The sequence below is a fragment of the Corynebacterium sp. UMB4614 genome (assembly GCF_030217065.1).
Taxonomy (GTDB): Bacteria; Actinomycetota; Actinomycetes; order Mycobacteriales; family Mycobacteriaceae; genus Corynebacterium.
In genome coordinates this window covers 1-57,671 of record NZ_JASONC010000010.1, presented here as the reverse complement: position 1 = coordinate 57,671, position 57,671 = coordinate 1, and the positions used below count along the sequence as shown (strand labels likewise).

At 64.2% G+C, this 57,671-nt stretch carries 51 protein-coding genes and 1 pseudogene (1 of these 52 running past the window's edge); 28 read left to right on the top strand and 24 right to left on the bottom strand.

All coding sequences use genetic code 11. From position 1 onward, the window contains the following. Together tilS and dacB are read right to left on the bottom strand one after the other, a co-directional pair. Positions 1-188, bottom strand: the 5' end (the start) of a protein-coding gene (gene tilS, locus QP413_RS05930) for a tRNA lysidine(34) synthetase TilS (RefSeq protein ID WP_187289720.1). The gene continues 1,066 nt to the left of window position 1, outside the view; 188 of the gene's 1,254 nt are visible here — the first part of the coding sequence; its start codon is at positions 186-188; the stop codon falls past the left edge of the window. Positions 189-247: 59 nt separating this feature from the next. Next, entirely contained in the window at positions 248-1,624 is a 1,377-nt protein-coding gene (dacB, locus tag QP413_RS05925; RefSeq protein WP_284781081.1) for a D-alanyl-D-alanine carboxypeptidase/D-alanyl-D-alanine-endopeptidase, read from the bottom strand. 146 nt (positions 1,625-1,770) lie between these two features. Between dacB and QP413_RS05920 the strand changes: the two genes are divergently transcribed. The 5 genes from QP413_RS05920 (at position 1,771) to QP413_RS05900 (ending at position 4,808) form a co-directional block, all read left to right on the top strand. Next, positions 1,771-2,247, top strand: a complete 477-nt coding sequence (locus QP413_RS05920; RefSeq protein WP_284781080.1) for an inorganic diphosphatase — start codon at positions 1,771-1,773, stop codon at positions 2,245-2,247. Between the two features lie 157 nt (positions 2,248-2,404). Beyond that, positions 2,405-2,731: a rhodanese-like domain-containing protein gene (locus QP413_RS05915; RefSeq protein WP_284781079.1), complete on the top strand. Its 327-nt coding sequence runs from the start codon at positions 2,405-2,407 to the stop codon at positions 2,729-2,731. A 186-nt stretch (positions 2,732-2,917) separates the two neighbouring features. Further along, positions 2,918-3,175 carry a hypothetical protein gene (locus QP413_RS05910; RefSeq protein WP_284781078.1) on the top strand — a complete coding sequence of 86 codons (258 nt, stop codon included), beginning with the start codon at positions 2,918-2,920 and terminating at the stop codon, positions 3,173-3,175. 341 nt (positions 3,176-3,516) lie between these two features. Beyond that, entirely contained in the window at positions 3,517-3,735 is a 219-nt protein-coding gene (locus QP413_RS05905; protein WP_070760682.1) for a hypothetical protein, read from the top strand. Between the two features lie 44 nt (positions 3,736-3,779). Further along, complete coding sequence (locus QP413_RS05900) at positions 3,780-4,808, top strand: nitronate monooxygenase (RefSeq protein WP_284781076.1); 1,029 nt, start codon at positions 3,780-3,782, stop codon at positions 4,806-4,808. Between the two features lie 115 nt (positions 4,809-4,923). Here QP413_RS05900 and QP413_RS05895 read toward each other — a convergent pair. From QP413_RS05895 to QP413_RS05885, 3 genes and pseudogenes are all read right to left on the bottom strand, one after another. After that, positions 4,924-5,538, bottom strand: a pseudogene (locus tag QP413_RS05895) (polyphosphate kinase 2); the annotation flags it as partial. Between the two features lie 110 nt (positions 5,539-5,648). Further along, positions 5,649-6,092: a hypothetical protein gene (locus tag QP413_RS05890; protein WP_141759507.1), complete on the bottom strand. Its 444-nt coding sequence runs from the start codon at positions 6,090-6,092 to the stop codon at positions 5,649-5,651. 312 nt (positions 6,093-6,404) lie between these two features. Next, positions 6,405-6,902 carry a hypothetical protein gene (locus QP413_RS05885; RefSeq protein ID WP_141759506.1) on the bottom strand — a complete coding sequence of 166 codons (498 nt, stop codon included), beginning with the start codon at positions 6,900-6,902 and terminating at the stop codon, positions 6,405-6,407. 11 nt (positions 6,903-6,913) lie between these two features. Between QP413_RS05885 and QP413_RS05880 the strand changes: the two genes are divergently transcribed. Next, positions 6,914-7,066, top strand: a complete 153-nt coding sequence (locus tag QP413_RS05880; RefSeq protein ID WP_284759354.1) for a hypothetical protein — start codon at positions 6,914-6,916, stop codon at positions 7,064-7,066. Positions 7,067-7,181: 115 nt separating this feature from the next. Here QP413_RS05880 and ppk2 read toward each other — a convergent pair whose 3' ends face one another. The 3 genes from ppk2 to groL form a co-directional block, all read right to left on the bottom strand. Beyond that, positions 7,182-8,081, bottom strand: a complete 900-nt coding sequence (ppk2, locus tag QP413_RS05875) for a polyphosphate kinase 2 (RefSeq protein ID WP_148792652.1) — start codon at positions 8,079-8,081, stop codon at positions 7,182-7,184. 485 nt (positions 8,082-8,566) lie between these two features. Next, entirely contained in the window at positions 8,567-8,821 is a 255-nt protein-coding gene (locus QP413_RS05870; RefSeq protein WP_284781075.1) for a hypothetical protein, read from the bottom strand. A gap of 580 nt (positions 8,822-9,401) precedes the next feature. Then, positions 9,402-11,036, bottom strand: a complete 1,635-nt coding sequence (groL, locus tag QP413_RS05865) for a chaperonin GroEL (protein WP_284781073.1) — start codon at positions 11,034-11,036, stop codon at positions 9,402-9,404. Positions 11,037-11,255: 219 nt separating this feature from the next. Here groL and QP413_RS05860 point away from each other — a divergent pair, with 219 nt between their 5' ends. From QP413_RS05860 to QP413_RS05850, 3 genes are all read left to right on the top strand, one after another. Then, positions 11,256-12,668 carry a dipeptidase gene (locus tag QP413_RS05860; protein ID WP_246821301.1) on the top strand — a complete coding sequence of 471 codons (1,413 nt, stop codon included), beginning with the start codon at positions 11,256-11,258 and terminating at the stop codon, positions 12,666-12,668. 4 nt (positions 12,669-12,672) lie between these two features. Then, positions 12,673-14,574 carry a carboxylesterase family protein gene (locus tag QP413_RS05855; RefSeq protein ID WP_284781072.1) on the top strand — a complete coding sequence of 634 codons (1,902 nt, stop codon included), beginning with the start codon at positions 12,673-12,675 and terminating at the stop codon, positions 14,572-14,574. A 366-nt stretch (positions 14,575-14,940) separates the two neighbouring features. Next, entirely contained in the window at positions 14,941-15,540 is a 600-nt protein-coding gene (locus QP413_RS05850) for a hypothetical protein (protein ID WP_012360954.1), read from the top strand. 137 nt (positions 15,541-15,677) lie between these two features. On the opposite strand, the gene QP413_RS05845 is transcribed toward QP413_RS05850, so the two are convergent. From QP413_RS05845 to QP413_RS05835, 3 genes are all read right to left on the bottom strand, one after another. Then, a complete protein-coding gene (locus tag QP413_RS05845; RefSeq protein WP_284781070.1) occupies positions 15,678-16,862 on the bottom strand; it encodes a glutamate--cysteine ligase in 1,185 nt (394 codons plus the stop codon). 128 nt (positions 16,863-16,990) lie between these two features. Continuing rightward, a complete protein-coding gene (locus QP413_RS05840; protein WP_284781069.1) occupies positions 16,991-18,133 on the bottom strand; it encodes a LytR C-terminal domain-containing protein in 1,143 nt (380 codons plus the stop codon). Between the two features lie 73 nt (positions 18,134-18,206). Beyond that, positions 18,207-18,449, bottom strand: coding sequence for a DUF3263 domain-containing protein (locus QP413_RS05835; RefSeq protein ID WP_015381924.1), 243 nt, complete (start codon positions 18,447-18,449; stop codon positions 18,207-18,209). Positions 18,450-18,500: 51 nt separating this feature from the next. Here QP413_RS05835 and QP413_RS05830 point away from each other — a divergent pair, with 51 nt between their 5' ends. The 5 genes from QP413_RS05830 to QP413_RS05810 all read left to right on the top strand — a co-directional run bounded on the left by QP413_RS05830 (position 18,501) and on the right by QP413_RS05810 (position 23,462). Then, entirely contained in the window at positions 18,501-19,172 is a 672-nt protein-coding gene (locus tag QP413_RS05830; RefSeq protein WP_041628521.1) for a peptide deformylase, read from the top strand. Positions 19,173-19,190: 18 nt separating this feature from the next. Beyond that, on the top strand, positions 19,191-20,357 hold the full coding sequence (locus QP413_RS05825; RefSeq protein ID WP_012360958.1) for an N-acetyltransferase: 1,167 nt from the start codon (positions 19,191-19,193) through the stop codon (positions 20,355-20,357). Positions 20,358-20,455: 98 nt separating this feature from the next. Continuing rightward, positions 20,456-21,232 carry an exodeoxyribonuclease III gene (locus tag QP413_RS05820; RefSeq protein WP_015381925.1) on the top strand — a complete coding sequence of 259 codons (777 nt, stop codon included), beginning with the start codon at positions 20,456-20,458 and terminating at the stop codon, positions 21,230-21,232. 45 nt (positions 21,233-21,277) lie between these two features. Then, positions 21,278-22,765: a cardiolipin synthase gene (cls, locus tag QP413_RS05815; protein WP_284781068.1), complete on the top strand. Its 1,488-nt coding sequence runs from the start codon at positions 21,278-21,280 to the stop codon at positions 22,763-22,765. Between the two features lie 151 nt (positions 22,766-22,916). Further along, positions 22,917-23,462: a MarR family winged helix-turn-helix transcriptional regulator gene (locus tag QP413_RS05810; RefSeq protein ID WP_148820266.1), complete on the top strand. Its 546-nt coding sequence runs from the start codon at positions 22,917-22,919 to the stop codon at positions 23,460-23,462. 49 nt (positions 23,463-23,511) lie between these two features. On the opposite strand, the gene QP413_RS05805 is transcribed toward QP413_RS05810, so the two are convergent. The 3 genes from QP413_RS05805 to QP413_RS05795 form a co-directional block, all read right to left on the bottom strand. Next, positions 23,512-24,720, bottom strand: coding sequence for a multidrug effflux MFS transporter (locus QP413_RS05805; protein WP_284781065.1), 1,209 nt, complete (start codon positions 24,718-24,720; stop codon positions 23,512-23,514). 84 nt (positions 24,721-24,804) lie between these two features. After that, positions 24,805-25,626, bottom strand: coding sequence for an ABC transporter permease subunit (locus tag QP413_RS05800; RefSeq protein ID WP_148792664.1), 822 nt, complete (start codon positions 25,624-25,626; stop codon positions 24,805-24,807). A gap of 7 nt (positions 25,627-25,633) precedes the next feature. Beyond that, complete coding sequence (locus QP413_RS05795) at positions 25,634-26,644, bottom strand: ABC transporter ATP-binding protein (protein ID WP_236251555.1); 1,011 nt, start codon at positions 26,642-26,644, stop codon at positions 25,634-25,636. A 195-nt stretch (positions 26,645-26,839) separates the two neighbouring features. Here QP413_RS05795 and QP413_RS05790 point away from each other — a divergent pair, with 195 nt between their 5' ends. From QP413_RS05790 to QP413_RS05750, 8 genes are all read left to right on the top strand, one after another. Further along, positions 26,840-28,261 (top strand): hypothetical protein, encoded by a 1,422-nt coding sequence (locus tag QP413_RS05790; RefSeq protein WP_232620169.1) that lies wholly within the window; start codon positions 26,840-26,842, stop codon positions 28,259-28,261. Next, positions 28,261-29,409: a transporter substrate-binding domain-containing protein gene (locus tag QP413_RS05785; RefSeq protein ID WP_284781060.1), complete on the top strand. Its 1,149-nt coding sequence runs from the start codon at positions 28,261-28,263 to the stop codon at positions 29,407-29,409. Before QP413_RS05790 ends, QP413_RS05785 begins: the two co-directional genes overlap by 1 nt. 3 nt (positions 29,410-29,412) lie before the next feature. Further along, a complete protein-coding gene (locus QP413_RS05780; protein ID WP_284781059.1) occupies positions 29,413-32,019 on the top strand; it encodes a tetratricopeptide repeat protein in 2,607 nt (868 codons plus the stop codon). 129 nt (positions 32,020-32,148) lie between these two features. Further along, positions 32,149-32,985, top strand: coding sequence for a molybdate ABC transporter substrate-binding protein (gene modA, locus QP413_RS05775; RefSeq protein ID WP_284781058.1), 837 nt, complete (start codon positions 32,149-32,151; stop codon positions 32,983-32,985). Then, positions 32,982-33,788, top strand: coding sequence for an ABC transporter permease subunit (locus QP413_RS05770; RefSeq protein WP_284781057.1), 807 nt, complete (start codon positions 32,982-32,984; stop codon positions 33,786-33,788). The genes modA and QP413_RS05770 overlap by 4 nt, the downstream gene beginning before the upstream one ends. Positions 33,789-33,856: 68 nt before the next feature. Beyond that, a complete protein-coding gene (gene moaC, locus QP413_RS05765; RefSeq protein ID WP_012360970.1) occupies positions 33,857-34,369 on the top strand; it encodes a cyclic pyranopterin monophosphate synthase MoaC in 513 nt (170 codons plus the stop codon). After that, on the top strand, positions 34,362-35,528 hold the full coding sequence (locus QP413_RS10280; protein WP_336620846.1) for a molybdenum cofactor biosynthesis protein MoaE: 1,167 nt from the start codon (positions 34,362-34,364) through the stop codon (positions 35,526-35,528). The genes moaC and QP413_RS10280 overlap by 8 nt, the downstream gene beginning before the upstream one ends. A gap of 369 nt (positions 35,529-35,897) precedes the next feature. Continuing rightward, positions 35,898-37,190, top strand: coding sequence for a metallophosphoesterase family protein (locus QP413_RS05750; RefSeq protein ID WP_284781056.1), 1,293 nt, complete (start codon positions 35,898-35,900; stop codon positions 37,188-37,190). Positions 37,191-37,462: 272 nt separating this feature from the next. On the opposite strand, the gene QP413_RS05745 is transcribed toward QP413_RS05750, so the two are convergent. The 7 genes from QP413_RS05745 to QP413_RS05715 all read right to left on the bottom strand — a co-directional run bounded on the left by QP413_RS05745 (position 37,463) and on the right by QP413_RS05715 (position 45,432). Beyond that, positions 37,463-38,704 (bottom strand): acetate kinase, encoded by a 1,242-nt coding sequence (locus QP413_RS05745; protein WP_012360973.1) that lies wholly within the window; start codon positions 38,702-38,704, stop codon positions 37,463-37,465. A gap of 60 nt (positions 38,705-38,764) precedes the next feature. Next, positions 38,765-40,186: a phosphate acetyltransferase gene (gene pta, locus QP413_RS05740; RefSeq protein ID WP_284781055.1), complete on the bottom strand. Its 1,422-nt coding sequence runs from the start codon at positions 40,184-40,186 to the stop codon at positions 38,765-38,767. Positions 40,187-40,423: 237 nt separating this feature from the next. Then, positions 40,424-41,494 (bottom strand): sulfite exporter TauE/SafE family protein, encoded by a 1,071-nt coding sequence (locus tag QP413_RS05735; RefSeq protein WP_284781054.1) that lies wholly within the window; start codon positions 41,492-41,494, stop codon positions 40,424-40,426. Next, positions 41,491-42,258, bottom strand: coding sequence for a sirohydrochlorin chelatase (locus tag QP413_RS05730; protein WP_284781053.1), 768 nt, complete (start codon positions 42,256-42,258; stop codon positions 41,491-41,493). The genes QP413_RS05735 and QP413_RS05730 overlap by 4 nt, the downstream gene beginning before the upstream one ends. Continuing rightward, positions 42,258-43,607, bottom strand: coding sequence for a sulfate adenylyltransferase subunit 1 (locus tag QP413_RS05725; protein WP_284781052.1), 1,350 nt, complete (start codon positions 43,605-43,607; stop codon positions 42,258-42,260). The genes QP413_RS05730 and QP413_RS05725 overlap by 1 nt, the downstream gene beginning before the upstream one ends. Further along, complete coding sequence (gene cysD, locus QP413_RS05720; protein ID WP_284781050.1) at positions 43,607-44,584, bottom strand: sulfate adenylyltransferase subunit CysD; 978 nt, start codon at positions 44,582-44,584, stop codon at positions 43,607-43,609. Before cysD ends, QP413_RS05725 begins: the two co-directional genes overlap by 1 nt. Further along, on the bottom strand, positions 44,581-45,432 hold the full coding sequence (locus tag QP413_RS05715) for a phosphoadenylyl-sulfate reductase (protein WP_284781049.1): 852 nt from the start codon (positions 45,430-45,432) through the stop codon (positions 44,581-44,583). Before QP413_RS05715 ends, cysD begins: the two co-directional genes overlap by 4 nt. A 1,322-nt stretch (positions 45,433-46,754) precedes the next feature. Between QP413_RS05715 and QP413_RS05710 the strand changes: the two genes are divergently transcribed. Then, positions 46,755-47,846: an alpha/beta hydrolase gene (locus QP413_RS05710; RefSeq protein WP_284781047.1), complete on the top strand. Its 1,092-nt coding sequence runs from the start codon at positions 46,755-46,757 to the stop codon at positions 47,844-47,846. Between the two features lie 120 nt (positions 47,847-47,966). On the opposite strand, the gene QP413_RS05705 is transcribed toward QP413_RS05710, so the two are convergent. Both QP413_RS05705 and QP413_RS05700 read right to left on the bottom strand, forming a co-directional pair. Further along, complete coding sequence (locus tag QP413_RS05705; RefSeq protein WP_284781046.1) at positions 47,967-49,604, bottom strand: AMP-binding protein; 1,638 nt, start codon at positions 49,602-49,604, stop codon at positions 47,967-47,969. Between the two features lie 184 nt (positions 49,605-49,788). Next, a complete protein-coding gene (locus QP413_RS05700) occupies positions 49,789-50,604 on the bottom strand; it encodes a histidine phosphatase family protein (protein ID WP_284781044.1) in 816 nt (271 codons plus the stop codon). Positions 50,605-50,661: 57 nt separating this feature from the next. On the opposite strand from QP413_RS05700, the gene QP413_RS05695 reads away from it, so the two are divergent. The 5 genes from QP413_RS05695 (at position 50,662) to QP413_RS05675 (ending at position 56,043) form a co-directional block, all read left to right on the top strand. Further along, positions 50,662-51,333 (top strand): TetR/AcrR family transcriptional regulator, encoded by a 672-nt coding sequence (locus QP413_RS05695; protein WP_284781042.1) that lies wholly within the window; start codon positions 50,662-50,664, stop codon positions 51,331-51,333. A gap of 148 nt (positions 51,334-51,481) precedes the next feature. Further along, on the top strand, positions 51,482-52,288 hold the full coding sequence (locus QP413_RS05690) for an SDR family oxidoreductase (protein ID WP_284781041.1): 807 nt from the start codon (positions 51,482-51,484) through the stop codon (positions 52,286-52,288). Between the two features lie 56 nt (positions 52,289-52,344). After that, positions 52,345-53,583, top strand: coding sequence for an acyl-CoA dehydrogenase family protein (locus QP413_RS05685; RefSeq protein WP_284781040.1), 1,239 nt, complete (start codon positions 52,345-52,347; stop codon positions 53,581-53,583). Positions 53,584-53,620: 37 nt separating this feature from the next. Continuing rightward, positions 53,621-54,703, top strand: a complete 1,083-nt coding sequence (locus QP413_RS05680; protein WP_284781038.1) for a phosphotransferase family protein — start codon at positions 53,621-53,623, stop codon at positions 54,701-54,703. A gap of 50 nt (positions 54,704-54,753) precedes the next feature. Then, positions 54,754-56,043 carry a D-serine ammonia-lyase gene (locus QP413_RS05675; protein WP_284781037.1) on the top strand — a complete coding sequence of 430 codons (1,290 nt, stop codon included), beginning with the start codon at positions 54,754-54,756 and terminating at the stop codon, positions 56,041-56,043. 77 nt (positions 56,044-56,120) lie between these two features. Here QP413_RS05675 and QP413_RS05670 read toward each other — a convergent pair whose 3' ends face one another. Then, a complete protein-coding gene (locus QP413_RS05670; RefSeq protein ID WP_284781036.1) occupies positions 56,121-57,527 on the bottom strand; it encodes an NAD-dependent succinate-semialdehyde dehydrogenase in 1,407 nt (468 codons plus the stop codon). Positions 57,528-57,671: the final 144 nt, after the last annotated feature.

Sequence of the window (57,671 nt, the reverse complement as noted above, 5' to 3'; positions counted from 1 at the left end):
AAGGCGCGGAAGCTCGCCCCCGGCAGGTCTTTCTTGGCGATCCCGGCGGCGGTATAGGCCAGCGCGAGGGAGTCCGCACCCCCGGAAACCCCCAGGTAGACCGGCCCCTCGGCCAACTGCGCGGCGTGCTCCGGATGCGTTGTGCGCAGCCCAGCGAGCCAGGCGCGGAAGTCCGCTGCGGTGCTCACGGTGTTCCTCCTCCCCAGGGCCTGGCCCCAGTCACCCTGCGTGGCCGTTGCCGAGAAAACTAGAGCCGATACACGGCGGCGGCCAGCCGGTCGAGGGCTTCGCGCCCGTCGCCGACGTCGGCGGGAGTATTGGACAGGAAAGCGAAACTCAACGGGCGGCCGGACTTGGTGACCACCGTGCCGGCCAGGGCATTGACCCCGTCGAGGAAGCCGGTTTTCGCGCGCACCCACCCGGCTGCGTCCTCGGCCCCGCTGCCCGCCAGGTAACGGTTGCGCAGCGTGCCCTCCGCACCGGCGACCGGCAGGTCCTGCTGCAGGGCGTGCAGCTTCTTGCTGCCCAGCGCGGAGTTCAGGTTGTGGGCGCTCAGGCGGTTGTCCTCGCTCATGCCGGAGGTGTCGTGCAGCACCGCACCTTCGGTGTCCACGCCGTTGTCCTTCAGCACCTTGAGCACGCCCTCGGTCGCGCCCTTGAAGGTGCCCGGCAGGTCCTGGCTGATCGCCACCTCGCGGCCGACGGCCTCTGCGAGCATGTTGTCCGAGTGCAGCATCATGTCCCGCAGTCGGGTACTCAGTGGCGCGGAGAGCACCTGCCCCAACGCTTCCTCAGCGGAAGGGTGGGCCGGACCCACGGGATCATCGGAAACCTCGAGCTTCAGTTTCTTGTTCTTGAGCTTCTCCCCCAGCCCCATGTCCTCGGCGAGCGCCTGGGCCACGTCCCGGGCTGGGGTGTTGCTGCGGGCGGAGTAATTTTCCGTGGGGATGATGCGGCCGGCGTCGATCATCACGGAGTCCAGGAAGGTCACGTTGCCCATCCCGATCTCCACCAGGTCCCAACTCTTGTGGAAGGTGGACTTCTCCCGCATGGAGTTATCCACCGTGATCTTGGTGATCTTCTTCAGCTCCTCCGGCGGCAACGCTCGGCGAACCTGATCCGCCAGATCGCTGATGGCCGGGGCGTCCGTGAAGAAGCCGGAGCCGGGCTTGCGGGAAAGCGTAATGTCCCCCTCCCCGACGAGGATCAGCTCGCCCGGGCCACCCTTGACCACGGAGGTCGGCAGCCGATCCTGCGGCCCCTTCGCCAGCAGGGCCGCGGCGGTGGTGTACACCTTCGTCGACGACGCCGGCACCAGATGCTTGCCCTCATCGTTGGCGAACAACACCTCGCCGGTTTCCAGGTCGGTGATCTCCGCGGACAGGCGCCCCAGCTGCCGGTCCTTCGCCGCCTTCTTCACCTCAGTCAGGTCCACCGGAGTGGCGGGCGGGCTGGCCTCCACCATCACTGGTTCGTCAGGACGGGGAAGCGCTGCGGGGGCGACGTCGTAATGAGGACGCTGGGAAAGAACCACCGCGCCAGCGATAATGGCGGCGGCGACCGCGAGGAACGCCACCACCGCGAGGAGCCAGCGGCGGAAAGAGGACTTCTTCTCAGCTTCCAAAATCTAAATCCTGACAATGTGTGGGCGGCAGGGGCGGGGCAGTTAGTAGGTTCCACCTTATCCTGCGACTAGGATGGGGCCTGCATGTACGTCAGGCGCCACGAGGCGCTTCAAGCAGAACACCGATTTTAAGGATGGCGCGAGTTATGGCTCAGAGCATCGAAGTCACCATCGAGATCCCGAAGGGTTCCCGCAACAAGTACGAGATCGAGAACGGGAAGGTCTACCTGGACCGTTACCTGTTCACCCCGATGGCGTACCCGGCTGACTACGGCCACATCGACAACACCCTCGGCGAGGATGGCGACCCGCTGGACGCGCTGGTCATCCTTCCGGAGCCACTGTTCCCAGGCGTGGTTGTCAAGGCCCGCCCGGTTGGTGTGTTCAAGATGACCGACGAGGCCGGTGGCGACGACAAGCTGCTCTGCGTGCTCGACGATCCGCGCTTCGACCAGTACCAGGACGTGGACGACATCTCCCAGTTCACCAAGGACGAGATCGAGCACTTCTTCGTGCACTACAAGGACCTCGAGCCGGGCAAGGAGGCCCGCGGCGAGGGCTGGGGCACCGCTGCTGACGCGGAGAAGATCCTGGCCGACGCCATCGAGCGCGCCAAGAAGTAAAAGGCTTTAGGCTTTTAGGCCTCTTGGGACTCAGCGCCCGCTCCCCTGCTGTGGGGCGGGCGCTTTTGCATGGGCAGGGTGGATCGCGCGACAGGAGGGGTACGGGCTGCCCCACCGTCGTGGGGCAGGCGGGGTGGTGGCTAGTAGCATGGCGGGCATGAGTGACTTTGAATCCATGAGAGCAGAAGACGTCCCAGAGCACGTCCAGTTGGTGGACGTCCGCGAGGCCAATGAGTTCGCGGAGTGGCACGCCAAGGGCGCCGAGAACCTCCCGCTGTCCGAGCTGCAGCTGCGTTACGGCGAGCTGGACCTGGACCAGGACCTGTACATCATTTGCCTGTCGGGTGGCCGCTCGGCGAAGGCCTGCCAGTGGCTGGAGCTCAACGGCATCGACGCGATCAACGTGTCCAATGGCTCCATCGGCTGGCGAGATGCCGGCCGCACGATCATCGTCAACGGCGAAGAGACCACGAACCCGGCCTAAGCGCCGGCGCTGGGCGCGTGCTCCCGCACTGCTCCCGCTGCGGGTGGCTTTCAGCCACCGGTGGCGGGAGTTTCTTTATCAAAAATTCACTTTAGATTTTCCCCCAAAAGCATTTATTTACACTGCTGACAAGGATAACGTCGAAGGAACAAGGCCCTGATCGACAGAGCTAAAGGTTGCATTCCTATGAAGAAACATGCATTCATCATCGTCCTTGCGGTAGTGGCCGTCGTCGCCTTCATCTACCTTCTCGTCGCACCCCCAGCTGAGTTCTCGGCTCTGGAGGGCAGCACCCAGCTCATCATCCTGATCGTCCTGTTCATGGTCGCGGAGTTCCCGATCACCATCCTGCTGATCGAAAAGTTCGTGCGAGGCAACCGCGAAGAAGCTGCGAAACAACAGCGCACCCCGAGCTCGGATCACCTCCCCCGCCCGACCCTCTAAGGCCCAGCCTTCGCACGGGCAGCACACCCGGGAGCAACCCGCGCATCCGTGCACCTCTCACACTCCTCGCGGGCTCCGCCCCGCACGGGTGGCACGCCCGGGCCCCGCACGGTTTTGCAGAGTTTAAGGTCGCAAAACACCTGAAAACCGACCACAAACTCTGCAAAAGGCGCAATGAGGACCGGCCTTCACTACACTCTGAGCATCCGCAGCCCCTAAATCCTTCACGGGCCCGCCGTCACGAAAGAACCCGTGACGGGGTTTTTCACGTGTCCGATCCGCGATAGTGTGGAAAGCTAAAGGCTCCCAGCCATGAACCACCGACCAAACGAGAGGCCCCCATGAAGAAGCTGCTAGCGCTGAGGCTCCTATCCGTTGCGTCAATCCTGGTCCTGCTGGTGATGCTCTTCTGGGCACCACCGGCCCTCAACGACATGCCGCAGCTACAGGCCGATGTACTCATGGCGTTGATCTTGCTGTTTGCAGTCGGCTCCACCACGGCGATGGGCTTCGCCTCCTACAAGGAGGCCAAACGCAAGCGCAATCACCCCGAGCGATAGCCCGCACACACGCACCACCCATCAACCCTTAGGAAAGAGCCCCCATGAGTGAGTTTCTGTCGCTGGAACGCCCCATCGTCCTGGCGCCGATGGCCGGAGGCCCGTCCACCCCGGAGCTCGTCGCCGCCGTGTCCAACGCCGGTGGGCTCGGCATGATGGCCGCGGGTTACCTCTCCCCCGATGCGTTCCGCGAACGCCTTGCAGCAATAGAGAATCTCACCACCTGGCCCTTCGGGGTGAATATCTTCTCCCCACCGCCCCACACGGGTCTTTCCACCGCGGAGCTGCACAGTTGGCAGCGTTATCGCGAACAATTGGACGCCTACTCGGCTGTGCAGGCCTCTTTTCCGGACGCCCCTCGCAACACCGATGATCATTATGAGGAGAAGGTGCAGATCGCGCTTTCCTCCACCGCCAAGGTCGTGTCCTTTACTTTTGGCTACCCAACCCCGGAGGTCGTGGACGCCCTGCACGCCAAGCAGAAGCTGGTGGTGCTCAACGCCACGACCCCGGAGGAGATCGAGCATCTCGCGGGCACGGACTGCGACGCCATCGTGCTACAGGGCAAGGAGGCCGGTGGTCACCGGGGCACGGTGCTTTCCACCCCGGAGGCGGGCTGCGCGTACTCGCTCGCCGCGCTGCTGGCCCATGCAAAGAAAGCCACCGATAAGCCGGTGATCGCCGCTGGCGGCATCGCCACCAAGCAGGACGTGGCGGAGGCCCTGGAGCACGGCGCGGTTGCCGCCCAGGTGGGCACCCGCTTCCTCCTGGCGACGGAGGCGGGAACGAAGACTACGCACAAGCAAGCGCTGCAGACGCTCAGGGGGAGGCCAACCGTGATCACCACGGCGTTCACGGGCAAACCGGCGCGTGCGATCCGCAATGCCTTCACCGACCGCTTCCAGCCGCTGGCCCCGAGCCTGTACCCAGAGCTGCACTACCTAACCTCCGGCCTGCGCGGCACGGCGGATAAGGCCGGCGATCGGGAGTACCTGAACCTGTGGGCCGGGGAGAATTATGAACTCACGCGACCGGGGCCAGCTGCGGCGATCGTCGCGGAGCTGACTCCGTAGGAAACGAAAAAGGGAGGGCCACCCTGGTTGGGTAGCCCTCCCTTCGCTATGAGCGCGTGACGAACGCGCTGCAGTATCACGCTGCCCCGCGGGCTCCGCGGGCAGCTAGAGGGTTTTAGTCGCCGATCTGGTCGCGGCCGCGCTTGACCAGCAGCGGATCCGGCTGGCCCACGACCTCGTGATCCTTGCCGGTGTACTCGAACTTGCTGAGCACGTAGCGCATCGCGTTGATGCGGGCGCGCTTCTTATCATTGGACTTAATGGTGATCCACGGGGACTCGTTGGTGTCCGTGTAGCGGAAGGTTTCCTCCTTCGCCCGGGTGTAGTCATCCCAGCGGTCCAGAGATGCCAGGTCCATCGGGGAAAGCTTCCACTGGCGGACCGGGTCGACCTGGCGGATCGCGAAGCGGGTGCGCTGCTCCTTCTGAGTCACGGAGAACCACAACTTGGTCAGGGAGATGCCGGAGCCCATGATCATGTTCTCGAGCATCGGGACTTCGCGCATGAACTCGGCGTGCTGCGCGTGGGTGCAGAAGCCCATGACGCGCTCGACGCCGGAACGGTTGTACCAGGAGCGGTCGAAGAACACGATCTCGCCGCCGGCCGGGAAGTGCTGGATATAGCGCTGGAAGTACCAACTGGTGGACTCGCGCTCGGTCGGCTTCTCCAGGGCGACGGTGCGCGCACCACGGGGGTTGAGGTGCTCGTTGAAGCGCTTGATGGAGCCACCGGATATGTGCACCAGTGATTAGCCTAATCGTCCAGACTACACGCTGACGCCTTAATCAAGAGGTGACGGCATTTATCATATTGATATTCCGTTGAATTTCTGGATCACAATCAAGCACAAATAGATCCCAGAGGGAACCTTCTGCCATCGCTCGACACATTAACGGCTTTTACATGACTGGTAAATTCCCTAGGCACTGTCTCTTCACCTAATGCCAAATCACGCCATAGTCGAGAGACACCAGCCCCTTCCATGGCGGGTTCGTCAACGTCTTTAGCCACACATGAAAGGCTATACAAACCCCATTCAGATTCATCAAATGGGTAAGTGCCAAAGTCTCGCATATCCCTACGGAAATCTTGCATCATGACTTCGCGAATTACTTCGTCTCCCCCATGTGTAATTTCGTCAGTTACATAGAGTATCTGTGTGATCGCTCGCGCCTTATCCACTCTTTTTAAATACTGTTTATGGAATTGTTCAAGGTCAGACTCTCGAGCGAGGAAGTAAGTTGTAAAAAGCAGCGTTTCGCCAGACATATTAAATCGGATCACCGTCTACAGTGAAAGCTCCAGAATTTGTATACCTAGGCTGAGGGTAGCAGTGCCTTTTATGCACATTTTTTCCGAATTTGTTCGTGTACAAATCCGCATCTTTCTCCGCCTTTGTAGGATCTTTCGGATGATTGCCGTAAACCAACCCTACTATTGGGTTTCCCGGTTCATTCTTTACAACTTGACACTTCACTGTGTACATGCCCAGTTCATTTTTTTTCACAGCCGAAAAAGCTGGAGCTGGGCTAACGAACAGTAGTGAAAAAGCAACCGGAATGGAAATAATCCACTTGGAGGTTTTAGAAATATTTCTTAGCAAAGTTCTACCCTATCTACCTTCTCGTTTCCGCGGATGATCCATCTAACATTTGACCTGGTACCTGGAGCAATCGTATTGCAGGCGCTGTCTTTAGCCCCCAAAATAGGAGACGTGTTGGCGGTCATAATAACTTTGACTCTCATATCGGACTCGCAGTTGTTATAAACCTGGACAGCAAGTTTTTCCACCCTCGCCTCGACGCAGGATGGAGCGGTATTGGCAGAACGAGCCATCTGAGCTAAAGATGGCTTTTCTTCTACAAAACCGATGTCATATCCATGAGGAACTGAAACAGATTCTCCTTGGGATAGCTCTAAAATAGAGTAAGGATTTTCCTCCGCTTTAGGACTATCTTCAGTTGCAAACGCAGCTGGGGAAGCACAAACAGTCAGGAGAGTTGCCACCACAGTGGAGAGAATGGAAGTGCGCAATTTAGTACCGCCAATCTTCCCGCCATCGCTGTTGGCAGGAGGTCGAGAATGTAACTCCACTATAGTGGAAAGTGTACCCAGAGCTGCACTACCTAACCTCCGGCCTGCGCGGCACGGCGGATAAGGCCGGCGATCGGGAGTACCTGAACCTGTGGGCCGGGGAGAATTATGAACTCACGCGACCGGGGCCAGCTGCGGCGATCGTCGCGGAGCTGACTCCGTAGGAAACGAAAAAGGGAGGGCCACCCTGGTTGGGTAGCCCTCCCTTCGCTATGAGCGCGTGACGAACGCGCTGCAGTATCACGCTGCCCCGCGGGCTCCGCGGGCAGCTAGAGGGTTTTAGTCGCCGATCTGGTCGCGGCCGCGCTTGACCAGCAGCGGATCCGGCTGGCCCACGACCTCGTGATCCTTGCCGGTGTACTCGAACTTGCTGAGCACGTAGCGCATCGCGTTGATGCGGGCGCGCTTCTTATCATTGGACTTAATGGTGATCCACGGGGACTCGTTGGTGTCCGTGTAGCGGAAGGTTTCCTCCTTCGCCCGGGTGTAGTCATCCCAGCGGTCCAGAGATGCCAGGTCCATCGGGGAAAGCTTCCACTGGCGGACCGGGTCGACCTGGCGGATCGCGAAGCGGGTGCGCTGCTCCTTCTGGGTCACGGAGAACCACAACTTGGTCAGGGAGATACCGGAGCCCATGATCATGTTCTCGAGCATCGGGACTTCGCGCATAAACTCTGCGTGCTGCGCGTGGGTGCAGAATCCCATGACGCGCTCGACGCCCGAGCGGTTGTACCAGGAGCGGTCGAAGAACACGATTTCGCCGCCGGCCGGGAAGTGCTGGATGTAGCGCTGGAAGTACCAGCTGGTGGACTCCCGCTCGGTCGGCTTCTCCAGGGCGACGGTGCGGGCGCCGCGCGGGTTGAGGTGCTCGTTGAAGCGCTTGATGGAGCCACCCTTACCGGCGGCGTCGCGGCCTTCGAAGAGGATGATGTGCTTCTGGCCGGTGTCCTTGGTCCAGTTCTGCCACTTCAGCAGCTCGATCTGGAGGGCGCGCTTGATGTGCTCGTACTCATCGCGGCTCATGCGCTCTTCGTAGGGGTAGTCCTCGCGCCAGGTGTCGACGCGCTCGCCGTCTGGGGTGATCAGTACCGGGTCGTCTTCATCGGAGTCATCCACCATGTACCCCTCGGTGGATGCGAGGTCGACGAAGTGCATGTCTTCTTCGTTGGTATTGCTCATGCTGTGCACCTGTTTTTCGGCCTAGTGAGTGAGACTTCTACGCGTTCTATTCTACTGCTTAACAGCCCCGGGGGTGAGCCACGCCTCCCCTTAAAGTGCATTAAGAATCGCAGCTCGCGCTGGCTGGCCGCGACCATGCGGGGCGTGACGGAATGCGCAGGCAAATTTGGTGAAACCAAAAACCCCGCCACCGTGACGGTGGCGGGGTTTATTAGCTCTCGGCGAGGCTTAAATTAGAAGCCCAGTGCCTGGAGGAAGTTCGGCAGCAGGCCGATCAGCTTGGACAGTGCGCCGATCCAGTCAGCGACGTTGGACATGGTCTCGAAGAAGAAGGTTGCGTTGTTCATACGAAGAACTCCTAGAGTGTAGGCCCCCTCGCCCGAAGGCGAGTGGTGAAACTGTTTTTAGAGGGCCCCGCCGGGCAGGGCAGGGTGCGCCGCTAGAGCACTAGCGGCAAGCGGAAACCAGCGCGGTTTCCGGGGAGACTACTCAGCCTTGGAGGAACCCTTTGGCTCGACCTTGGTGTAGCCGTCGGTCTCTTCCCACTTGCCACCGAAGGACTTAGCCAGGTTGTTCAGGTTGTCCAGGTGAGCCTGCTTGCGGTCTTCACCCTCGAGGCCCTTCAGCTTGGTCCAGCCCTCTGGGTTAGCCATGTTGAAGATCGGCTTCAGGAACTCCCAGATGTTCTTCCAGAAGGTGGAGAAGTCGTTCAGGAAGGTGGTGATCATGTCGACGTTCATATGAACTCCTCGATAAGTATGACAGCCCCGCCACTTTCACGGGACCTACATTGGATCAACGCTTAGTGCGTTACGGCTCTCGATTATGGCACAGGGAATATTTATGTCAAGAGAGGATAACGATTTCCTGCCAACATGTGAAAAGGATCACATTTATAACCTTCTGCGACTTTCCATGATCGAGCATCTCCACTGGTTAACCCGCAATTAACCTGAGAAACCCACCCAGGTAACACCCACTCTGAACAGATGAAAAGCATTCCCGATAGGCGCTCAGATTTATATTTTTTACTTTCCTGAGGAACACCTGAGCATCTACGCTCGATGGGCACATACCCCGGTGCAGCACGCCACAGGGCGCCGTAACGCACCTCAGAACACCGCATGGGGCGGCTCAGCCGCTTAAGGCGAGACCCCTCCCCGACCTACCCCATCGGCACCCCAGAACGCACAAAGGCCTCCCGCCAGGAATCACCAAGATTCCCAACGGGAGGCCTTTAATACCCCTCCCCCTCAAGCGGGGGCGCAAGGAGCCCAAACGAGCCCTAGGATTCAGCAGCGGGGCTTAGCTTGCGGGCGTTTAGAAGCCGCCCATGGCGTCTGCGTCCGGCATAGCTGGAGCGTCTGGCTCCGGCTTATCCGCAACCACAGCCTCGGTGGTCAGGAACAGACCAGCGATGGAGGCAGCGTTCTGCAGTGCAGAGCGGGTGACCTTCACCGGGTCGGAGATGCCAGCAGCCAGCAGGTCCACGTACTCGCCGGTGGCAGCGTTCAGACCCTCGCCGGCAGGCAGGTTGTTGACCTTATCCTCGACAACGCCCGGCTCCAGGCCAGCGTTGCGGGCGATCTGCTTCAGCGGGCCGGCCAGGGCAGCGCGCACGATCTGCACGCCGGTTGCCTCGTCGCCCTCCAGGCCCAGGTTGTCCTCCAGGACGTGCGCGGCCTGCACCAGTGCAGCGCCGCCGCCCGGGACGATACCCTCCTCGGCAGCCGCCTTCGCGTTACGCACGGCGTCCTCGATGCGGTGCTTGCGCTCCTTGAGCTCCACCTCGGTGGCGGCACCGACCTGCAGGACGGCCACGCCGCCGGAGAGCTTCGCCAGGCGCTCCTGCAGCTTCTCGCGGTCGTAGTCGGAGTCGGCATTCTCGATCTCCTGGCGGATCTGCTTGATGCGACCCTCCAGCTGCTCCTTGGAACCAGCGCCATCGACGATGGTGGTGTCGTCCTTGGTGACAACGACCTTGCGGGCGGTACCCAGCAGCGGCAGGTCGGCGGTCTCCAGGTTCAGGCCGACCTCCTCGGCAATAACCTGGCCGCCAGTCAGGATCGCGATGTCCTGCAGCTGAGCCTTGCGGCGGTCGCCGAAGCCCGGAGCCTTAACAGCAACAGACTTGAAGGTGCCACGGATCTTGTTCACAACGAGGGTGGACAGCGCCTCGCCCTCGATGTCCTCAGCCACGATCAGCAGCGGCTTGCCGGACTGCATGACCTTCTCCAGCAGCGGCAGCAGATCCTTGACGTTGGAGATCTTGGAGCTCACCAGCAGGATGTACGGATCCTCCAGGACAGCCTCGCCACGCTCGATGTCGGTGGCGAAGTAGCCGGAGATGTAGCCCTTATCGAAGCGCATGCCCTCCGTGACGGAGAGGTTCACGCCGAAAGCGTTGGACTCCTCGACGGTGATCACGCCGTCCTTGTTCAGCTGGCCATCGCCGACCTTGTACATAGCCTCGGCGATCAGCTTGCCGATCTCCTCATCCGCAGCGGAGATGCCAGCGGTGGAGGCGATCTGCTCCTGGGTCTCGATCTCCTTGGCGTTGGCCAGCAGGTGCTCGGTCACCTTCGCGACACCAGCCTGGATGCCGCGCTTGATGCCCATCGGGTTGGAGCCGGCAGCCACGTTGCGCAGGCCCTCGCGGACCAGGGACTGAGCCAGAACGGTAGCGGTGGTCGTGCCGTCACCGGCGACGTCGTCGGTCTTCTTCGCGACCTCCTTGACCAGTTCCGCACCGATCTTCTCGTACGGATCCTCCAGCTCGATCTCGCGAGCGATGGTCACACCGTCGTTGGTGATCGTCGGTGCGCCCCACTTGCGCTCGAGGACTACGTTGCGACCCTTCGGCCCCAGGGTGACCTTGACGGCATCAGCCAGGGTGTTCAGGCCGGTCTCAAGACCGCGGCGGGCCTCTTCATCGAATGCAATCATCTTCGCCATTAGGCTTCAGATCCTCCGTTAGAGTTGGTGCGACACATGCGGGTCGAATCCAGCGCCCGCGACGGCACGGACGGGCAAGTGCCGCTCCACCCGTCCTCACTGAACTCGATCGTTCTTTTATCTGGCACTCAACCAGTGCAAGTGCTAACACCGTTTTTAGCACTCGCACCCCTTGAGTGCAAGGCTCGCAACTTTCGGAAAAGCGTTACCCTGGATCCCATGACAAATAACGCAATCCCTACCCCGAACGAGGCCCGCGCAGCCCTCGAGGCACAACTGCCCTTTATTAAGGACGCGCTGACCGAACTCATCGCTTTCCAGTCCATCCACTCCGTGCCTGAGCTCGACGAGCACAACGACGGCGCCGCCGACTGGGTCGTGCGCCAGTTCCGGGAGGTCGGGGTTCCCGTCGAGGCCTACCCCACCTCCGACGGATCAAAGTCCGTCATCGGCCTTCGGGAGCCGGAGGACGGCTACCCCACCGTCCTGCTGTACAGCCACTTCGACGTCCAGCCCGCCGGCAACATGGATGCCTGGAGCTCCGACCCATGGACCCTGACCGAGCGCGACGGCCGCTGGTACGGCCGCGGCACCGCGGACTGCAAGGGCTCCGTGAGCATGCACCTGGGCACCCTTCGCGCCCTCAACGAGCTCGCCGAGCAGTACCCGGTGCTGAACAAGGTCGGCATCCGGGTTGTCGTGGAGGGATCCGAGGAGCGTGGCGGCTACGGCTTGGAGAACCTGCTGGCCGAGCGCCCGGAGCTCTTCGCCGCAGACGTGTTCCTCATCGCGGACTCCGGCAACGACTCCGTGGGCGTGCCGAGCCTCTGCACCGCCCTGCGCGGCTCCGCGGCGGTCACCGTCCGCCTGCAGACCCTCGAGCAGCCGCTACACTCCGGCCAGTTCGGCGGAGCCGCCCCGGATGCGACCGTGGAGCTGATCAAGCTGCTCAGCACCCTGCACGACGAGAAGGGCCTGGTCGCCGTGGAGGGCCTGGCGCCGAGCACCACCTGGGAGGGCGTGGGCCCGGACGAGGCCACCTTCCGCCGCGACGCCGGCGTACTCGATGGCGTGGAGGTTTACGGCGCCGACCAGGGCTTGAATCCGAATGACCTCACCGTCGCCCGCCCGGCGATCACCGTCACCGCCATCGACGCACTGCCGGTCAAGGACGCGGTCAACGCGGTGCCGGCCGAGTCCGCGGCCGTAGTGAGCCTGCGCGTGCCACCGGGAATGGAGCCGAAGGAGTGCCAGGACCTGCTGGTCGCCCACCTGGAAAAGCACGCCCCGAACGCGAAGATGAGCATCGAGCGCGAGTCCCTGGCCGAGCCCTTCAGCGCTGACCTGACCGGCCCGGCCCTGCAGCGCCTGGCTGGCGCACTGGGTGACTCCTACGCCGCGGCTTCCGGCAAGGAGCACATGGACATCGCGGAGGTCGCCTCCGGCGGTTCCATCCCGCTGACCAATAAGTTGCTCTCCGCCCACCCGGGCGCGGAGCTGGCGCTCTACGGCCTGGCCGAGCCGCAGGCCCGCATCCACTCCGCGGATGAGTCCGTGGACCCGACTGAGATCCACTCCGTCGGTGCGGCACAGCTGCTCTTCCTCGCCCGCACGGCAGCTGAGGTGAACTAGCGCAATGGCGGAATCGGTAGCAGGCGGGGCGAAGAAGGCGCCCGCGAACGCGGGTGGTGCAGGAAAGATGGGCGGCGCTGAAAAGAAGGAAAGTACCGGACAGGCGGGCGCGGCACAGCGCTCCCCCGCGCCCGGTGACTTCTGGACCGTCCAGACCACCACCGGCGCGGTGAAGGGGCACGCGGAAACCGGTACTGCCGCATTCCGCGGCATCCCCTACGCCCAGCCACCCATCGGGTCCCGCCGCTTCCGCCGCGCCGAGCCCATCGAACCCTGGGAGGGAACCTTCGAGGCCCGCGCGGACGGCGAGTACTGCTACCAGTTCCGCAACAAGGCCACCGGTTGGATCGGTTCCGAGGACTGCCTGTGGCTGAGCGTCGTCGTGCCGCGCGGTACGGCACGGGGCAACAACACGACGAACGCGGACAGCGCCACGGACGTGGACACTGCTACGGGCGCGGAACCTGCCACGGACGCGGGCGACGCACCAGCCCCTATTAATAAGGAGCACGCGATCGACGCCACGGCGCGCCGACCCATCGCGGTTCACCTCCATGGTGGCAGCAACGTCCACGGGTCTGCGGCCGATCCGCAGCGCTCCGGCGAGCACTTCGCGCAGGCCACCGACTCCATCTACGTGGGCGTGAACTACCGGCTCGGCATGTTCGGCCAGCTTTTCTTCGGTGAAGGCTTCGACGACGAGCGCATCGACACCAACGCCGGGCTCTCCGACATCATCGAGGCCCTGAAGTGGATCCAGGCCAACGCCCGCGCCTTCGGCGGGGACCCGGAGCGCATCACGATCTTCGGCGAGTCCTCGGGCGGGGCGATGGTCACCGCGCTGATGACCAGCCCGGCCCTGGAGGGCGTGATCGCCGGCGCGATCGCCCAGTCGCCCGCAGGTGCAATGGTGCACACGCCGGAGAATGCGAAGTACTGGCGCGAGCAGGCAATGGTGGAGCTCGCCCGGATCCGCGGGCTCGTCGATAAGGAAAAAGCTAAGGCTGAGGCTAAGAGCAAGGACACAGACAAGCACAAGGACGCCGGCACTGGCGCCGAACCCGCCACCGCGACCGGCGGCCTCAGCGTCGATGACCTCTTCGACGCCACCGCCACCGAGCTGGGCGAGATCACCGAGGCCCTCGTGGCCCATAACCTCCGCTACGCACCGGGGGTCTCCGGGCCCTTCGCCCCCATCGTGGATGGCGACCTGCTGCCCAAGCATCCGCTGGCCAAGGGTGCGCAGCGCGACCTGCCCCTGCTAGTGGGTTATAACCGCGACGAGTACCGCCTCATGCGCTGGGAGCCGCTGCGCACCAAGCACCAGTGGTCGCGCACCGTCGCGCTCGCCGGGCACGTGAGCACGGATGTCGACGAACTCCTCCAGCACTACAAGGGTGTTCAGCGCCGCTCCGCCGTGGGTGAGTTCACCGGGCACGCGATCTTCGTGGCCCCGGCCTATCTGCTGGCCGAGCAGCACCCCACGGGCAAGGTGTGGTTCTACCGGCTGGACATGACCACCCCTTCCCTGGAGCTCAGCGGCATGGGCGCGACCCACGCCCTCGACCTGCCGCTGCTGTTCCGCCGGGTGGATACCAGCCGCGGCAAGCTCGCCCTCGCGCTCGGCGGGGCGAAGCAGATGAACCGCACCAGCGAGGCCATGCTGCGCCGCTGGCGGGCGTTCCTCCACGACCTCGACCCGGGCTTCGAGCGTTACCGGGGTGACACGGACGCTGTGGGAGCCGCAGCGCAGAGCGCTGAGGCGACTACTGCGGAAGGGGCCGACCCAGCCCGCCACATCCAGGTCTTCGACGGCAAGCGCTTCGATAGCGGCGAGGAGAACCAACTGCTGGAGCCCTCCCCGCGATGGAAGGCCTGGGAGAAGCTGCATATCCCGCAGGTCTGAGCGCCAGGCGTGAGGCTGGTGACGTCCTCAATATAAGGACAGGCGAGAAACAGGGACGCGGTCCGTGGGAAAACACCCCGGGTCGCGTCTCACATTATGAGATAGCATATCCCACCTATTGCACCCCCATTTGGGCCTAAAAGCTGTTGAACAACTCGCGGGGGTGAAAGGAAAGGGATATATTCATGCCCATGATCACAATTCTTCTTAAGCGAGTACCCAACCCGGGTGGAGGCGCGGACTGACCCCTCCACCACCGGGGTAACAAGCGCACACGCTTAAGAGTCGGTCCACGAACCGAACAACCGGCGCACAGGCACAACCGCCAAGCGCCACCAGGACCGACCACAACGAGGAAGAGTGACCATGAGCACCACACTGATTCGCTTCGCGAAGCCGGAGACCAGCCGCCGAGAGCACAAGAGCTACACCACCACCCCGGCGCTGCGCTCCAACTCCATCACCTTCAACGCGCAAACCCAGACGCGCATCCAGAAGCGCCGCCAGCGCACCCGCACCTTCGCCGAGGACCCATTCCGCTCCCGCTTCGGGCAGCGACTGCCCAAGGCGATGCGCGGCGAGGCCCGCGGCATGGACTGGAAGACCTTCCGGCGCTCCTACTCCCCCAACGACATCCAGGTGGAGCAGCTGCGCTCCCAGCGGAAGTCTGCGGGCAAGCGCCAGTACGAGATCAGCATCCGCGGCCTGCGCGCCGACCAGCAGGGCACCCGGGTGTCCATCACCGCGATGGGCGCATCCTCCGCAATGTCCGAGATCCTGGCTGATCACGACCTGGCCGTGGAGATCCTGAAGTTCCACCAGTACGAGATCTTCGAAGCCACCGCGACCTTCATCTTCGCCACCCATAACGGGAAGCGGACCTGGGCCGTGGGCTTCGGTGCGGACCGCGATACCTCGATCGCCAACGCGCTGTGCTCCGCCGCAGCGCTGCTGCACCGCCGCTAAAGCAAGAGCTCTATAACAAGGCCACGCGACGGCCTCAAAAATCCAAAAACCCCAGCGCCTCACCAGTGCTTTCAGCGCCCGCGGTTGCCACTCCTCAGTGGCAGCCGCGGGCGCTGTGCTGTGCGAATTAGTGCGCTCTAGTCCCGGGCGGTCTCCCGCAGCGTGCGCGCCGTCAGCTCCACCGCCGCGCGCCACGCCCTCGGCTGGGTGAAGCCCTCCTCGGCCCCCGCATCCCCTCGGGTGCGCACCCCCGGCTCCAGCGCGGCACCGGCCGCGCGGGCTGCCGCGCGCTGGCGGGCATAATCCCCGCCCGTCTCGATCAGGCGCAGCACATCCTGCAGCTCAGCCTTGCAGCCCAGCTCCTCGGCAAGCGGGGAGAGCTCCTCCACCCACCGGCGCAGCTCGTCGGTGACCATCCGCTCCGTGGTCTCCCGATCGGTGATGATCAGCGCTTTCAGACCATAGCGGGCAGCGCGCCACTTATTCTCCGCCACGTGCCACTGCTGCAGGCTCGGCAGCTCCTCGCCTGCGTCGTACATCCGCTCGAAGTACACGACCAGGCAGTGCAGGTACGCGCTGATCGCCGCGACCTCCCAGATCGCCATCGTGGAATCCGCAAAGCGAACCTCGATGGTGCCGTACTTGGACGGGCGGACGTCGAAATGCATGGAACCGGTGTGGTTAATCACGCCGGAACGGTCCTGATCGCGGTTGAATTCCTCCCACTCGTCCCAGGAGGCGAATTGATAAGGGATGCCCGCGGTCGGCAGCTGCTGATAGAGCAGGGTGCGGTTCGAGGCATAGCCGGTGTCCAGGCCCTCCCACGCCGGGGAGGAGGCCGACATCGCCAGCACGTGCGGGTAGTGCGTCATCACCGCGTTGATGATCGGCCAGACCTTCTCCTTCGAGCCCACGCCGACGTGCACGTGGATGCCCCAGATGATCATCTGCCGGCCCCAGTACTGGGTGCGCTCGATGATCTCCCGGTAGCTGCCCTTGTCGCTCATCTCTTGGTCGCCCCAGTTGGTGAACGGGTGCGTGCCCGCGGAGAACAGCTGCACGCCGATGCGGTCGGCGCAGTCCAGCAGCTGCAGCAGCTGCTCGCGCAGGTCCTCCACGGCAGCGGGGATGTTCCCGTGAACGGTGGTGACCATCTCCACGGTATTGGCCATAAACTCGCGGGTCACGCGGTGGCCCGGGTAGACCTCATCCATGAGGTCGAGCAGCTCGCCAGCCCGGGGGACCAGGTCCAGAGTCTCCGGGTCGATGAGGGCGACCTCCCACTCGAGTCCAACGGTGGGTTCAGATCCGGGAAAGTCCATCGGCCCAATCATCCCTTCGCTCGGTACAGCACGGCTGTCATATTCGGCGGTGCTGCGTGGCGCGGCTATCGCTTAAAGCCGGGGCGCGGAACCCCGGCGCGTTCTATCCCCCTATCCTTGCAGATCGCCTAGCGAGACATGTCATTCACCGTGACAACAATCACCGCACCCGGTGGCGGGCCGTCCAGAAGCTGGACGTCGCGGAGGGAATCGTCGATCTCACGGTTGCGCTCGCGGGCCTCGAGGCCGTGCTCCTTGGCGATCTGCTCGGCGGCGGCCTTCGCCTTCGCGTCCCCGGCAGGGTAGAGCACGACGGACTCGCGGAAGACGTACGCGGAATCCGGCAGGTTACCGATCGACTTCGCGTCCCACTTCTCGCCGCGCAGGCCGTCGGCAGTGCGCCCGGCCAGGCCCTCGATCGGGGAGTTGTTCAGGACGGTGACGTGGGTGGCCTCGCGGTCCTTGTCGCTCAGCGCTCCCTGGTTCTCGGCGTTCTCGGCTTCCTCGGCGGCCTTCTTCTCGGCCTCCGCCTTCTTTGCTTCCTCAGCCTTTGCATCATTGGCGGCCTTGTCGCGGGCAGCCTGACGCTCGGCGTTTTCCTTTTCCTTGGCCAGGCGCGCCTGCTCGGCAGGGCTCAGGTTGCTGGTGTCCTCGTCCCCCTGGCCGGCCTGGACGGTGCCGTCCTTGGAATCGCCGCCGTTGACGAAGCTGACCGCGCCCCAAGCGATCAGTGCGATCGCGACGGCGATGAGCACCATGGCCAGGCCGCGCAGCGGCAGACCCTGGCCGGAGCGGGCCTCCGCACCAACCTGGCCACCGGGCTCGCCAGCGGCGGCACCGGCGCCAGCCCCATCTGCCGTTGCACCCGCGGACCCAGCACCAGCGCCAGCTGCTCCGACACCGGCCGCACCAGCTACCGCGGCCCCGCCGATGCGGCGGCGCCCCGCCTCGTGGTGGCGCTGGGCCGCAGCGGCGGACTCGTCCTCGTCGTCCTCATACTCTGCGTATTCATCGCCATACTCGTCGTACTCGGCGTAGTCCCCGTGCTCGGCGTAATCGTCGCCGTAATCCTCGTACTCGGCATAGCCATCGTCGTAGCTTTCGTAGCCGTCCGCGTCATAGCCGTCCGCGTCGTAGTCGGAGTATTCCGCGTCCTCAAACTCAGCGTCGACCGGGCCCTGGTGGGCGCCGTGCTGCGGCTCCAGGTTGAGGGGGCGGTCGTCGTCGAAGTTGTCGTCGAGGGAATGGCGTGGTCGATTCGAATCAGTCACAACACAAATCTTAACTACAGTCACACCCGCCACGGGAACGGCGCGCCGAGAAACCCGCGCTATTCCGGGGTACTCACTCCTCCCGGCGGCGCAGCAGAGTGCGCACCAACACCGGATCGAAGTCCAGGGCCTCCGGCTTCTCAATCAACCGATTCAGCTGCTGGAAATAGCGCACCGGCTTCACCCCGAAGCGATCCTGGATCGCCTCCCCCTTCGCCCCCGGGTGCCGCCACCATTGCCGCTCGAACTCCAGCATGGCGCGCTCCCGCTCACTCAGAGCAGAGTTTTCGGGATTCACGGAGGCTGGCATGCTCATAAAGCTAGTGCACTTCGGCCCTTGAACGCCACGCACCCTAAAATGGTCGCCATGACTGTTCTGCCCATCGTCATCGCTGGCGATCCCGTCCTGCACAACCCCACCAACAAGGTCGGGGAACCAGACCTCGACGCCAACGGCGTCCCCACCGAGGAATTCAAGAAGTTCATCGCGGACATGCACGAAACCATGGACCGCGCCCACGGCGTTGGCCTGGCAGGCAACCAGGTGGGGGTCGCCAAGCGGCTCTTCGTCTACCACTGCCCGGACATCGACGGCCCCAACGGCGAGCAGCGCACCGAGGAAGAAATCGCTGCCCAGGGTGGCCCGATGCGCCGCGGCACCGTCATCAACCCGGTGCTGGAAACCAGCGAGATCCCGGAAACCATGCCCGATGAGTACGAGGACGAGGAAGGCTGCCTCTCCGTCCCCGGCTACTCCTTCCCCACCGGCCGCGCCGATTGGGCGCGCGTGACCGGCATCGACGAAAACGGCGAGCCCGTGACCGTCGAAGGCTACGGCTTCTTCGCCCGCTGCCTGCAGCACGAGGTCGGCCACCTGGACGGATTCCTCTACACCGACACCCTCATCGGCCGGAACAAGCGCGCCGCGAAGAAGGCCTTCAAGGCCGAGGGTTGGAACGTCGAAGGCAACCGGACCTGGCTGCCGGGGGTCGATAAGGATCCCTTCGGTCACGACGACGCCGGTTCGGCCGAAGCTTAAGGATTAGCTAGCCACCCCATGAAGGATCACTCCGCACAACAGCCAGGGACTGCCGCCGCAGCTGACAACGCGACCACGCCCCACGAGGTGGATACCGACCTCGTCGCCGCGGCCGCCGGCGCCCGGCGCGTCCCCGGCCTGGACTTCCCGCTCTCCCGCCGCACCGACCCGGTATCGGTACGCCCGGGCGTGCGGGTCGTGGTGCGCCGGGTGACGGGCCGACTCGCCGAGTCTGGCCGGCCGGAGGTCAGCGACGTCATTGGCACGCTGCTCAGCGTGGATCCGCTGGTCGTCCGCCCCGCACCCCGGAAGCGGGAGCCCAACACTGCAGCGCAGGAACCGGTGGAGATCGCGGCGGGCAGCGTCGTCGTCCTGAAAACCTTGAGCACCAAGCCGGTGCGCAACAGCGACATCCGGGCGGTGGAGGAAGCCATCGCCCACGCCTTTCCCGGCATCGAGAACACCTGGGTGGAGGGCTGGCTGTGCCGCGCGGGCGACGGAATCACCGAACGCTCCAACACCGCCGTGCCACTTGGCCCCAATGCAGCGCTGCAACCGGTGCCGGTGGAGGGAATCAAGGCCTTCTACGCCAAGCACGAGCTGCCCGCTGCCCTCATGGTGCCGGACCGCATCGGGCGGACCGCAGAGAACCTGGAGGGCACGCGCGGGCCGGAGATTATCGTCATGACCCGGGAGTTGGAAGATCTCGATGAGGCTCCGGCGCTCAGCGGTGACGCGGGCCTGGTGCACCCCAACTTCGCGGGCCAGACCCTGGAGATCGAGGTGCTGGACCAGCCCACCGAGGAGTGGCTCTCCCGCTACCACTTCCGCGGCCAACCGCTGCCCGAACATGCCCTGGAGCTGCTGCGCAAGCGCATCGACGGCACACTGGGCTTCGCGCAGGTCCGCATCGGCGGGACCCTGGCCGCGATCACCCGCGCGACAATCACCACCACCGAGGCCGGGCGCTCCTTCCTGGGCTACTCCGCGGTGGAAGTCCTGCCAGAGTTCCGACGCCACGGCCTGGCCACCTACCTGGGGCGAGTGCTGCTGCACTGGGGCGCGGGGCACGGCGCCGCAGAGGCCTACCTGGAGGTCATCGAGACCAATACCGCGGGCCGGGGGCTGTACCACGAGCTGGGCTTCTCCGAGCACCACCGGCACCGCAGCCTGCAGCTGGACTAACCCCGGGCGCGGGGCGGGCAGCCGCCGCACAACAAAGAGGGCGAAGAGGCTGCCCCACCGTGCAGGGGCTGTCCGCAGGCTTCAGTAGGCTGTCATCTATGCGTATCGCCACGTGGAACATCAACTCCGTCCGCACCCGCGAAGACCGGGTCCGAGCCTTCCTGGAACGCTCCGACGTGGACGTCCTGTGCCTGCAAGAAACCAAGTGCACGGACAAGCAGTTCCCGGACTTCAGCGACACCGGCTACGAGCAGGCCCACCACGGCCTGCACTCCTTCAACGGGGTCGCCATCCTCTCCCGGGTGGGCCTGGAGGACGTGCAGACCGAATTCGGCCAGCCCGGCTTCGATAAGGACCTCAACGCTGTACAGCACCAGGAGGCCCGCGCCATCGGTGCGCTCTGCAACGGTGTGAGGGTGTGGAGCCTCTACGTGCCCAACGGCCGGGAAATCCGCGACCCGCACTACAGCTACAAGCTGGCCTGGCTGGACGCGTTGGCGTCCTACGCGAAAACCACCGGGGAGGACGGCACCGCGGAGAAGCTGGTGCTGACCGGCGACTTCAACATCGCACCCCGTGACGAGGACGTCTGGGACCGCAGCTGGTTCGAGGGCAAAACCCACGTCACCCCGAACGAGCGCAAGCGGCTGACCGCGCTGGAGGATGCTGGCCTGACCCAGGCCACGGAGCTCATCGCCGACCAGTACACCTACTGGGACTACCAGGCCATGCGCTTCCAGAAGAACGAAGGCATCCGCATCGACCTGCAGTATGCCCGCGGGCTTTCACCCGAGGCCGGGCGCGTGGACCGAGACGAGCGCAAAGGCAAGGGCGCGTCCGACCACGCACCCGTCATCATCGACTACACCGTCTAAACAGCCAAGAGGAACAAGCAGATGTGGTGGCTAGAGCCAGTCCAAATGGCGGTGGGAGTAGTGGACCAGCTGAAGTGGTACCACTTCCTCATCGTCGGGTTGGACTACGTCCTGAAGTTCGTGGCCCTGGGGTGGGTGCCGCAGAAGCGCCGCCCCTCCTCGGCCATGGCCTGGCTGCTGGCTATTTTCCTCATCCCCTTCGTCGGCATTCTGCTGTTCGTCATGATCGGCTCGCCCGTGGTCAACCGGCGCCGCCACAAGATCCAGGTGCAGGCCAACGAGCTGATCCGCGACATGTCCAGCGGGGAGCCGGATGTCCCCAAAGGCCTGGACGTCACCGACGAGCAGCTCTCCATGGTGCAGCTCAACCGCGAGCTCACCGCGATGCCCGCGGTGGGCGGCACCATGCAGAAGATGTACTCCGGCTACGCGGAATCCATCCGCGCAATCGCCAACGCCATCGACGACGCCCAGCACTACGTCAACGTCGAGATCTACATCATGGCCTGGGACGAAACCACCGACCCCTTCTTCCAGGCACTGGCCCGAGCCGCCGACCGGGGCGTGGCAGTGCGCCTCATGTATGACCACGTGGGTTCCATGAAATACCCGGAATCGCAGCTACTCGGCCGCAAGCTCGACCGGCTGGGCATCGAGTGGTACGCCATGCTGCCGCTGAAGCCCTGGCGCTGGAAGTTCCGCAGGCCTGACCTGCGCAATCACCGCAAGCTCGTCATCATCGATGGGGAGCGCGCCTTCATGGGCTCGCAGAATATGATCGACGCCAGCTACCTCAACTCCGGCAACCTCAAACTCGGCCGGCAGTGGGTGGACATCATGGGCGAATTCACCGGGCCGATCGTGTCGATCATCAACTCTGTCTTCGCCGTTGACTGGTACACCGAATCCGGGGAGACGCTGAACCTCATCGACCCTTCTGTCCACGCGGAACGTCTCGCCACCGCCCAGAAGGACACCGGCGCCGAGCTCATGCAGCTCGTCCCTTCCGGGCCCGGATTCACCACCGAGCCGAACCTGCGGCTGTTCGTCTCCATGGCGCATCACGCCAAGGAGAGCCTGCAGATCGTCAGCCCCTACTTCATTCCCGACGAGTCCCTCCTCGAGGCCGTCACCACCGCGGCCTACCGCGGAGTGAAGGTGTCGCTGTACGTCTCCGAGGAATCCGACCATATGATGGTCGGGCACGCCCAGGCCTCCTACTACCAGGAACTCATGGAATCCGGCGTGGAGATCTACCAGTACCCCGCCCCAGCCGTGCTGCACACCAAGTGTGCAATCGCCGACGGCGAAGTGGCCGTCATGGGCAGCTCCAACATGGATATGCGCTCCTTCGGGCTGAACTACGAGATCACCCTCATGACCTTTGAGGGCGCGGTCATGGACAGCCTCCAGGAGATCATCGACGCCTACCGCGAAGCCTCCCTCCACCTCGATTTGAAGGAGTGGAAGAACCGCCCGTGGTACAAGCAGTACCTCGATAATGTCTTCCGTCTGACCAGCGCGCTGCAGTAGGCCAGCCCAGGGCAATTACTTTTCTCCCGCAAAATGCCACGGAAAGGCCTCACCTGTGCCTACACTGACTAGCTACATAAAGAAAAGTTTCGGCCCGCCGAACTGCCCCTGACGCACGCAGCTATCCACGGACCAAGAGCGAGGAACAGTAATGAGCAGCACAGCGACCTCTCCCCAGCGCCCCAAGCCCAACGTCAGCGGGCACAAGGCGAAGGAAGTCCTCCCGGACGTCGACGTCGCCGAAATCGCGTCCAGCGTCTTCGACTTCCTCTCCGCCACGCGCCGCCTGATGAGCCGCCCCAGCGCCGACATGAGCATTTCCCAGTCTGAGATCGAGGTGCTGCAGTTCATCTCCCAGCACCCGGGCTGCGGTGTCTCCGAGATCGCCCGGCTGCGCTTCCTCCGCGCCTCCAACGTCTCCGCGACCGTCCGTCGCCTCATCAACGACGGCCTCGTGGACCGGCAGGCCAATGACTACGACCGCCGCGCCCAGGACCTCTACCTCACCGACAAGGGGGTGGACGTCATGAACACCATCACCGACCAGTGGGCCATCTTCATCGCCCAGGCCACCTCCCGGATGGAGCGATCCGATGTCCGCAAGCTGCGCGACGGTGTGCCCGCCCTGCGCGGACTCTCGGACGCCGCGGAGACGATCATCGATAACCTCCAGCGGGAGCGCGAACGAGTGATCTAGCCGGGGCGACCAAAGGAACACCCCGGTCGCGGCCCTAGTGGCGGTAGCGCTACTGGGCGTGCGGGGCGAACTTCGCGGCCAGCAACGTGCCCGCGATAGCCACCGCCACCGAAGCCACCATGCACAGCCCCAGGGCCAGCATCCGATCGGAGCCCAGGCCCACCAGCGGGCTCATCACCCCGGCCACCACGAACTGCCCCGCCCCCAGGACCGCCGAGCCAGCGCCAGCGCGATCCGCCGCCAAACCCTGGGCCAGCGCGGTGGAATTGGACATGTTCAACCCCACCCCGAAGGTGGCCACGAAAACCGCAGCCGCCAGGGCGTACATCGCGGCGTCGACGTCCCTGGGAAGGACGAGGGCACATAACAACACCGCCACCGCCCCAGCAGCGATCACGCAGACCGCCACGCGCTGGAGCCGCCGCGCGCCGATGCGGCCCACCAGGCGGATATTCAAAGAATTCGCGCTCAAAAGTGCGACAGCGTTGAGGGCAAACATCACGGAGAAGCCCACCGAGCTCAAGCCGAAGACCTCCTGATAGACAAAGGAGGAACCGGAGATGAAGGCAAACATCGTGCCGAAACCGAAGGCGAAAGCCATCGCATAACCCACGAACGCCGGGCGGCGGAAAAGCCCCAGCATGTTCCGGTACATCCGCATCGGCCCACCACCATGGCGGCGCTCCACCGGCAGCGTTTCCGGCTGGCGCCAGGCCACGAGGATCTGGGCCAACGCGATCAGCGCCAGCGTGAAGAAGATCGCCCGCCAACCTGCAGCATGGTTGATGACCCCGCCCAGCAGCGGCGCAAGGATCGGGGCCACACCGATGATGAGCATCATGACCGACAGCGCCTGGGCGGCGGCCGAGCCGCGCAGTTTATCGGCGATCATCGCGCGGGTGAGCACCACGCCGGTGCCGCCAGCAACACCCTGGAAGAAGCGAGCAGCGATCAACACTGCGGCTGTGGGAGCGATCGCGCACACGACGGAGGCAATCAGCCCCAGCACCATCCCGAAACACAACAGCCCCCGGCGGCCCCGGCCGTCCGAGAGCGGCCCAATCAGCAGCTGTCCCATGGCCATGCCCACCATGTAGGCGGTGATGGAGAGCTGCACCACGGCGGGGCTCGTCCCCAGGTCCCGACCGATCAGCGGTAGGGCGGGCAGGTACATATCCGTCCCCAGCGGCCCGCCCGCAGACAGCAGCGCGAAGCCCGCCAAGGTCAGTACACCGAACTGCTGCTTCTTCGAATCCATTGTTGTTTTTCACTCCACAAAGCCCAGCGCCGCGGTGCCTGTGAGCACCGCGGCGCTGGGCGTAACAAGAACTAGCGGGGACTTTTAAGCGTCGCGCTTCTTCAGGGCGATCAGGCCAGCGATGAAGAAGACCACACAGAATGCTGCGAAGTAGAGGATGGACCCAACCTGCCCCCACGGGGCGTCCGGGGTGTCCATCATCATCGTTGCCATGTCGATGTTGTTGAAGGGCATGTACGGCGGCAGCCAGTCGCGAATCTTCGGGACCAGCGGCACGACCGCGCCCTCGACAACGAGCTTCCACAGCAGCAGGGCCGCGATGCTGGCCGCAGTCGAGCGGAGCAGGTACCCCACGCCCGTGGAGATGACGACGGAGAGCAGGGCGTACAGCACCAGGCGACCAATCGCGGTCCACAGGCCATCCGCCCCGAAGCCGGCGCCCTCCAGGATCGTGTCGTTATCGGTGATGATGCGGGAGGCAGCGAACTTGCTGGTCCACACGGATAGCACCGCGCTGATGAAGGTCAGCACCATGGCAAGCACGCCATAGACCAGGACCTTCGCAAAAGGCACCGGGAGACGCTTCGGCGTGGCGAGCAGCGTGTTCTTCGCGGTGCCATTGGCGTACTCGTTGGTCACGTTGAGCACAGCCTGGATGATGATAATCATCATGCCGAAGACGAGCATGCCGCCCAGCGCACCCGTTGCATCCAGGGCGTTCTTCGCATCGACGACCCCGGCGACGTCCGCTGGACCATCGCCCTCGGTGGCCGATTGGTAGATCATGCCGGCGCCAACACCGTTCAGCGCAGCGAAGGCCACAGCGAAGAAGAGGATGAGCCCGGAGGTCCACCACACCGCCTTGGTCGTGGAGAGCTTGAGCCATTCAGACTTAATCAGGTTCATGGGTTCTTTACTCCCCCTTCTCGATGCGGTTGCCTGCGCCGTCGACCCGAACACCCGGCTCGGCGGTGAATGGGGTGGCGGGAATGCCCGGGGCGTCCAGCCCGGCCTTGGCCTGGTACTCGACGGAATGCCCGGTCTGCTGCATGAATGCCTCCTCCAGGGAAGCGGACTTCTGGCTCAGCTCGTTCAGGCGCAGCCCATAGGTGAAGGCCAGGCCGCCCACCCAGTCGGTGTCGTGATCCGGGACGACCAGGATGTCGCGGCCCTCGACATCCTTACTGCGCTCGAAGTTCACGGCCTCCTCACGCAGCGCGTTTTCCATCTCGGCCAGGTGCTCGGAACGCACGATCGTGGTGGTCTGGGAGGAGCTCTTGATGAAGTCGTGGACGGACTGATCCGCTACCAGCTTGCCCTTACCGATCACAATCAGATGATCCGCGGTCTGCGCCATCTCGGAGAGCAGGTGGGAGCTGATCAGCACCGTGCGCCCCTCGCGGGCGAGCTGGCGGACGAAGTCACGCACCCAGCGGATACCCTCCGGGTCGAGGCCGTTGACCGGCTCGTCCAGGATCAGGACCTCCGGGTCGCCCAAGAGTGCCGCAGCGAGCCCCAGACGCTGCCCCATGCCGAGAGAGAACTTGCCTGCCTTGCGGCCGGCGACGTTGGACAGACCAACGATATCCAGCACCTCGTCCACTCGCGTGCGGGAGAAGCCATTCGCCGCGGCGATCCAGCGCAAGTGGTTGACGGCGGAGCGGTTGGGGTGAACCCACTTCGCATCCAGAAGGGTGCCGACCTTGGTCAGGGGGCGGTCAAATTCCGCGTAACGCTTACCGTCAATCAGAGCGGAACCACTGGTCGGCGTGTCCAGCCCGACGATCATTCGCATCGTCGTGGACTTTCCGGCGCCGTTGGGACCGAGGAACCCGGTGACAATCCCGGGTTTGACCTCAAAATCCAAGTTGTCGACAACGGTGGTGCCACCGTATGCCTTGGACAGCGAGTTCACTTTGATCATGGCCACCAGTTTGCCATAGAAAGCAGACATCCCGACAGACCAGCAGCCTGCCTTTCCGCTGCATACCCCTACCTCCCCCGCAATCCCCCCTGACCAATCCCCGCACAGTGCGGCTTCAGTCACCCCGTAGGATCCCACGCAACGTTTGTGACGGGAGTGGCAATAGTGAAATGTGCCCTGCGTTATAATCAGGCCATGTCTGCGCCGCTCTATGCCGATGCCGATCGGTGGATGGATCGTGACGACTCGCCCGCGGGCGGTCGCACGGTCCGCGGCCTCATTGCCCCAGCCATGGCGCTGCCCAAGCGCTTCCTCAACTTCATCTCCACCACGCCCGGGATCCTGACGATTATCTCCTTCCTACTCGTCGCCGCGATCCTCGCCGCTGGTGGCGCGATGGCGCTGAGCTCCACCTGGCGGCAGGACGACCTCAACACCCTTGTGAGCCGCACCGAGCCGCTATCCAACGCGGCCCAGGAACTCTTCAACTCCCTCTCTGTCGCGGACTCTGCCGCCACCACGGAGTTCCTCGAAACCAAGGAGCAAAGCTCCACCCAGTCCCAGAGCTACGACCGACACATCGCCAACGCGAGCCAGGAGATCATCAAGGCCTCCGCCGGCATCGACAATGTCGACTCCCGCGAGATGGAGCTCGTCCTCCAGCTGCAGACGAGCCTGCCCCGCTACGTCGAGCTCGTCTCCGAAGCGAGCGCGAACGACCGCTTCCGCAACCCCGTCGGAGCGTCCTACCTGACGCAGGCCTCCCACCTGATGCAGCAGACGATGCTGCCCGCCGCGGAGGAACTCTACACCATCACCTCCAAGCAGGTCAGCGAGCAACAGCGCAACGTGATCTCGCCGATGTGGTTCCCGCTGTCCGGGCTCATCGCCGCGGTTGTCCTGCTGATCATCGCGCAGCTATGGCTCTCGGCCAACACCAACCGCGTATTCAACATCGGGTACCTGACCGCCACGACGCTCATGGTCATCGCCCTGCTCGTGGCGTCCATCAGCGCGGGCTGGACCTGGAAGGCCGGCACCAACTGGATCCAGTCCTCCATGGGCCCGCTCGAAACGCTCACCCAGCAGCGCATCGCCGCCCAGCAAGCACGCACTGGCGAAGCCCTGGGGCTCGTGCAGCGCAGCTACGGCGACGATAACCAGGAGGAATTCTCCACGACGATCGCCCGGATCGACAACGAGCTCGAATCCATCCGCGACACCGTCGTCTCCCCACACCGCATCGTCTTGGCCCGCGAGCACCTCCAAAAATGGGACGCCGCCCACGCGACCATGGTCTACGAACTGCAGCACGGCAACTTCAAGGCTGCCTCCGCCGCCGCCCTGGGCTCCCCCTCCGATGACGACCAGCACGCCGTCGTTGCGAACTCCAACCGCTCGCCCAATGACGTCCAACTCGACCTGCGCACCAGCTACACATTCTTCGACGAAGAACTGCAGGAGCTGATCAGCGAGTCCCGCGCCCAGCTGCGCGACGTCCTCACCGCAGGGCAGTCGGCCGCACAACGCACCGCGACGATCGTCGCCATCATGACCGCCGTCGCCGCGATCGCCACGCTCGCCGGCACCAGGCCGAGGGTGAGGGAGTACCTGTGATGATCGACGCCAACCGCCGCACCACCCGCGCACGCCACTCCCGCCTGTTCCGGAGCACCGCCGCGCTCCTCGGCACCGCGACCCTGCTCACCGGCTGCGCCACCACCCCGACCAGCCCGTCCTGGCCGATCGTTGCCAACGAGCCCGACTCCGACCTGCCCGCCCAGGCACGCATCTATGACACCGCCGACCTCGAACCCGTCTACACCGAGCACACGGAGCCGCTCGGATCCCTGGCCCCGACCGCAGCCAGCGTGCAGGAGAATGTGCCGAATATCTCCAAGCGTGGTCGCCTCATCGTGGGCGTGGCTCAGTCCCTCTACCGGCTTGGCTACCGGGACTCGGAAAGCTCGGACCTGATCGGCTTCGAAGTCGACCTCGCCCGCGAGATTGCCCGCGATATCTTCGGCGACCCAGACAAGGTGGAATTCCGATACGTGGAATCTCGCCACCGCGAGGAGGCCCTTCGCACCGGCGATGTGGACCTCGTGCTGCGCACCATGACTACCACGCGGAAACGCCAAAAGGCGCTGGAGTTCTCGATCCCCTACCTCCATGTCCAGGAACGCCTGCTGACGCAAAAGGGCTCCGGCATCGAATCCGTCGCCGACCTCAAGCACAAGACCGTCTGCGCCTCCCAGGACTTCCCGCCCGGCATGGTGGCAGACCTCCTCCACCCCAAGCGCATCCTGCAGACCCGCACGTGGACCGACTGCCTCATGGCCATGCAGCAGGGGCAGGTGGACGCCATCTACTCCGACGACGCGATCCTCTCCGGGCTCGCCGCCCAGGACCCGGACACCCAGCTCATCGGGGCTTCCCTGGGCGAGGGCTACTACGGCGTGGCCATGGCCCCGCCCGGCAAGGTCGTGGGGCCCGGCGCGGAGTCCCTCGACGAGGACGACGAGCACGTGAGCTGGCAGAGCGAGGGGCTCACCCGGCAGGTCAACCGCACGCTGGAGCGGCTGCGGGATACCGGCGAGCTGGACCGGATGTATAAGAACTGGCTCGAGCAGTACCTGGGGCCAGCGAGGGAGTTGCCCGCCCACTACCGCACGCCAGCGGAATCCGCCGCACTGACCAAGGAACGCGAAGAATACAACAGAGAGCAGATTCCCGGCATCGAGGAAGCGAAGGGAGGCGAGTAGAAGATGAGCGAAAAGGACGCAGCGGAGCAGAACATCCAGGAGCAGGGCCGCACCCCAGAACCGGATGCTGGACCACCAACTGAGGCAGTGAACCGCACCGAACCGGACGCTGCAACTGGGCCGGACGCAGCGACCGGGCCAGACGTCGTCACCGGTGGCACCGCGGAGCACCCCGAACCGGACGCGACCACGGGCCCGGCGACCGAACCCGGCGCCGGGAAGCAGGACGAGGACGACGGCGAGAACGGCACCGAGGCCGTCGTCTTCGACCCCTTCGCCGACGACGATGACGAAGAAGAATTCGACCTCGCCGACCTCGGCGACCTCTCCGACCTCATCGAACCCGGCAGCACCGCCCAAGGGCGCAGCCAGGCTGACGTCCCCACCTCCGCCACCGAGGTCGGCAGCAGCACCAGCGGGGCGACCACCGACCCCGTCAAAGTCGACTCCGGGGAGCGCTCCCGCCGGGAGGCGCTCTCCACCTTCCGCGAACTGCGTGGCGCGGCGCGCGAGGGCAAGAACGTCGCCGACGGCATGGTTCACCTGCCGTTCATCACGCCCACCGTCCCCGAAGAAGCGATCATTGACCCCAGCGACGCGATCGCGAAGGGCATCGACCCGCCCACCTTGAAGGCCGGGGACCTCATCGCAGGACAATACGAAATCCTGGGCCCCATCGCCCACGGCGGCCTGGGATGGATCTACATCGCGACCGACCACAACGTCGCGAACCGCTACGTCGTCCTCAAGGGCCTGATGGCGACCGAGAACGAGCACGAACGCGCCGTCGCCGACTCCGAACGCGCCTTCCTCGCGGACATCACCCACCCCGGCATCGTGAAGATTTTCAACTTCATCGACGATCCTCGCTCCCCCGGCGGATTCATCGTCATGGAGTTCGTGGGCGGGCCTTCCCTGCGCGAACGGCGCCGCGAATCCCCCGACAACACCCTGCCGGTGGACATCGCCATCGGCTACATGCTGGAGGTCCTGCCTGCCCTGGACTACCTGCATTCCCGCGGGGTGGTTTATAACGACCTCAAGCCCGACAACATCATCATCACCGAGGACCAGGTCAAACTCATCGACCTCGGCGCGGTCAGCGGCATCGGGGCGTACGGGCACATCTTCGGCACCAAGGGCTTCCAGGCGCCCGAGATCGCCAGCACCGGGCCGACCGTGGCCAGCGATATCTACACCGTGGGGCGGACCTTGGCCTCGCTGGTCGTGAACCTCCCCATCACCAATGGCGCCTACGACCCCGAGCTGCCCACCCCGGAAGAGGAACCACTATTCCAGCGGTACATGTCCCTCTACCGGCTGCTTCTCCGGGCCACCGACCCGGACCCGAATAAGCGCTTCAGCTCCGCGGTCACGCTCGCGAACCAGATGGTCGGCGTGCTGCGCGAGGTGCTGGCGATCCGGGACCGGGTGCAGTACGCGCACCTGGACACCCGCTTCACCGCGCAGCGCTCCACCTACGGCACGAAGCACATGCTCTTCCGCACCGACCAGCTCATCGACGGCATCCCACGATCCGTGCAGATCGCTGCCTCTGAAGTCATCGCCGCGCTCCCGCTGCCGCTGACCGACCCAAGCGACCCCGGCGCGTCGCTGCTCTCCGCCGCACGCTACACAGAGCCTGGGGAAGTGCTGGACACGCTGGAGTCCGCAGCCAAGCAACCGCAGATGTCCAGCTCCGTGGAGATCCCGCTGACGATGGTGCGGGCGCGGCTCGACATGGGGCAAGCCCAGGAGGCACAGGACAAGCTCGACGAGGTACAGGATTGGCTGGGCGGTGACTGGCGCTTCCGGTGGCTCTCCGGTGTGGCGGCGTTGCTGCGCAGCGACTTCGTCACCGCGCAGTACCACTTCAACGAAGTGCTGCATCTGCTGCCCGGCGAGCCGGCACCGAAGCTGGCGCTCGCGGCGACGAACGAGCTGCTCATGCAGCAACAGGGGGTCAACACCACCAAGCTGCTCGACGACGAGACCGCCCAACTCGGCGCGATGCTGTCCTATGCCTACCGCACGCCGATGACCGAGGATGTGAAGGTTCCCCCAGCGCGGCACTTGTCGCAGGATCCCGCCACGCTGCGGATGCAGACGATGCGCTTGTACGGGCTGGTGTGGGCGACGAACCCGACGACCGTGTCCTCTGCCTTCGGGCTCGCGCGGCAGCTTGCCGCTGAAGGCCTGGTGGATGCCGCGGTGGGTGTGCTGGACCGGGTGCCAGTGGCTTCGCGGCACCACCGGCTGGCGCGGCTGACCAGCATTCTCATGCTGATCAGCGACCGCAGTAGGCTCTCGGAGTCCCGGATCCGGCGTGCTGCGCGACGGCTGGAGATCATGCCGACGAACGAGCCCCGGATGCAGCAGGTCCGACTCGCGGTGATGCTGGCAGGGCTGAACTGGATTTACATCAATAAGAAGAAGGGCAACGATGTCAGCAGCGAAAGCCCGCTCTTCGACGTGCCATTCACGGAGCGTGGGCTGCGGCTGGGCCTGGAGCAGGGGCTGCGGATGCTGGCGCGCCAAGCGCACTTCGATCTGCACCGCTTCCGGCTGGTGGATATGGCGAATATGATCCGCCCGCGCACCTGGTTCTGATGCGTTTGTAGCGCCCCCTCCCCAACCCCGCCCCCGTTGCTTCGCGAATGCCTGCCTGCGGAGGCTGAAATTGGGGCGCTTGTGAAGCACTGGGCGCTGGCGTCCAGGCGCTCGCCTAAGATCAGAACCATGATGATCCGCACCTTGCGCCGCAGCACCGGGGAAAAATTCACCCGCCGTGCCCGGCGCGTCGTCGCTGCGTTCGCCGCCGCACTCGCGGGGATGCTCGTCCTCGCCGCCTGCTCCTCGGAAGAAGCAAACGACGAACCCCTGCGCGTCTTCGCCGCCGCTTCGCTGAGCGTTGCCGGCGATGACCTGCAGCAGGCCTACGCCGACGAGCACGACGGCCAGCAGATCGAGTGGAATTTCGCCGGCTCCTCCGCCCTCGTCCGCCAGATTGAGCAGGGCTCCCCCGCAGATGCCTTCATCTCCGCCGACGAGAAGAATATGGACAAGGCCCTGAAACTCCCGGAGTTCAGCAAGGTCACGGACCGCGACGAGCCACGCATCGTCGCCACCAACCAGCTAGTCCTGGCCGTCGCGGAAAACCCCAAGACAAAGATCACGTCGCTCAAGGACCTCGCCACGGGCGCGCGCGTCGCCATCTGCGCCCCGGAGGTCCCGTGCGGCACCCTCGCCCACGAGGCGCTGAAGAAGGCCGGCACCCCAATCGAGCTGCAGAACCCCTCCGAAGAGGCCAACGTCTCGAACGTCGCCACCAAGGTCGCCACCGGCCAGGTGGATGCGGGCTTTATCTACGCCTCCGATGCCGCCGCCATCCAGCGCCAGGGCAAGAAGATCACCACCCTGCCGGTCGAGCACGTTTCCCCGAATAAGTACCCCGCTGCCAGCACGGATGCCGGGGCGAATCACTCCGCCACCGAGTTCGTCCGCTGGCTCGCCTCCCCAGAAGCCCAGCGCATCCTCGCTGCGCACGGCTTCGGCCCTGGAGAGTCCGAAGAGTGAGCACACGCGCCTTCCCCCTCTGGACACTCGCGCTAGCAGTCCCGGCCTTCGCGCTGATCGCGGGCCCGATGCTGGGGCTGCTGCTCAACATTCCGTGGCCGAAGGCGCTGCAGCTCGTCACCGCCCCTGAGGTGCTGACCTCGCTGGGGCTCTCGCTGTCCACCGCCGCGATCGCCACCGCGCTCTCCGGGTTATTCGGTGTCCCTCTGGCGCTGTGGCTCGCCCGCCTTCAGCGGTGTCGCCCGGGGCTTTCGCAGTTCATCCAGCTCGCGGTGTATGCCCCGCTGGTGCTCTCCCCCGTGGTCAGCGGCCTGGCGCTGGTGTTTTTCTGGGGACGTCCCGGCCTGCTTGGCCCCTTGCTGGATCGCGCGGGTTGGTCGGTCGCCTACACGACGTTGGGGGTCGTCGTGGTGCAGGTTTTCGTCGCCCTCCCCTTCGTCGTCGCGACCGCGGTGACGGCGCTGCGGTCAGTCCCCGATTCCGTTCAGGACGCCGCCGCCGTGGACGGCGCGAGCAGGTCCGAGGCGCTGCGGTTGATCATTCTGCCGATCGCGTGGCCGGGGATTGCGGTGGGCTTGGTGTTGGCCTTCGCCCGCTCGCTGGGCGAGTACGGGGCTACGTTGACCTTTGCCGGTAATGTCGCCGGCCGGACCCGCACCCTGCCGCTGCTCATCGAGTTGGGCTTGAGCTCCAACGATATGGACCGCGCGCTGGGGGCCTGCCTGGTGTTGCTGGCGGTGTACGTTCTGGTCGTAGGCGGTATCGCTGGGCTGCGCCTGGTGCAGCCCAGCCGCCGTGGCTAAGGCGTGTCTGCCGCGAAAGTTAAGCTGTCTAGCGAAAGCTAATTCTTGCCCCAAGGAGTGTGGAGAACATGTCCGACCCGCAGCCGCAGCTGACGCATGTGCGCGGTGATGGCTCCGCCCACATGGTGGACGTCACTGCCAAGTCCGAGACCACCCGCACCGCGACGGCGGAGGGCTTCCTGCGGACGCGGGAGGACGTCCTCGCCATGATCTTCCAGGACGGCGGCGGCGACCAGGCCGGACTGCCGAAGGGGGATGCGCTGCCTGTGGCGCGAGTCGCCGGGATCATGGGTGCGAAGAAGACCCCGGAGATTATTCCGCTGTGCCACCCACTCCCGCTGGGCAAGATCACCATTGACTTCGAGAAAGTCACCGATCCCGCCCCTGCCGTGCGGATTCTCGCGACGGTGAAGACCCGCGGTGTCACCGGTGTGGAGATGGAGGCGCTCACCGCCGTGAGCAGCGCGGCTCTGACGGTGTACGACATGATCAAGGCCGTGGATAAGCACGCCGAGATCACGGGCCTGCGGGTGCTGGCGAAGGCCGGCGGTAAGTCCGGGGATTGGAGTGTTAATGACTAGCACGGAATCGGCGCAGGAACTCCGGGCGAGGAACGCCGGCCGCACGGGGCTGGTGATCGTCGCGTCCACCCGGGCGGCCGCCGGCGAGTACGAGGACCGCTCCGGCATCATCGCTGTGGAGTGGCTGCGGGAACGGGGCATCGACACCCCGGATGCGCTGATCGTCGCCGACGCGGACGTCCCCGCAGTCATCGATCAGCTCTTCACCGGCGACGGGAGCACGGGAGTTGCGGGTGCTGGTGCCGGTAACCTCCCGGAGCTCGACGCGCTACCCGACGTGGTGCTCACTTCCGGGGGCACCGGGATCTCCCCCAGTGACGTCACCGTGGATGCGGTGGAGCGCGTGCTCACTCGCCCACTGCCGGGCATCGCCGCTGAGTTCTTCCGGGTCGGCGGGGCCAAGGTGCCGACGGCGATCCTCTCCCGCTGCGTCGCCGGGATCGTCGACCGCCCCAAACCGGCCTTCGTGATGACGCTGCCCGGGTCCCGCGGCGGGGTGCGTGATGGGCTGGAGGTGCTGGACGGGGTGCTCGAGCACCTGCTGGACCAGCTCGCGGGTGGCGGCGACCACGAGGCCAAGGCTGCACAAGCCCCGACGGCAGAAGCTTCACCACCTGCGCCCACGCACGTTCCTGAGTCAAGCGCTGCCGAGCAGAACCACACGCTGCACGGGAGCGGCTGCTGCCACAGACCAGCCGTCCCCGATCCGCCGCACGTCGCGGAACAGACGGGCGTCGTCGTCCACACTCGGATCACCGAGGAGCCGCTGGAATCGCTGCTCAGCTCGGCGAAGGACGTCACCGCCACCCCAGCGATGGGCGCGGTCAGCACCTTCGAGGGTGTGGTGCGCGACCACGATGGTGGCGAGCTCGTCGACACCCTGACCTATAGCTGCCACCCCAGCGCGGCGCACGTGCTGCGGGAAGTCGTGGAGGAGGTCGTGGCTTCCCACCCCGACGTGCGTGCTTGGGTGGCACACCGCACCGGTCCGCTGGAAATCGGCGACCTGGCGTTCCTCGTGATCGTCGCCGCTGCGCACCGCGGCCCAGCCTTCACGGCCACTGCGGAGCTGGCCGACCAGGTTAAGGCGCGGGTGCCGATCTGGAAGGAGCAGAAGCTCCGCAGCGGGGCCACCACCTGGGTCGGGCTCGATAGCTAAAGCCCCGCAGCGGGGGGGGCTGCGGGGCTGCAGGGCTGTGAGATGTGGGCGGGGTCCCACCCTCGGGTTCCGGCGAGCCCCGCCTCGCTTGCCTCTCCTCTCCCCTTTTTCCGCTCCCGCGCGCCCTCCACCCCCACCGTTTTGCAGAGTTTAAGGTCGCAAAAGCCACAAAAACCGACATCAAACTCTGCAAAACGCATATGAGAGTCGACCAAAAGCGGATAAGGGAGAGCGAATCACGAAAGGCCAAGACCACACCCCTCAGCCGTGCCACCCCCGCCCTGCGACACTTCATTCTGCGTTTGATTCCACGTCATCTCGGCATCCTAACCTCTCGGATTGTCCAACAAAGCAGCGCAACAATCGGAGATGAATAACCCCTTGCCATCCGACAACCCCACCCCAAACCGCAAGGTCAGCCGCCGTTCCCTGCTGGGCGGCGGCTCCATCCTCGCCGCCACCGCAGCCGCCACCGGGTTCGTGACGAATACCCAGGCCCAGTCCTCGCACAGCTCATTCTTCGGCTCCAGCCACGGCTCCTCCAACCCAGGCGGAGCCAACCCAGGCGCTGGCGCCCACGGCAAGATCCCACTGCGCTTCCAGCCCAACGGCCGCTTCAAGATCGTCCAGTTCAACGACACTCAGGACGACCACCTCACCGATCGCCGCACCATCGAATTCATGGGCAAAGTCCTCAACCAGGAGAAGCCGAACTTCGCGCTCATCAACGGCGACGTCATCACATCCGGCCCGAAGAACCCCCGCCAGGTCTACGAAGCCATCAACAACGTGGTCCTGCCGATGGAGTCCCGCTCCATCCCGTGGGCGATCACCTTCGGCAATCATGATGAAGACTCTGTCGAGGACGCCAACACCGGCGTGTATGAGCGCCACATGGCCGAGTTCGTTCGCCAATACAAGCACAACCTGAACCCGGTGGCGCCCGACCGCCCCTTCGGCCACTCCGATGCCCAACTGTTGATCGCGTCTGCCAAGAATCCGGCGCAGGCCAGGTTCGCGATTTGGCTGCTCGATTCGGGCAACTACCTGCCCGAGGCCGACCCCGTGCAAGACAACGACGACGTGCCCAGCTACGACTACATCCGCCCAGCTCAGGTGGAGTGGTACGTCGGAAAGTCTATCGAGGCCGAGAAGCGCTATGGCACCAAGATCCCTGGCCTCATGTACTTCCACATCCCCACCTACGAGCACCGGGACATGTGGTTCGGCGGCCCGGCCAAGCACCTCGCGGCCAGCCACGCCAAGGCCAAGTCCACCTTCAACATCGAAGGCGTGAAGAACGAGGACGTGTACTACGGCTCCTTCAACTCCGGGATCTACGGCGCAGCGCGCGACCGGGGCGATGTCCTGGGCATTTACTGCGGCCACGACCACATCAATAGCTATAAAGGCGACTACTTCGGCGTGGAACTCGGCTATTGCCCGGGCACTGGTTTCGCCCCGTATGGCCTGATGGACGGCACGTGGCAGCAGCACACCCTGCGCGGTGCGCGAGTGTTCGAGCTCAATGAGAACTCGGAGAAGATCTACGAGTCCACCCGGCTGCTCTTCGCCAAGGACATGGGAGTGGACATGCAGCCCAGGAAGCAGCCCATCGCGAAGCCAGCCGCGCTGCCGAGCTACGTGAAGTTCCCGCGCTAGCCGCGCGGTACTACTCCTCAGCTGGGCCACCACCTGGGTCGGGCTCGATAGCTAGCCCTCCGCGCGCCCTCTCCCCTTTTCCGCTCCCGCGTGCTCCTCTCCCCCGTTTTGCAGAGTTAAAGGTCGCAAAACACCCAAAAAACGACATCCAACTCTGCAAAACGCATATGAGAGCGGGCAAAACGCGGCTGAGGGAAAGCGCATCACGGAAGTGCAAAACAAAGGAAGAAGCTGGCGGCTCGCAAGCCACCAGCTACCCCTCTCGGCGAGGCCTACTGCTCGGCCAGCTCCATCGCGTACTGAGCGATAGCCAGCTCCTCGTTGGTCGGGACCACGAAGACCTTGATCTTCGAGTCATCCGTGGAGATCACACGCGGACCCTCCACGCCCTCCTTGTTGAGGTTGCGGTCCTCGTCGATCTTGATGCCGAAGCCCTCCAGATCAGCCATTGCATCCTTACGCACGAACGCGGCGTTCTCGCCGACACCAGCGGTGAAGGTGATCGCGTCCGTGTGGCCCAGGATCAGCATGTAGGAGCCGATGAAGCGACGCAGCTGGTGAATGTAGATCTCGTAGGCCAGGGTGGCGTCGTGATCACCCTGGTCGATCAGCTCCTTGATCTCGCGGAAGTCGTTGACGCCCGCGATGCCCTTCAGGCCGGAGTTCCGGTTGAACAGGTTATCGATCTCGTCGACCTTCATGCCGCCGGCACGGGCGAGGTGGAAGATCACACTCGGGTCGATGTCACCGGTACGGGTGCCCATGACCAGACCAGCCAGCGGGGTCAGACCCATGGAGGTATCGATCGCCTCGCCACCACGGATCGCCGCAGCAGAGGCACCGTTGCCCAGGTGCAGGGTGATCTGGTTGATCTTCTCCGGCTCCCGGCCCATGATCTTCGGCACCGCGCGGGAGACGAACTCGTGGCTCGTGCCGTGGAAGCCGTAGCGGCGGATGTTGTACTTGTCCGCGACCTCCTTGTTAAGGCCATAGTGAGCCGCGTGCTCCGGCAGGGTGGAGAAGAACGCGGTATCGAAGACCGCGACGTGCGGCACGTGGCCCAGCAGGGCGCGAGCGTTCTTAATACCGTCGATATTCGCTGGGTTGTGCAGCGGCGCCAGCGGGACAAGCTTCTCGATCTCAGCGACCATCTTGTCGTCGATGAGCACCGGCTCGGAGAAGGTCGCACCACCGTGAACGACACGGTGTCCAACAGCGATGAGGTTCAGGTCCTGCGGGCCGCAGCCCAGCAGGGACATCATGCCGAATGCACGCTCCAGGCCCACCGAGTGGGACAGGATCGGGCGGGAGTCCTCCATCTTCGTGGTGGCCGTGGCGATCTTAATGTGGCCCTTCGGCTCACCGATCTTCTCGACGATGCCGGTGATGAACGGCTCTTCGTGCGCATCCGCGCTCGGGTCCAGGACCTGGAACTTGATGGAGGAGGAACCGGAGTTCAGAACCAGGACGAATTCGATCTCGCCTGCTGCTGGATCGTGCTCGGAGGGTGCCATGGTGATTGTCCTTTCGGAAGCTGAAGTGGTGAGGGGTGAGTGATGTTGTAGCTCGGGTACTTAGCCGGCCTGGATCGCGGTGATCGCCACGGTGTTGACGATGTCCGGGACGGTCGCGCCACGGGACAGGTCGTTGACTGGCTTGTTCAGGCCCTGCAGAATCGGACCGACCGCCAACGCGTTCGCCGTGCGCTGCACCGCCTTGTAGGTGATGTTTCCGCTGTTCAGGTCGGGGAAGATGAAGACGTTGGCCTTGCCTGCCACGTCCGATTCCGGCATCTTCTTCTTACCGACGGAGGCGACGGCAGCCGCGTCGAACTGCAGTGGTCCGTCCAGCTGCAGGTCCGGGTTGTCTGCCTTCGCCTTCTCGACAGCGGCGGCGACGGCCTCGACGTCCTCGCCCGCACCGGAGGTTCCGGTGGAGTAGGACAGCATCGCGACCTTCGGGTCGATGCCGAACTGGGCGGCCGTCTTCGCGGACACCGCAGCGATCTCGGCGAGCTGCTCGGAGGTCGGGTTCGGGTTAACCGCGCAGTCGCCGAAGGCCCACAGGTAGCCGTCCATGACCATGAGGAAGATGGAGCTGACCACGGACGCACCCGGGGCGGTCTTGATGATCTGGAAGCTCGGGCGGATGGTGTGCGCGGTGGTGTGCGCCGCACCGGAGACCAGCCCGTCGGCCAGGCCCTTGTGAACCATCATCGTGGCGTAGTAGGAGATGTCCTTCATGGTCTCCCGCGCCTCGTCGAGGGTCACGCCCTTGGCCTTGCGCAGCTCCGCGAAGTCCTGGGCGAACTCCTCGAGCTGGGTACCGCTATTCGGGTCCGTCAGCGTCGCACCGGAGAGGTCCAGCTGCAGCTCGCGGGCACGGTGCGCGATCGCGCTCGGGTCGCCCAGGATGGTCAGGCGGCAGACGTTCTGCTCCAGCAGCTGGTGGGCTGCCTGCAGGATGCGGTCGTCGTCGCCCTCAGGCAGGACGATGTGCGCGTTCTTCTCACGGGCCTGGATGATGAGGTTGCGCTCGAAGAGCTCCGGGCCGACGATCGGCTCGCGGGTCTCGGACTTGTGGACGCTGCCCAGCTCGACGTAGCTGATGGCCTCGCCCTCGCACTCCAGCGCGGAGGAGGTGCTGGCTGGCCCCTCCAGCATGGCGATGCCCGCCGGGACACGACCGATGCGGACGAGCTGGCCGAGCGACTGCTGCACGGAGATGCGGTCGGCGTCGGAACCTGCGACGAGGATGTGGGAGGCACCCAGCGCGCCGGCGAGGCGGGCGTCGAAGGAGACGGACCCCGTACCGACGAGAACGTCGGCGCTGGTGGTGCTGCCGAATTCCAGGGCCTGGGGGAAGTCCGGGTGGGACGGACGGATGTGTTCGAAAAGGTCGGCGCTGTTGCCGCCACCGGCGTTAGCTGCCTCGATGATCTTGGGGCGCTGCGCTGCTGCGCTAGCCAGGGGGCTTACGACTGCTTGGACGGTCACCTAGTTCATCCTCCAGGGCTTCGTAGCGGTTAGCCGACCACAGTTCTCTTATGTCAGTGGTGGGCTTGCAAGCCCGCCATTATTACTGTGATCGGCTTCACTTTCTAGGTGAAACCATAACGTAACGCGCGTCACAACGCACGTTCCTATCGCGACCCTCTACACCCCTTTCCTACCCCTATCTATCTCCATGATTGAGCCTTCAGAGGGTCGAAAACGGCAGCACCCCCGAGTGCGCTAGCGCCGTTCCCCTGCGTGCACCCGGCTATAGCGCTGGTCGGCGTAACGATCCGCATCCGGATCCACGCCCTGCTTGCCTGCCGTCATCTCAGCGGAGCCTTCTGCGTCCGCCTGGGCAGTCGGCGTTGCGCCAGCGCCCTCGATGTCCGTCTCAGCGGAGACCTTGGCCACCGACTTAGCGCGTGCCCCGGCCTTGCCTCGCCACAGCCCCCAGAGCACGATGACGGCGAGGACGGCCAGGCCGATCTCCACCGCGCGCAGGCTCACCGTTCCCCCGGCGACCAGACGGGAAGAGTTCAGCAGCACGAGCAGGAGCCCCACCAGTCCACCGAGGACGGTGGGGTTGGCGCGACTCACGGCCCAGGCCGCGATCGGCGCGGCGATCACACCACCGACCAGCAGGCCGGCCACTGGCTGCCACAGGGACAGGAACTGCGGGCCCAGCCCGAAGATGAACCCCGCGGATGCCGCAATAGAAACGAGGAACTCCGCGGCGTTGACCGTCCCGATCACCTTCCGCGGCTGAGTCTTAGCGACCGTCAGCAGCGTGGAGGTGGTCATGGGCCCCCATCCGCCGCCACCGCTGGCGTCCAGGAAGCCGCTGGTGATGCCAAGAACCCCCAGGCCGATGCGAGAGCGAGGTGCCCGGCGCGCGGTGTCCCGCTGCTTTTCCTCTTTCGTCTTCGACGCCTGCTTGGCGCTGGAGAGGAAGAGCGAGCGGAAAAGCAGCCACAGTCCGAGCAGCAGCAGGAAGCTCGTCACCACGGGTTCCGCGGCCGCGGTGGAGATCTTGGAGAGCACCGTCGCGCCCAGGAAGGCGCCGATCGCGCCCGGCACGCCGAGGGCAAAAACGGCCGGCCAGTGCACATTGTCGAGCTTCCAGTGGGCCGCACCGGAGCAGGCGGTCGTGCCCACCTCGGCGAGGTGGACGGCAGCGCTGGCCGCGGCGGGGCCGATACCGGTGATCAGCAGCACGGTCGTGGCGGTGACTCCGAAGGCCATGCCCAGGGCACCATCGACGAGCTGTGCAGCCAGACCAGCGATGGCGAAAAGCAGGATCTTCCTCATGCCGGCACCCTCTCCGCAGTCCAGTGGCTCGCAGTGACACCATCAGCCACGCCGGTCAGGGACGCCACCCGTGCGGTCACCAGCGGGGCGATCGCGGTGCCGAGTGGGCCCGCAGCGATCGCGCCCGGCACATCGACCCCCTTATCCAGCAGCAGGCCCGGGGCGAAGAACAGCGGCAGCACCGCGGTGGGTGCGGCCTGCACCCCAGCGCGCTGGTCCAGCTCTTCGCGGTGCTGGGCCACGCTAATTCCCCCGCCGGTGGCGAAGATCGCCCGGGCGGGAATCCCCAGCAAGCGGCCGACCTCGGCGGCCAAATCCTCGACCGCCTCGTTGGCACCCGGCACAGAGGATCCGACGGCGTACACCACCGCGTCTCCCACCGAAGCGGCCACCGCGCGGTGGCCGTGAGCCTTTCGCCACTGCCCCACGAGGAGCTCAGCCACATCAGCGCCCAAGCCAATCGGCTCGGTGGCGCGCAGGGCCACCCCGTGGTTCCGCTCCGCCTCCGCGATGGCCGCGGGGACGTCCTTGCGCAGGTGGAAGGCGCTGGTGAACAGCAAGGGCATGACAACAGCCCGACGATGACCAGCGGCTCGCAGCTCGCCGACCACGGCATCCAAGGTGAACTCGGAGAAGTCCAGGAAAGCAGCACGCGCGCCAACCTCGCGGGTAATCGCGTGCACGACCTCCTCGGCACCGCGGCGTCGCGAGCCATGAGCCAGCACGATCACCGGCTCAGGCTGGGCGAAAGACTCGGCAAACATCAGCTGCTCACCAAGCCCGCGGTCAATGTATCCCCGGTCGAGGGGTTGATCAGGAGGAAGGAGCCCGTCTGACCGCCCCGGACATAGGCCTCCACTGGCAGCGGGTCGGCCACCGCCACGCGGATACGGGCGACGTCATTCTGCTCCAGGGCGGTGGCAGGATCCCCGGCCGCCCCCGCCTCCGCAGCCGCACCATCGGCGATGCTCAGCTGCTCGTCAATGCCCAGCACGCGGGCGCGGACCTCTGCCGGACCGTAGCGCAGCAGCAGGTTGGAACCGACCCGCACCGGCGCATCCGCCAGGTGGAAGGCCAGGGCGGAGAACTGGGTAACCGGCTCGGGCAGGGTCTCGTCGGAAAGGATGGAGCCGCGGGAGATGTCCAGCTCATCCTCCAGGCGGAGGGTGACGGACTGCCCGGCGGTGGCGCGCTGCTGCGGGCCGTCCGGGGTATCGATGCCAGCGACGCGGGAGCTGCGGAAACCAGCATGAACCGCGTCCCCGACCGCGACCTCGCCGGAGGTGATGCGGCCGGCGTAGCCCCGGTAGTCGGTGGCGTGGTCGCGGATGACGAACTGCACCGGAAAGCGGAACTCCTCGGTGGCCACGGTGGCGGGGCGGGCGTCCTCGAGGATCGTCAGCACGGATTCGCCCTCGTACCACGGGGTGTTCTCGGACTTGGAGACGACGTTATCGCCAACCAGCGCGCTGATCGGGACGATGTCCACGACCGGCAGCTTCTCCTCGCCGAAGGCGCCGCGCAGCTCGTCGACGAGCTCACGCACCTGGCCCGCGGCGGTCTCGAAGGCCTCCTGGGAGTAGTCCACTGCGTCGATCTTGTTCACGGCGACGACGACCTGCGGGATGTCCAGCAGGGCGGCGACGGTGAGGTGGCGGCGGGTCTGCTCGATCACACCGTTACGGACGTCGACGAGGATGACCACCAGGTCGGAGGTGGACATGCCGGTGACGGTGTTGCGGGTGTACTGAACGTGGCCCGGGGTGTCCGCGAGGATGAAGCTGCGGCGGTCGGAGGCGAAGTAGCGGTAGGCCACGTCGATGGTGATGCCCTGTTCGCGCTCGGCGCGCAGGCCGTCGACCAGCAGCGAGAGGTCGGGATTCTGCAGGCCGCGGGCGGCGGAGACGCGCTCCACGGACTCCAACTGATCGGCCAGGATGGACTTGGTGTCGTGCAGCAAGCGGCCCACGAAGGTGGACTTGCCGTCGTCGACGGAGCCGGCGGTGCACAGGCGCAGGGTCGGAGCTTCCTCGTAGGACGTCGCCGTAGTTGTGCTCGCCTTTTCGGCCCCGGTGGTCGTGGTGGATTCGGTGAGGGCGGTCGGGGCGGTCATCAGAAGTAGCCTTCCTTCTTGCGGTCTTCCATGGCGGATTCAGAGAGCTTGTCGTCGGCGCGGGTCGCGCCGCGCTCGGTGGTGGTGGAGGTGAGGATTTCCTCGATCACCTCTTGCGGGGTCGTGGCGTCAGAGAGAACCGCGCCGGTGCAGGACATGTCGCCCACGGTGCGGTAGCGGACCGTCTTGGTGACCGTCTCCTCACCTTCGCGGGGCCCACCCCACTCGCCAGCGGAGAGCCACATGCCGCCACGGTTGAAGACCTCCCGCTGGTGGGAGTAGTAGATCGGTGGCAGCTCGAGCTTGCGGTCGCGGATGTAGTGCCACACGTCTGCCTCAGTCCAGTTGGAGATCGGGAAGACGCGCATGTTCTCGCCAGCCTGCAGCTTGCCGTTGTACAGGCCCCACAGCTCGGGGCGCTGACGGCGGGGGTTCCAGCCACCGAAGCCATCGCGGATGGAGAACACGCGCTCCTTAGCACGCGCCTTCTCCTCGTCACGGCGAGCGCCGCCGAGGACTGCGTCGTAACCGCGCTGCTGGATGGTCTCGACGAGGGGGACGGTCTGCAGCGGGTTACGCGAGCCGTCCGGGCGCTCCTGCAGCGCGCCGCTATCGATCCAGTCCTGGACGTGCGCGACGTGCAGGTTGATGCGCGGATCGGCAGCGATGCGGTCGCGGAACTCGAGAACCTCCGGGAAGTTGTGGCCGGTGTCCACGTGCAGCAGCTCGAAGGGCACCGGCGCTGGGTGGAAGGCCCGCTTGGCTAGTTCCAGGACGACGACGGAGTCCTTGCCGCCGGAGAAAAGCAGTGCCGGTCGGTCGAACTGGCCGGCGACCTCCCGGAGGATGTGGAGGGATTCGGCCTCCAGCTCCGCGAGGTGCGGGCTGGAGAGCTCGGTGTTCTGTTGTGCGTTGGTCTGTTCTGGGTTGGTCTGTTCTGCGTTGGTCTGTTCTGGGGTGATAGTCGTGGTGCTCATACGTGTAGTCCGCATTCTGTTTTGTTGGTTCCTGCCCAGCGTCCGGAGCGGGGGTCCTCCCCCTCGGCGACGGGCAGGGTGCAGGTGGCGCAGCCGATGGACGGGTAGCCCTGCTTAGTCAGTGGGTTGATGATGAGGTCGTTGTCTTCGATGAAGCGCTGGACGTCGTCGTCGGTCCATGCCGCGATCGGGTTGAGCTTCAACCGGCCGGTGCGGTCCACCTCGATGACCGGGGTGTTGGCACGCAGCGGGGAGTCGACGCGGCGGACGCCGGAGACCCAGGCCTCGAAGGGGTCGAGCATCCTCGCCAGTGGCTCGACCTTGCGCATTCGGCAACAAGCCGTGGGGTTGCGCTGGTACAGGTTCGGCCCGTACACGTCGTCCTGCTCCGCGCGGCTCAGGGTTGGGGTGATGCGGCGCAGCGGAAGGTTGTAACGATCCTCGACGGCGGCGGCGGTGTCGAGGGTTTCCGGGAAGTGGTACCCGGTGTCGAGGAAGACGAGCTCAGCGTCTGCCTGCTTGCCATCGAAGGCTCGCTGGGTCAGCTCGGCGAGGATCGTGTCCTGCATGCTGAGGGTGATGGCCACGGGCCCGTCGAGCTTCTCGGCTGCCCAGGAGAGGATCTCTGCGGCGCTGGCGTTTTCCAGCTCATCCTTCCAGGTGGCGACCAGCTCCTCGTGGTAGTGGCGGCGATCGTCGGGGATCGGGGTGGTTGTGGTCTGGGCAGGCCGCCCATCTGCCTGGGCGGGGCTGATCTCGGGGTCACGCCAGTTCTCGTTGTGGGTGTTGAGGCTCAACAGGGGCTGAGACTGTTGAGTGATGCCTGCCTGGGAATTGCGCTCCGGCACTGCGGCTCCTCGGTGGGTTCTTGTCGTCGTGCTTGTCGTCGTTTGTTCTGCCGTGTGGTGAGCCCGGCCTCCCCTCGAAGAAAGAGAAAGCCAGACAGACCGCTCGGTCTAGGATTAGGGCACATACTAGGCGGGAATTGTGACACACGCAATAGAAGCGCAGAAGTACGCCCAAGAAAAAGACCACTACCTGCGCGTTTACTTAGACCGCCTGGTCTACTTCCCGACTCAAAATGGCGAAAATATAGCCCCCATAACGAAGTAATCCGCCGTCCGATAGCATCAACCCCACAAATATCCCCCTTACCACCGAAGCACCCCCAAGCCGAGGCCCTTCAGGGCTTCGGCTTAGTACTTTCCCGCCCATGTCTGATGAAGGATTTTCACTCGAAGCCATGACGTTTGCCGTCATGCTGGGCTCCTTCAAAGGAGCGCTCAGCTCGGGCGAGGCCGCTACCACCATCGCCCGCGGACTACTGCGGGCGATACCCAACGCCCGGAACCACTCCACACCGCAATCGCTGGCACAGCCAGAAACCTCGAATCCAAGGCCGAGAATCTGGCCCGCACCCTGGCCACCCGCACGACTAACGAAAGGTGATGGGTTCTGCAGATGACAACAGCGCCTGCTGAAAGATCAGCAGGCGCTGCGGGGTATTTGCGAGGAGCAAGTCCTACGCTCATCACTGAGAATACACTGCCCCATGACCAGTTAAGAGGCTCTCCAGTTGATGCTCGGAAAAATGCCGCTAAGGCGGCTCGAAACCGGCCTCCTCGGCATCCACGGAAAAATGCGAAACCCATTCACGACGATGTCGTCGCCCAATTGACACTGGGAAACTGGGCTTCCCTGCTCGGTGCTTTCCCTCGCCGTCGGATGAACCCCAAGAAACAGGAAGCGGCTGCATCGCTATGGTCCAACGCGTACACAGTCGCATTTCCGCGTTTAAAACTTGCTCCTCAACAAGACGGACATTCCATTCCCCAGGATGGCATCAGCTTAGGGGATAACTACCGACGGGTCACTGATCTCAGGAACCGTGTGGCACATCACGAAAACCTTTTGGATGTCCGGGTCAATCGACGCTTGAACGACATGATCACCGTGCTCGCCGCAATCGACGAAAACATACCCGGCTGGTTTCTCCGAGGAAGTAAAGTGCGACGCATTTACCAGCAAGACCCGAGGGGTTCCTGGTCTTAACAACTGTCTCTTCGCGCCACTATCGGCAAGCTCGCTCATCGCGCTTGCTGAAAAGTAGAGAAATCTCACACGCTATTCTTGAAGCGGTCAATCCGCTCACTATAAGGTTCAAAGGCCCATGAAGCACGCCAAAAACCTCGCCCGCATTGCGCGCAACTCCGTGAGCAGCCTAGCCACGGAGGTCCGCTCCCGGGTCGAGGAGAAGAAAGCCCGCCTCTTCCCGAAGTCCAGCACACCGCGGCAGGTCAGGCCGGGGATCCGTAACCTCGATGCCACCGGCGTCCTCACCGTCGCCGACCACGGCACGGACATCCCCTTGCACTGGTACGAGGTCGGCCCCGGCCACGGCTCGACTGCAGAGACGGGCGACTTGGAACCGCTGACGATCGTGTTCATCCACGGCTTCACCCTCGGCGCGGACTCCTGGTACCGCCAGTTCCGCGGACTGCGTAAGAAGCTGCCGGGCGTGCGTCTCCTCACCCTCGACCTGCGCGGTCACGGCAAGACTGGTGCGGTGCCACCCTCGTTGTGTTCGACGGAAACGGCTGCGGAGGACGTCCTGGCCGTTCTCGCCGAGCGTGCGCCGGCCGGAAAGCTGATCCTCGTCGGCCACTCCCTCGGCGGGCAGATTGCGTTCGCCACGCTGCGACATGCCCCGGAGGACGTGCGGCAGCGCATCGCGGGGCTCGTGCAGGTATCCACCGCGATCGACCGCTTCGCTGCGAACGGTATCCCAGAGCTGCTGAACCTGCGCATTGTCGGTTGGCTGGCCGGGCTGCTGAAGGCCTCGCCGAAGCAGGTGCGCAAGCTGCGCGACAAGATCGCGGGACTGATCGCCCCTGCCCTTGCGATCGCGGTGTTCTCCCGCCCCACGAACCGCCGGATCATTGATCTGCACGCCTACATGATCAACGAAACGCCGTTGGACACGTACCTGGGTTTCCTCGACGACCTGCGCGGGCACGATGAGTACGACGCCGTCCCGTATCTTTCCGGTCTGCCCGGGGTCGTCCTTGTCGGAGATAACGACGACGTCACCTCGCGCGAACAGGCCAAAAAAATCATCGATGTGTGGCCGGGTGCGGAGCTGGTCGAGGTCACCAACGCGGGCCACATGCTCCCTCTGGAGGCACCGAAGGAGGTCAACGCGGCGATCGCGCGGCTGGCAGAGAAGGTCGCGGAAGATACGGCGCAGCGCCACCAACGCTGAGGTACCGCTAATACCCCCCCCACGAAGCCGTCGACAAGAACAGAGTCCCCGGCCAAAAGGCCGGGGACCCATAGGGCACAAACTGCGAGAGCTGGAACCAGCAAAAGCGATTTCTGCTGCCTACTGTGGAGCTGACACCAACTGCGCATCGAGCGGACGGTTTTTCAGGTCCTTCCGCAGGATCTTTCCGGTGGCAGATTTTGGAACAGCGTCCAGAAACTCCACGATGCGGATCTTCTTATACGGTGCCACCCGCTCCGCGACCCACGCCTTCAATTCTTCCGGGTCGATCTCGGCCGGAACGCCAGCGGAATCCTGCTGCGGAACCACGAAGGCTCGAGGAATCTCTTCGCCGTCCTCCTCGCGCACATAGCCGACCACTGCGGCATCAGAAATGTCATCCCGGGCCAGAAGCAGTGCTTCCAGCTCTGCCGGCGGCACCTGGTAACCCTTGTACTTGATCAATTCCTTCGCGCGATCAACAACGTAGCAATTGCCATCCGAATCCACCGCGACCATGTCACCAGTACGTAGCCAGCCATCCGGCAACAGGGTTCGGGCGGTAGCTTCCTCATTGTTGAGGTAGCCCTTCATGACCTGCGGCCCCCGGACCCACATTTCACCGACCGCCGACCGTTCACCTGGCTGCGTTGGGGCGGGAATCTCCGGGAGATCATCCTTGGAGATATCAACGATCTTGACCTCGGTATTTGGCACTGGCGCGCCCACGGACTCGAGAGGTGTCACATTGACAAAAGAATTATGGGTAACCGGGGCGGTTTCAGTCATTCCAAAGCCCTGGTAGATATCCACGTTGAGTCGCTGCTGCACCGCGATAGCGAGCTCCCTGTCGAGTGGAGCAGCTCCGGACTGGATAGCGCGCAGAGAGCTCAGGTCATAGGACTCCACCGCCGGATGCTTCGCGAGCAAAACAGCGATCGGCGGGGCGATGAAGGTGCAGTCAATATTGAATCGCTCGTGTGCCGACAAGAAGGATTCCAACTCAAATTTCGGCAGCGTGACCATCGTGCAACGCTGGAACAGGGCCGCACCAAGCAGGCAGTTCATGCCGTAGATGTGGAAGAAGGGGAGAACACCACAAATCACCGATCCGGCAGCCATGCCGTTGTGCTGCATTGAGGGAGCCACCTGGAAGAGATTGGCAACCAGGTTCTGGTGACTCAGCTTCACTCCCTTCGGGACCCCTGTGGTGCCCGAAGAAAATGGCAACACAGCGATATCGTCGTCAACGTTGATTTCAACCTCAGGTGCAGTGTGATTTTCACCGAGAAGTGCCCTGAGCCCAGCCTCGGCATCGGTGAGGTTAATAATCCCCTCGACTGGAATTCCCTTCGCCTGCGCAGCCTCCATTCCTGCGGTGCCCAGCAGATCTGTGGTCAGCAACATCTTTGCACCCGACGCCCGCAACTGCTTTTCGGCATCCTCAGCAGTCGCCAAGGAACCTAGCGTCGTCACCGTGGCCCCGGATCGAAGAATGCCGAAGTAGGAAATAACGAAGGCCGCATGGTTGGGGCAGTGCAGTGCAACCACGTCCCCCTTCTTGATCCCGCGTGCTGCGAGCGCGCCTGCCATGCGCTCGTAGCTTGCCTTCAGCTCATGAAATGTCATCTCCTCGCCGGTCAGACCGTCGATGAGGGCCGTTTTGTTTGCTACCCCACCCGACAAGTCGCCGAAGATGGCGTCATAAAGAGGAATCTGTGGGATTGTGACGTCTGGATAAGGACTTGGGATGGGCATAGCGGTAATCCTTTCGGCGTATCAACGAACCGCGGAGCGTGACCCATACTTGAAATCTGAAACGTGATTCAGGTCACAAGCGCGAGGTTAGCAGAACCCCTTTCCCTGGCAAATGTTTTTCTCGAAAAACAATCACGCAGGCGACCACCCAGCTCCAGTCACCCCATCAGCGACCCCGTCCGGACTATCGCAGGTGAAGCAAGCGCTCCGCTCCGTCGAAAAGATGCGAGTGTTCGTTGTAACTCACGAGACGCACCGGAGTAAGCCCATCTGCGCCACGGCCTCCTCTATCCAACGGCGCTACCTCCAGCTGACGAGCACCACCAACCCACCCATCAGCATTAGCTCCCGACCTCTCTGGGAGAACCCTCAGCACAGTCAAAGACGCGGTGTAGGTGCGCCCAATCAGATGGCGGAAATTGGAACCAAAGAGCGAAGACACAATCACACTGATCGGACCACCGCTCGTCGCCACAACCACATCCCGCCCTTGAGCGATATCCACTACGGCCGCGAACGCACCGAGCACCTCCTTGCGGAAATCTTGAAACTCCGGAGCCTCCACCCAACGATCCAGCGCCCGATCCAACACAACCCCCAGCAGGCGATGTCCCTCGACGAGCAGCTCCCTATCCCCGCCGTCTGCCGCCTGCCGATAAGCCTCTGCCAAGCGGTCACGCTCTTCCGGATGCTCGTCAAGATAGGGCATCACGACAGAATCGGAGTTGAACTCGCACCACCCCTCCATGACGGTCGGACTGAGGCTTAGAGACTCCGAGAGCGGAACCAAGGTGTCGCACTGGCGACGCAAGGGTCCCGATACAAGAGCTGCACCCCCTTTGAGCCTTCGCTGCAGCTCCGCAGCCACGAGCCGCGCCTGCCGATGCCCAACGCGGGTGAGGCGATCGTATTGCTCCTCCATTCCCCGCTGCCATTGCCCCCGCCCTGCAGCAGCAGAATCCGCCTGGCCATGCCGGAGCAGGTAGATCGTTCCTGTCATGCGAAAATTCAACTTTCTGAGATATTGGGCAACCTAAGGTGCCTTAGGATCAAGTCTATGGCCACACATCCACCCCAGGAGCAACTCCAGAAAACTGAGAAGCTTTCCCCCAAAGCCGCCGCCCGGCGCGAGGAAATCCTCGCCGCGGCCCGGAAGGTTTTTGTCCGCGACGGCTACACCGCGACAAAGCTCCTCGATGTTGCTAAAGAGGCCGGATGCGCAGCGGGAACGCTGTATACATACTTCGAGAACCGCGAAGATCTCTTCAGGGCCGTCCTGCAACAAGTTGAACATGAGATGCGCAGCGCCAGCGGAAGGATAGCCAGCGACGACCCCCGCGAACTCATCAGCGCCGCCAATCGCGCCTATATCGAAAGCTACGCTGACAACGCCCCGGAACTCGCCCTGATGGAGCAGGTTTCGCAAACCCATCCCGAAATGCACAAACTGCGCACGTCGCGGGCGCGGGGATTCACCTCCCGCAACCAACGGCTCATCATGTCATTGCAGGACGATGGCCGTCTCGCCAGCGACCGGGACGCCGAAATGCTCGCCCTCAGCTTGTCCATCATGGTCTCGCGACTGTGCTACTCAGTGTTCGTCGAAAACATGATCCCCGGCGCCGACGAGGCAGGCAGTGGCGCCACGACCAAGAAAAATAAAGCGCGCACTATTGAGCGCATCGTCAGCACCGTCAATGACATCTGGTTTCGCACCCTAGGCCTCTAGCGCACCCTGAAGAGCCAGACCCCCACCACCCAAGGCCCCTCGAAGATCGGCAAGGCCGAAATCTCGCAAAAGGATTGAATCGTGATTCAATTCACATTACGATCAGCATTGTTCGCCAAAACTATGCACAACGGCAGGTAGGAACCTCATGTCTCACTACACCCCAGCAAACAAGCCGATTAGCTACGACTACTCCGGGCACAACGCAATCGTGACTGGCGGCACCCGTGGCATCGGCTACGCCACGGCTCGGCTCTTGGCTGCGAGCGGCGCGAACGTGACGATCACCGGCCGCAAACAAGAAACCGTCGAACCCGCCGCAGCCACCATCCAGGCCGAAGCAGCCGAGCTGAACCCCAACGCCGGTCGCGTCATCGGAATCGCTGCCCACGTCGCAGATCCCGATGCAGCCCGAAGGACCTGCGAGGCCACCGTTCAAGAATTCGGCAGCATTGACGTCCTGATTAACAACGCCGGAACCAACCCCGCCTACGGACCAATCCACAAGCAGAGCCCCGAAGCCATGGCAAAGACCTACGAAGTCAACGTCATCGGCCCCGTCATCTGGACCGCCGCCGCGAAGGACGCAGGCATGGGAGCCGACCGCAAGGGCGCGGTCGTCAACCTCTCCTCCATCGGCGCCCTCACCGAGGAAGCAAAGCTCGGCGTCTACAACGGGACCAAGGCCGCGCTCCTGCACATGACCCGCCAGATGGCCAACGAGCTCGCCCCCACCATCCACGTCAACTCAATCGCCCCAGGCGTGGTACGCACCAAGCTCTCCGAAGCGCTGTGGAAGGAACACGAAGACGCCGTCGCGGCTATCACCCCCGCGCAAAGGATTGGTGAGCCTGAAGACATCGCCGCTGCCATCGCCTTCCTCGCAGCACCAGCAACAACCTGGCTCATTGGTGAAAACCTCGTCGTCGACGGCGGCATGCTCGTCCAGCCCTAGGTTCATCACCCACCCAAGCAACAGCACCACCGAACCGCCCAGAACGAGGAAAAGATATGGACTTCGCACCCAGCGCACGCTCCAAGGAGTATCAGGAAAAACTCCTGCGCTTCATGGATGAACACGTCTACCCGGCCGAGCCGATCTATCACCAGCAGATGACCGATTCCGGCGATCCGCACCATCACCCAGCGATCCTTGAAGACCTCAAAGCCGAAGCCAAGAAGCAGGGCCTATGGAACCTCTTCCACCCCCACGCCGGCACCGGCCCGGGCTTGAGCAACGTTGACTACGCCCCATTGGCAGAAATCATGGGACGCTCCCCCGAGCTTGGCCCCGAAGCCTGCAATTGCAACGCCCCGGACACCGGGAACATGGAGGTTCTCGAGCTTTACGGCACCGAGGCCCACCGCAGGGACTACCTGAATCCGCTGCTCGACGGTGAAATCCGCTCCGCGTTCGCCATGACCGAACCCGGAGTCGCCTCCTCAGATGCCACCAATGTTTCCATGCGCATGGAACGGGTTACCGGTTACACAGCGGAAGGCTCGAATAAGCCCCTCGATGGGTATGTACTTAACGGGCGGAAGTGGTTTAGCTCGAACGGCATGCGACCCAACCTCAAGGTGCTGATCGTCATGGGCAAGACCAGCCCAGAGGCTGAACCCCACCGCCAGCAGTCCATGCTGGTTGTCCGCGCCGACGCCCCCGGCGTCCGCATCGTGCGCGACCTTCCCGTCTTCGGCTTCCACGACCGCGAAGGCCACGCCGAACTGGAATTTAAGGACGTATTCGTCCCCGACCACGACATCCTCCTGGAGGAGGGAGCGGGTTTTCGGATCTCCCAGGACCGCTTGGGGCCAGGCCGGATTCACCACTGCATGCGTGCCATCGGCATGGCAGAACGCGCACTCGAGCTGATGTGCGAACGAGCCTTGTCTCGAAGCACCTTCGGCAAAGCGCTGGCCGAGCGCGACACGATCCAAGAACGCATCGCCAACGCCCGCATCGACATCGAGCAGGCCCGGCTATTGACTTTGAAAGCCGCCTGGATGATGGACACGGTCGGCAATAAGGCCGCTCGCCAGGAAATTGCTGCCATCAAGGTTGCTGCCCCACAGGTCGCGCTCCGCATCGTGGATGAAGCCATCCAAGTATTCGGTGGCGAGGGTGTGACCTCCGATACCCCGCTGGCTCACATGTGGGCTGGCCTGCGATCACTCCGGCTGGCCGATGGCCCGGATGAGGTCCATCGCATGACCATCGCCCGACAAGAACTGCGCAAATACAAGTAGAACCCCGGCACAGCACAGACCTATCGAAGGAGCCACGGTGAACGACCCAACAACCGGCAGCCATAATTCAGCCACGCAGAACCCGACTGCGCCGTTCAACATGGACGAGCTCAGCGCCTGGCTTACCCGCATCACGCCGTTGAGTGATGAGATCTCGCTCGAACGAGTCGGAAACGGGCAGTCCAACCTCACGTTTCTCGTCGAAGACACCACGGGCGCGCGCTGCATCGTCCGCCGCCCGCCGCTGGGAAAACTTGCCGCCAGCGCCCACAACGTCGTGCGCGAAGGAAAAATCATGGCGGCCCTTCACGACACCGAGGTGCCCGTCCCGGTGATCTACGGCAGCACCGACGAGCTCGCCGACCACGGTCAATCCATCTCCGACGCCCCCGTCGTGGCGATGAGCATGGTCGACGGAGTGACCATTAGCTCTGCAGAAGCCGCTTCCCCTTTGGGACTGGACATCCGGCACAACATCGCCACCAACATGCTGGACGCGATGATCCACGTCCACGGCGTCAACCTCGCATCCACCGGACTGGACACGCTGGCATCCCACGACCCCTACGCCCCACGACAGCTCAAGCGCTGGTCCGGGCAGTGGGATAAGACCAAGACGCGGGAATTACCTGCGCTCGATAAACTCACGGCTCTCCTGGAGGACCACACCCCGGAACAGAAGGAAACGGTGCTGGTGCACGGCGACCTACACGTCGGCAACGTCATAGCCAACCCAGACGACGGCACCATCAACGCCGTCATCGACTGGGAGCTCACCACACTGGGAGATCCCCTCGCTGATGTGGGAACCATGCTGGCTTACTGGCCGGTTAAGGACGGACTGGTCCTCCCTGGATTTGAAGCACCCCTCCTCGACGGATTCCCGAAGGGTGAAGAACTAGCCGAGCGCTATCTCTCCGCCACAGGACGGGACAGAAAGGCATTGGCTTTTTGGCACGTCCTGGGGCTATGGAAAGTTGCGATCATCTGCGAAGGCGTGGTGCGCCGCGTCATGCAGAATCCCAGCAACCGCGCCTCCGGAGGCGCCCCCACCCAGGAGATGGTGGAGTGGATTGTCGCCGAGGCGCAGCAGACCGCGAGGGAGTACGGGCTTGGCTAGGCGGCGACATTCGGCAGAGAACGCCCGGCAAGCTCACTAAACTGGGCGCCATGGCAACCCGAATCCCGCAAGAGTGGATCACCGACTACCCCCTCCTTGAGCGACTCGTCGCGCTCGAGGAGACCCTGTGGCTGAAGCCCGACCTGCCCCGCGCCGAAGAGGGCCTGGTGCACGTCGGGATCGGCCCGGACCAGATCCAGGACGCCGCGGACCGGCTGAAGCGCTTCGCCCCCTACCTGCAACAGGTCTTCCCGGAGACCGCGCCCAGCGCTGGCATCATCGAATCCCCGCTCCGCCACGTGCCCGCAATGAAGGAAGCGATCGAGGACCTCACCGGGCAGCAGATCAAGGGGCAGCTGTGGGCGAAGCTCGACTCCCACCTGCCGATCTCCGGGTCGATCAAGGCCCGCGGCGGGATCTACGAGGTCCTCCAGCATGCCGAAACCCTCGCACTGGAGCAGGGCCTGATCACCGTGGACAGCGACTACCGGCTCCTCGATTCCGCCGAGGCCCGCGAGCTCTTCGGCCAGCACCGCGTGGCCGTGGGGTCCACCGGCAACCTGGGGCTGTCCATCGGCATCATGAGCGCCAAGCTGGGATTCCAGGCCGCGGTCCACATGAGCGCGGATGCCCGGCAGTGGAAGAAGGACCTGCTGCGCTCCCACGGCGTGGAGGTTGTGGAGTACGAGCAGGACTACTCCGTCGCCGTCGCTGCTGGTCGCAGAGCCGCCGAGGACGACGACAGCGTCTACTTCGTGGACGACGAGAACTCCGTCTCCCTCTTCCTCGGTTACGCGGTTGCCGGGGCGCGACTGGCCGGCCAGCTGCAGGCCATGGACGTCCGGATCACCGAGGAAGAACCACTCCACGTGTACCTGCCCTGCGGGGTCGGCGGTGGCCCGGGTGGTGTCGCATTCGGCATCAAGGCCATCTTCGGCGACGCGGCGCGCTGCTACTTCGCCGAGCCCACCCACTCCCCCGCCATGTTCATCGGGGTGCACACCGGCGCCCACGACCAGCTGGCAGTGCAGGACTTCGGCATCGACAACGTCACCGCCGCCGATGGGCTTGCCGTGGGGCGGCCCTCCGGATTCGTCGGCGAGCGGATGCAGTACCTCATCGACGGCTACTACACCGTCAGCGACGAGAACATGTTCCGCGGCGTGGCACTCTTCGACCGCTCCGAGGATGTGCAGTGCGAGCCGAGCTCCGCGACCAGCTTCTTCGGTCCCAGCACCATCGGCCGGGCGGGCACTCACCTGGCATGGATCACGGGCGGGGCGATGGTGCCAGAGGAAGAGATGGCTAGCTACATCACCCGGGGCGAGGACCTGCTATAGGGTTAGCCCACCCATATAAAGCAAGTGGCCGCGGGAAGAACCCGCGGCCACTGCGCTATGGAGTTATTACTCAGCCATTACAGCGCTGGCGAAAGACCGGCGCTCGACTGGTCAGACACCCGGTAGAGGTGCTCGTTGACGAACTCGCCAACGCCCCAGCGAGCGAGCTCGCGGCCATAGCCGGAGCGACCGATTCCGCCGAAGGGCAGGCCCGCCCCGGTGACAGCGTGCTCGTTGATGAAGGTCATGCCGTCGCGAAGCTGCTCGGCGACCTCGCGGGCCGCGTCCAGGTCGGTGCTCCACACGGAGCTGGAGAGGCCGTAGTCGGAATCGTTCGCGATCTCGATGGCCTCCGCTGCGTCCTTAGCGCGGTACACGATCGCCACGGGCCCGAAGATCTCGTTGCAGCCAACGTCCGCCTTGGGGTCCACGTCGACCAGCAGGGTCGGCTCCATGAAGGCGCCCTCGCGGTCGATGGCCTTACCACCGACGCGAATGGTGGCTTCACCGTTCTTCTCCGCCTCGGCGAGGCGCTCGACGATCTCATCGCGGGCACCGATGGAGGACAGCGGACCGACATCGGCGTTCTCGTCGTCGAATGCGCCGACCTTCATCTCGCCGATGCGCTTCTCCAGCGTTTCGACGGTGCGGTCATAGAACTCATCCATGACGATCAGGCGCTTCGGGGCGTTACAGGCCTGGCCGGTGTTGTACATGCGGATCTTGGTGAACTGCTCCAGCACCCAGTCCAGGTTCTCATCGTCGAGCACGATGAAGGGGTCGTTGCCGCCCAGCTCCAGCAGGGACTTCTTGTAGTGCTCGCCGGCGGTCTTCGCCACGGCGGCACCAGCCTGCTCGGAGCCGGTGAGGGACACACCCGCCACGCGCTTATCCGCCACGAAGGCATCCATCTGGGAGCCGGAGGCGTACACGTTGATGAAAGCATCCTTCGGCAGCCCGGCCTGCTCCAGCAGGTCCTGACAAGCCTGGGAGGACAGCGGGCAGATGGAAGCGTGCTTCAGAACCAGGGTGTTGCCCAGCAGCAGGTTCGGTGCTGCCCAGCGGGCGACCTGGTAGTAGGGGAAGTTCCACGGCATGATGCCCAGAATCACGCCCAGGGGCTCCTTGCGCACCCAGGTCTGCTGTGCGCCCTGCTGGGAAAGCTGCTCATCTGCCAGGAGCTCGTGGGCGTGCTCGGCGTACCAGGTGAAAATGTCCGAGACGATGTCGATCTCCGCCTCGGCCCAGCGGGTCAGCTTGCCCATCTCGCGCCCGATGTGTTCCGCCAGCTGCTTCTTGTTCTCCTGGAACAGCTTCGCGGTCTTCCGCAGGACGTCCGCGCGCTGCGCGATGGGGGTCTTGCGCCACTGCTCGCCTGCGGCGGTGGCGCGATCCAGAATTGCATCGCGGTCGGCATCATCGATGCGGTTGAACTGCTCTTCTTCTTGGCCAGTACTTGGGTTCTGCAATGCAAAAGTGCTCATGGCCCCTGCCTACCAGATGCATTCGGCCGTGTCAGGGGGCGAAAACAAGAACCCCGACCCGCGGTATAATGAACTAGCCCCCGAAAGTTGGACTGGTTTAATTCTAGGCGGTGAGGGGTTCAAGGGTCTGATTCCGATATTGCA

Coding starts and splice junctions, on each gene's coding strand:
- QP413_RS05900 (WP_284781076.1), top strand. CDS start 3,780: ATGAGTGAGTTTCTGTCGCTGGAACGCCCCATCGTCCTGGCGCCGATG.
- QP413_RS05860 (WP_246821301.1), top strand. CDS start 11,256: ATGACAAATAACGCAATCCCTACCCCGAACGAGGCCCGCGCAGCCCTC.
- QP413_RS05825 (WP_012360958.1), top strand. CDS start 19,191: ATGAAGGATCACTCCGCACAACAGCCAGGGACTGCCGCCGCAGCTGAC.
- QP413_RS05725 (WP_284781052.1), bottom strand. CDS start 43,607: ATGACCGCCCCGACCGCCCTCACCGAATCCACCACGACCACCGGGGCC.
- QP413_RS05805 (WP_284781065.1), bottom strand. CDS start 24,720: ATGGATTCGAAGAAGCAGCAGTTCGGTGTACTGACCTTGGCGGGCTTC.
- QP413_RS05835 (WP_015381924.1), bottom strand. CDS start 18,449: ATGAGCATGCCAGCCTCCGTGAATCCCGAAAACTCTGCTCTGAGTGAG.
- QP413_RS05690 (WP_284781041.1), top strand. CDS start 51,482: ATGTCTCACTACACCCCAGCAAACAAGCCGATTAGCTACGACTACTCC.
- QP413_RS05750 (WP_284781056.1), top strand. CDS start 35,898: ATGAATAACCCCTTGCCATCCGACAACCCCACCCCAAACCGCAAGGTC.
- QP413_RS05855 (WP_284781072.1), top strand. CDS start 12,673: ATGGCGGAATCGGTAGCAGGCGGGGCGAAGAAGGCGCCCGCGAACGCG.
- QP413_RS05915 (WP_284781079.1), top strand. CDS start 2,405: ATGAGTGACTTTGAATCCATGAGAGCAGAAGACGTCCCAGAGCACGTC.
- ppk2 (WP_148792652.1), bottom strand. CDS start 8,081: ATGAGCAATACCAACGAAGAAGACATGCACTTCGTCGACCTCGCATCC.
- moaC (WP_012360970.1), top strand. CDS start 33,857: ATGTCCGACCCGCAGCCGCAGCTGACGCATGTGCGCGGTGATGGCTCC.
- modA (WP_284781058.1), top strand. CDS start 32,149: ATGATGATCCGCACCTTGCGCCGCAGCACCGGGGAAAAATTCACCCGC.
- QP413_RS05745 (WP_012360973.1), bottom strand. CDS start 38,704: ATGGCACCCTCCGAGCACGATCCAGCAGCAGGCGAGATCGAATTCGTC.
- QP413_RS05685 (WP_284781040.1), top strand. CDS start 52,345: ATGGACTTCGCACCCAGCGCACGCTCCAAGGAGTATCAGGAAAAACTC.
- QP413_RS05920 (WP_284781080.1), top strand. CDS start 1,771: ATGGCTCAGAGCATCGAAGTCACCATCGAGATCCCGAAGGGTTCCCGC.
- QP413_RS05795 (WP_236251555.1), bottom strand. CDS start 26,644: ATGATCAAAGTGAACTCGCTGTCCAAGGCATACGGTGGCACCACCGTT.
- QP413_RS05695 (WP_284781042.1), top strand. CDS start 50,662: ATGGCCACACATCCACCCCAGGAGCAACTCCAGAAAACTGAGAAGCTT.
- cls (WP_284781068.1), top strand. CDS start 21,278: ATGGCGGTGGGAGTAGTGGACCAGCTGAAGTGGTACCACTTCCTCATC.
- QP413_RS05905 (WP_070760682.1), top strand. CDS start 3,517: ATGAAGAAGCTGCTAGCGCTGAGGCTCCTATCCGTTGCGTCAATCCTG.
- groL (WP_284781073.1), bottom strand. CDS start 11,036: ATGGCGAAGATGATTGCATTCGATGAAGAGGCCCGCCGCGGTCTTGAG.
- QP413_RS10280 (WP_336620846.1), top strand. CDS start 34,362: ATGACTAGCACGGAATCGGCGCAGGAACTCCGGGCGAGGAACGCCGGC.
- QP413_RS05670 (WP_284781036.1), bottom strand. CDS start 57,527: ATGAGCACTTTTGCATTGCAGAACCCAAGTACTGGCCAAGAAGAAGAG.
- QP413_RS05870 (WP_284781075.1), bottom strand. CDS start 8,821: ATGAACGTCGACATGATCACCACCTTCCTGAACGACTTCTCCACCTTC.
- QP413_RS05705 (WP_284781046.1), bottom strand. CDS start 49,604: ATGCCCATCCCAAGTCCTTATCCAGACGTCACAATCCCACAGATTCCT.
- QP413_RS05800 (WP_148792664.1), bottom strand. CDS start 25,626: ATGAACCTGATTAAGTCTGAATGGCTCAAGCTCTCCACGACCAAGGCG.
- QP413_RS05830 (WP_041628521.1), top strand. CDS start 18,501: ATGACTGTTCTGCCCATCGTCATCGCTGGCGATCCCGTCCTGCACAAC.
- QP413_RS05730 (WP_284781053.1), bottom strand. CDS start 42,258: ATGTTTGCCGAGTCTTTCGCCCAGCCTGAGCCGGTGATCGTGCTGGCT.
- QP413_RS05780 (WP_284781059.1), top strand. CDS start 29,413: ATGAGCGAAAAGGACGCAGCGGAGCAGAACATCCAGGAGCAGGGCCGC.
- QP413_RS05910 (WP_284781078.1), top strand. CDS start 2,918: ATGAAGAAACATGCATTCATCATCGTCCTTGCGGTAGTGGCCGTCGTC.
- QP413_RS05850 (WP_012360954.1), top strand. CDS start 14,941: ATGAGCACCACACTGATTCGCTTCGCGAAGCCGGAGACCAGCCGCCGA.
- QP413_RS05820 (WP_015381925.1), top strand. CDS start 20,456: ATGCGTATCGCCACGTGGAACATCAACTCCGTCCGCACCCGCGAAGAC.
- QP413_RS05785 (WP_284781060.1), top strand. CDS start 28,261: ATGATCGACGCCAACCGCCGCACCACCCGCGCACGCCACTCCCGCCTG.
- QP413_RS05675 (WP_284781037.1), top strand. CDS start 54,754: ATGGCAACCCGAATCCCGCAAGAGTGGATCACCGACTACCCCCTCCTT.
- QP413_RS05710 (WP_284781047.1), top strand. CDS start 46,755: ATGAAGCACGCCAAAAACCTCGCCCGCATTGCGCGCAACTCCGTGAGC.
- QP413_RS05700 (WP_284781044.1), bottom strand. CDS start 50,604: ATGACAGGAACGATCTACCTGCTCCGGCATGGCCAGGCGGATTCTGCT.
- QP413_RS05810 (WP_148820266.1), top strand. CDS start 22,917: ATGAGCAGCACAGCGACCTCTCCCCAGCGCCCCAAGCCCAACGTCAGC.
- QP413_RS05735 (WP_284781054.1), bottom strand. CDS start 41,494: ATGAGGAAGATCCTGCTTTTCGCCATCGCTGGTCTGGCTGCACAGCTC.
- QP413_RS05845 (WP_284781070.1), bottom strand. CDS start 16,862: ATGGACTTTCCCGGATCTGAACCCACCGTTGGACTCGAGTGGGAGGTC.
- cysD (WP_284781050.1), bottom strand. CDS start 44,584: ATGAGCACCACGACTATCACCCCAGAACAGACCAACGCAGAACAGACC.
- QP413_RS05790 (WP_232620169.1), top strand. CDS start 26,840: ATGTCTGCGCCGCTCTATGCCGATGCCGATCGGTGGATGGATCGTGAC.